General features: G+C 43.5%; 31 protein-coding genes, 1 tRNA gene and 10 pseudogenes. 19 read left to right on the top strand and 23 right to left on the bottom strand.

The features are described 5' to 3' along the window. Together ACYRY3_RS06470 and ACYRY3_RS06465 are read left to right on the top strand one after the other, a co-directional pair. The coding region (locus tag ACYRY3_RS06470; protein ID WP_460200879.1) for an AGE family epimerase/isomerase at nucleotides 1-862 on the top strand (862 nt) is incomplete at its 5' end. 54 nt (nucleotides 863-916) lie between these two features. Further along, nucleotides 917-1,534 (top strand): Uma2 family endonuclease, encoded by a 618-nt coding sequence (locus tag ACYRY3_RS06465; protein WP_460200878.1) that lies wholly within the window; start codon nucleotides 917-919, stop codon nucleotides 1,532-1,534. 86 nt (nucleotides 1,535-1,620) lie between these two features. On the opposite strand, the gene ACYRY3_RS06460 is transcribed toward ACYRY3_RS06465, so the two are convergent. Then, complete coding sequence (locus ACYRY3_RS06460) at nucleotides 1,621-3,627, bottom strand: M48 family metalloprotease (RefSeq protein ID WP_460200877.1); 2,007 nt, start codon at nucleotides 3,625-3,627, stop codon at nucleotides 1,621-1,623. Nucleotides 3,628-3,860: 233 nt separating this feature from the next. On the opposite strand from ACYRY3_RS06460, the gene ACYRY3_RS06455 reads away from it, so the two are divergent. Next, on the top strand, nucleotides 3,861-5,168 hold the full coding sequence (locus ACYRY3_RS06455) for a glutamate-5-semialdehyde dehydrogenase (protein ID WP_460200876.1): 1,308 nt from the start codon (nucleotides 3,861-3,863) through the stop codon (nucleotides 5,166-5,168). Between the two features lie 132 nt (nucleotides 5,169-5,300). Here the strand turns inward: ACYRY3_RS06455 and ACYRY3_RS06450 are convergent. Continuing rightward, nucleotides 5,301-5,402: pseudogene (locus ACYRY3_RS06450) on the bottom strand (hypothetical protein); the annotation flags it as partial. Between the two features lie 312 nt (nucleotides 5,403-5,714). Between ACYRY3_RS06450 and ACYRY3_RS06445 the strand changes: the two are divergent. Beyond that, the gene (locus ACYRY3_RS06445; RefSeq protein WP_460200875.1) at nucleotides 5,715-7,805 is read left to right on the top strand and encodes an amylo-alpha-1,6-glucosidase; all 2,091 of its coding nucleotides are present in this window, start codon (nucleotides 5,715-5,717) and stop codon (nucleotides 7,803-7,805) included. Between the two features lie 15 nt (nucleotides 7,806-7,820). Here the strand turns inward: ACYRY3_RS06445 and ACYRY3_RS06440 are convergent. The 5 genes and pseudogenes from ACYRY3_RS06440 to ACYRY3_RS06420 form a co-directional block, all read right to left on the bottom strand. Next, nucleotides 7,821-7,894 (bottom strand) — tRNA-Met (locus tag ACYRY3_RS06440). 220 nt (nucleotides 7,895-8,114) lie between these two features. Further along, on the bottom strand, nucleotides 8,115-10,733 hold the full coding sequence (locus ACYRY3_RS06435; RefSeq protein WP_460200874.1) for a peptidoglycan DD-metalloendopeptidase family protein: 2,619 nt from the start codon (nucleotides 10,731-10,733) through the stop codon (nucleotides 8,115-8,117). Between the two features lie 209 nt (nucleotides 10,734-10,942). Beyond that, nucleotides 10,943-11,215, bottom strand: a complete 273-nt coding sequence (locus ACYRY3_RS06430) for a hypothetical protein (RefSeq protein WP_460200873.1) — start codon at nucleotides 11,213-11,215, stop codon at nucleotides 10,943-10,945. Nucleotides 11,216-11,803: 588 nt separating this feature from the next. Further along, nucleotides 11,804-12,218 (bottom strand): annotated as a pseudogene (locus ACYRY3_RS06425) (ISL3 family transposase); the annotation flags it as partial. Between the two features lie 137 nt (nucleotides 12,219-12,355). Then, nucleotides 12,356-14,200, bottom strand: coding sequence for an NACHT domain-containing protein (locus tag ACYRY3_RS06420; protein WP_460200872.1), 1,845 nt, complete (start codon nucleotides 14,198-14,200; stop codon nucleotides 12,356-12,358). 136 nt (nucleotides 14,201-14,336) lie between these two features. Here ACYRY3_RS06420 and cas1 point away from each other — a divergent pair, with 136 nt between their 5' ends. Continuing rightward, a complete protein-coding gene (gene cas1, locus ACYRY3_RS06415) occupies nucleotides 14,337-15,836 on the top strand; it encodes a CRISPR-associated endonuclease Cas1 (RefSeq protein ID WP_460200871.1) in 1,500 nt (499 codons plus the stop codon). A gap of 213 nt (nucleotides 15,837-16,049) precedes the next feature. Here the strand turns inward: cas1 and ACYRY3_RS06410 are convergent, their stop codons facing one another. From ACYRY3_RS06410 to btpA, 3 genes are all read right to left on the bottom strand, one after another. Next, complete coding sequence (locus tag ACYRY3_RS06410; RefSeq protein WP_460200870.1) at nucleotides 16,050-16,469, bottom strand: CHASE2 domain-containing protein; 420 nt, start codon at nucleotides 16,467-16,469, stop codon at nucleotides 16,050-16,052. Nucleotides 16,470-16,605: 136 nt separating this feature from the next. Then, complete coding sequence (locus tag ACYRY3_RS06405) at nucleotides 16,606-17,574, bottom strand: vitamin K epoxide reductase family protein (protein ID WP_460200869.1); 969 nt, start codon at nucleotides 17,572-17,574, stop codon at nucleotides 16,606-16,608. 111 nt (nucleotides 17,575-17,685) lie between these two features. Beyond that, nucleotides 17,686-18,528: a photosystem I biogenesis protein BtpA gene (gene btpA / locus ACYRY3_RS06400; protein ID WP_460200882.1), complete on the bottom strand. Its 843-nt coding sequence runs from the start codon at nucleotides 18,526-18,528 to the stop codon at nucleotides 17,686-17,688. A gap of 723 nt (nucleotides 18,529-19,251) precedes the next feature. Here btpA and rimO point away from each other — a divergent pair. The 3 genes and pseudogenes from rimO (at nucleotide 19,252) to ACYRY3_RS06385 (ending at nucleotide 22,028) form a co-directional block, all read left to right on the top strand. Next, nucleotides 19,252-20,571: a 30S ribosomal protein S12 methylthiotransferase RimO gene (rimO, locus tag ACYRY3_RS06395; RefSeq protein ID WP_460200868.1), complete on the top strand. Its 1,320-nt coding sequence runs from the start codon at nucleotides 19,252-19,254 to the stop codon at nucleotides 20,569-20,571. 130 nt (nucleotides 20,572-20,701) lie between these two features. Beyond that, nucleotides 20,702-21,526, top strand: a pseudogene (locus ACYRY3_RS06390) (DEAD/DEAH box helicase); the annotation flags it as partial. Further along, the gene (locus ACYRY3_RS06385; protein WP_460200867.1) at nucleotides 21,510-22,028 is read left to right on the top strand and encodes a hypothetical protein; all 519 of its coding nucleotides are present in this window, start codon (nucleotides 21,510-21,512) and stop codon (nucleotides 22,026-22,028) included. The pseudogene ACYRY3_RS06390 and the gene ACYRY3_RS06385, both read left to right, overlap by 17 nt. Before the next feature lie 94 nt (nucleotides 22,029-22,122). Here ACYRY3_RS06385 and ACYRY3_RS06380 read toward each other — a convergent pair whose 3' ends face one another. From ACYRY3_RS06380 to ACYRY3_RS06365, 4 genes are all read right to left on the bottom strand, one after another. After that, nucleotides 22,123-23,355: an MFS transporter gene (locus tag ACYRY3_RS06380; RefSeq protein ID WP_460200866.1), complete on the bottom strand. Its 1,233-nt coding sequence runs from the start codon at nucleotides 23,353-23,355 to the stop codon at nucleotides 22,123-22,125. Between the two features lie 77 nt (nucleotides 23,356-23,432). Continuing rightward, a complete protein-coding gene (locus tag ACYRY3_RS06375) occupies nucleotides 23,433-24,569 on the bottom strand; it encodes a phosphatase PAP2 family protein (protein WP_460200865.1) in 1,137 nt (378 codons plus the stop codon). 15 nt (nucleotides 24,570-24,584) lie between these two features. After that, nucleotides 24,585-25,232: an HMA2 domain-containing protein gene (locus ACYRY3_RS06370; protein WP_460200863.1), complete on the bottom strand. Its 648-nt coding sequence runs from the start codon at nucleotides 25,230-25,232 to the stop codon at nucleotides 24,585-24,587. A 280-nt stretch (nucleotides 25,233-25,512) separates the two neighbouring features. After that, the gene (locus ACYRY3_RS06365; protein WP_460200862.1) at nucleotides 25,513-25,692 is read right to left on the bottom strand and encodes a hypothetical protein; all 180 of its coding nucleotides are present in this window, start codon (nucleotides 25,690-25,692) and stop codon (nucleotides 25,513-25,515) included. A gap of 440 nt (nucleotides 25,693-26,132) precedes the next feature. Between ACYRY3_RS06365 and ACYRY3_RS06360 the strand changes: the two are divergent. After that, nucleotides 26,133-26,873: pseudogene (locus ACYRY3_RS06360) on the top strand (cation:proton antiporter domain-containing protein); the annotation flags it as partial. Here the strand turns inward: ACYRY3_RS06360 and ACYRY3_RS06355 are convergent. Continuing rightward, nucleotides 26,864-27,019, bottom strand: a pseudogene (locus tag ACYRY3_RS06355) (NAD(P)-dependent oxidoreductase); the annotation flags it as partial. The pseudogenes ACYRY3_RS06360 and ACYRY3_RS06355 overlap by 10 nt on opposite strands. A gap of 639 nt (nucleotides 27,020-27,658) precedes the next feature. Here ACYRY3_RS06355 and ACYRY3_RS06350 point away from each other — a divergent pair. The 3 genes from ACYRY3_RS06350 to ACYRY3_RS06340 all read left to right on the top strand — a co-directional run bounded on the left by ACYRY3_RS06350 (nucleotide 27,659) and on the right by ACYRY3_RS06340 (nucleotide 31,989). Then, nucleotides 27,659-29,260 carry a peptide ligase PGM1-related protein gene (locus ACYRY3_RS06350; RefSeq protein WP_460200861.1) on the top strand — a complete coding sequence of 534 codons (1,602 nt, stop codon included), beginning with the start codon at nucleotides 27,659-27,661 and terminating at the stop codon, nucleotides 29,258-29,260. 101 nt (nucleotides 29,261-29,361) lie between these two features. Next, nucleotides 29,362-31,137 (top strand): serine/threonine protein kinase, encoded by a 1,776-nt coding sequence (locus ACYRY3_RS06345; protein ID WP_460200860.1) that lies wholly within the window; start codon nucleotides 29,362-29,364, stop codon nucleotides 31,135-31,137. Between the two features lie 288 nt (nucleotides 31,138-31,425). After that, a complete protein-coding gene (locus ACYRY3_RS06340; RefSeq protein ID WP_460200859.1) occupies nucleotides 31,426-31,989 on the top strand; it encodes a pentapeptide repeat-containing protein in 564 nt (187 codons plus the stop codon). Between the two features lie 139 nt (nucleotides 31,990-32,128). Here ACYRY3_RS06340 and ACYRY3_RS06335 read toward each other — a convergent pair. Continuing rightward, nucleotides 32,129-32,608: pseudogene (locus tag ACYRY3_RS06335) on the bottom strand (alcohol dehydrogenase catalytic domain-containing protein); the annotation flags it as partial. Nucleotides 32,609-32,934: 326 nt separating this feature from the next. Between ACYRY3_RS06335 and ACYRY3_RS06330 the strand changes: the two are divergent. From ACYRY3_RS06330 to ACYRY3_RS06310, 5 genes and pseudogenes are all read left to right on the top strand, one after another. Continuing rightward, nucleotides 32,935-34,218, top strand: coding sequence for a valine--pyruvate transaminase (locus tag ACYRY3_RS06330; RefSeq protein ID WP_460200858.1), 1,284 nt, complete (start codon nucleotides 32,935-32,937; stop codon nucleotides 34,216-34,218). Nucleotides 34,219-34,255: 37 nt separating this feature from the next. Continuing rightward, a complete protein-coding gene (gene rimM / locus ACYRY3_RS06325) occupies nucleotides 34,256-34,951 on the top strand; it encodes a ribosome maturation factor RimM (RefSeq protein WP_460200857.1) in 696 nt (231 codons plus the stop codon). A 935-nt stretch (nucleotides 34,952-35,886) separates the two neighbouring features. Next, nucleotides 35,887-37,386 (top strand): annotated as a pseudogene (locus ACYRY3_RS06320) (phosphoketolase family protein); the annotation flags it as partial. A 23-nt stretch (nucleotides 37,387-37,409) separates the two neighbouring features. Beyond that, nucleotides 37,410-39,278 (top strand): CHASE2 domain-containing protein, encoded by a 1,869-nt coding sequence (locus ACYRY3_RS06315; RefSeq protein WP_460200881.1) that lies wholly within the window; start codon nucleotides 37,410-37,412, stop codon nucleotides 39,276-39,278. A 250-nt stretch (nucleotides 39,279-39,528) separates the two neighbouring features. Next, nucleotides 39,529-40,392, top strand: coding sequence for a DUF928 domain-containing protein (locus tag ACYRY3_RS06310; RefSeq protein WP_460200856.1), 864 nt, complete (start codon nucleotides 39,529-39,531; stop codon nucleotides 40,390-40,392). A gap of 563 nt (nucleotides 40,393-40,955) precedes the next feature. Here ACYRY3_RS06310 and ACYRY3_RS06305 read toward each other — a convergent pair. The 4 genes and pseudogenes from ACYRY3_RS06305 to ACYRY3_RS06290 all read right to left on the bottom strand — a co-directional run bounded on the left by ACYRY3_RS06305 (nucleotide 40,956) and on the right by ACYRY3_RS06290 (nucleotide 44,903). After that, a complete protein-coding gene (locus tag ACYRY3_RS06305) occupies nucleotides 40,956-41,654 on the bottom strand; it encodes a hypothetical protein (RefSeq protein WP_460200855.1) in 699 nt (232 codons plus the stop codon). 603 nt (nucleotides 41,655-42,257) lie between these two features. Next, nucleotides 42,258-42,620 (bottom strand): annotated as a pseudogene (locus ACYRY3_RS06300) (HAD-IC family P-type ATPase); the annotation flags it as partial. Further along, nucleotides 42,617-43,234: pseudogene (locus ACYRY3_RS06295) on the bottom strand (radical SAM protein); the annotation flags it as partial. The pseudogenes ACYRY3_RS06295 and ACYRY3_RS06300, both read right to left, overlap by 4 nt. A gap of 229 nt (nucleotides 43,235-43,463) precedes the next feature. Continuing rightward, nucleotides 43,464-44,903, bottom strand: coding sequence for a carotenoid oxygenase family protein (locus tag ACYRY3_RS06290; RefSeq protein WP_460200854.1), 1,440 nt, complete (start codon nucleotides 44,901-44,903; stop codon nucleotides 43,464-43,466). Between the two features lie 345 nt (nucleotides 44,904-45,248). Between ACYRY3_RS06290 and ACYRY3_RS06285 the strand changes: the two genes are divergently transcribed. Beyond that, nucleotides 45,249-46,535: an alkaline phosphatase gene (locus ACYRY3_RS06285; protein ID WP_460200880.1), complete on the top strand. Its 1,287-nt coding sequence runs from the start codon at nucleotides 45,249-45,251 to the stop codon at nucleotides 46,533-46,535. Between the two features lie 72 nt (nucleotides 46,536-46,607). On the opposite strand, the pseudogene ACYRY3_RS06280 reads toward ACYRY3_RS06285, so the two are convergent. Continuing rightward, nucleotides 46,608-47,285 (bottom strand): annotated as a pseudogene (locus tag ACYRY3_RS06280) (HAD-IC family P-type ATPase); the annotation flags it as partial. A gap of 885 nt (nucleotides 47,286-48,170) precedes the next feature. Then, nucleotides 48,171-49,973: a pentapeptide repeat-containing protein gene (locus ACYRY3_RS06275; protein WP_460200853.1), complete on the bottom strand. Its 1,803-nt coding sequence runs from the start codon at nucleotides 49,971-49,973 to the stop codon at nucleotides 48,171-48,173. A gap of 273 nt (nucleotides 49,974-50,246) precedes the next feature. Between ACYRY3_RS06275 and ACYRY3_RS06270 the strand changes: the two genes are divergently transcribed. Next, nucleotides 50,247-50,711, top strand: coding sequence for a CYTH domain-containing protein (locus ACYRY3_RS06270; protein WP_460200852.1), 465 nt, complete (start codon nucleotides 50,247-50,249; stop codon nucleotides 50,709-50,711). A 131-nt stretch (nucleotides 50,712-50,842) separates the two neighbouring features. On the opposite strand, the gene ACYRY3_RS06265 is transcribed toward ACYRY3_RS06270, so the two are convergent. Continuing rightward, nucleotides 50,843-53,056 (bottom strand): CHAT domain-containing protein (locus ACYRY3_RS06265; RefSeq protein ID WP_460200851.1); only part of this gene is annotated, 2,214 nt, incomplete at its 5' end.

Genomic DNA, 53,056 nt, shown 5'->3' with positions numbered 1-53,056 from the left:
GCCCTTAGTTCAGCCCTACAATATCTTTTCTGATTGCTTTGCCGCGATGGCTTTCAGTCAATACGCACTTGCCTCTGAAGAAGAATGGGCAAAGGATGTGGCTGTGCGGGCATACAACAACGTTTTGCACCGCAAGGACAACCCAAAGGGCAAGTATAACAAGACCTATCCGGGTACACGTCCAATGAAAGCCTTAGCAGTACCCATGATTTTAGCCAACCTAACCCTAGAAATGGAATGGCTGCTGCCCAAAGAAACCCTTGAGAACGTCTTGGCTGCAACAGTTCAAGAAGTGATGACCGATTTTCTAGACCGGAAACGGGGACTGATGTACGAAAATGTGGCTCCTGATGGTTCCCACGTTAATTCTTTTGAGGGAAGGCTGATTAACCCCGGTCACGGCATTGAAGCGATGTGGTTCATCATGGATATTGCCCATCGTCACAATGATACGACGACAATTAACCAAGCCGTTGATGTAGTGCTAAATATTCTCAATTTTGCCTGGGACAGTGAATACGGCGGGTTGTATTATTTTATGGATGCAGACTCTCATCCCCCACAACAACTGGAATGGGATCAAAAACTTTGGTGGGTACATCTGGAGTCTTTGGTTGCATTGGCAATGGGTTATCACCTGACAGGGTGTGAGGCGTGTTGGAACTGGTATCAAAAGATGCACGATTACGCCTGGTCTCACTTTGCCGATCCAGAATACGGTGAGTGGTTTGGCTACCTCAATCGCCGTGGAGAAGTATTGTTAAACCTCAAAGGTGGTAAATGGAAAGGTTGCTTCCACGTTCCCCGTGCGCTGTACCTCTGCTGGCAGCAGTTTGAGGCATTGAGTGAAAAGTCAGCTTAATCCCATCTGGCATACAATTGATTAAAGTGAAAGCAGTTACATCTCATAGATGCCATGACTGTTGCTACACCAAAGCGATTCACCATCGACGAATACCATCGACTGATTGAACTCGGGTTTTTGAAGGAGGAAGACCGGATCGAGCTGATTAGAGGAGAACTCATCCAAATGACTGCAAAAGGAACCCCTCATACAGTCTGTAGTTCAATCCTGTGTCGCCAATTGGATCGGCTTTTAGGTGACCGCGCCGTCATTCGCGGGCAAGATCCCATTACTCTACCCAATCAAAGTGAACCTGAACCGGATGTCGTAATTGCAAGGGGACGGGATGAAGATTACCTCGCTCACCATCCCTATCCCCAAGATATTTTGTTAGTTATAGAAATTTCCGACAAAACCTTGGATTACGACCAAACAACGAAACTCATGTTGTACGCGGAAGCAGGAATCCTTCATTATTGGATTGCGAATTTACAAGCAGGTCAACTAGAGTGTTACAGTCAGCCCTATCAAACAATCCAAGGTGAGTTTAACTATCTCAGCAAGCAGATTTTTTTGGCAAATCAATCAGTGCCAATTCCTGGTTTTGAAGATGCGTTAGTGAAATTAAATCGGATTTTTCCAGAAAGTGCGATCTGCCCTCCGGGCAGGAGCGAAGCTATCGCTGAATGATATACCCTAGTAAGGGCAAACAACCGTTCGCCCCTACTTCATTTACCTGAAAAATGCTGTAGATAATTTTTAGTTTATCCCTTGAACTATCTGCCGCTTAAAAAATAAGTACAAATGCTGCCAAGAAGAATTAACCCAAAACCCAAGACAAGTGACCAGAAGCGATGGTAACTATTAACAATAGTGCCACTTTCACTCTTTAATTGAATCAGATCCATCCAAGGAGCGATGCCTCGGCGGAACCAACCTACTGCTCCAACTTGGGAACCAATTAAGCTTTGAACTCGCTTCTGACCAAACAGAAAATTACCAATAGCACCAAAGCGTGAAGCATAATGCAGATAAAGCATTCCGGTGCGGTCTTGAATTTTTAAGTCTGAACCAAACTTATACCCACTATCGCCACGCCCAATCAGTAAACCTTCTATTTTTGCTGGTTGTCCGCGCAAAGGGCTAGCATAAGGGTCTGACATTAGTGAGAGTATATCGGTTGCTGGTGCTTGACCGTAGTTGGGGAACATGACCAAAGCTTTGATAAGTATTCCTATCCCCAATCCCATGAAAGGCGCAGCAAGGCTAAAACCAGGGTTTCCGAGACTTGGCCAAAGGAGAACACCAATGACTATTCCAGCGACGAAACCAATTGTTTCTGCACCGTAAAGCACTATATCTAATAAGAAGTTACCGTACAGTTTGCTCTTATTTAAAAGTTTACCTTCTTTGATGACTCGCCCCATATCAAATTCAGTTGCCAAACCCAGTTGTTCGGCGTAGGTACTGAGGGCACGTACTCGTTTTCCAGTGAGGGGGTGAGTAGAATTTAATTCCATCCACCAGCCCCACGGGTTGAACATATCCCAAAGAAAAACGCGACCAAGTTTTTGCGGTTCTGAAGCTATGCGGTAGGCAGTGCCGGTGGAGGCTGCGGCTTTGGAGTCATAAATTCCCAAGGCGCGAGTTCCTTCAATCAAACGGCTGGGTTCTTGTGCCCGCGAACCTTCTTCCACAATACCGTAAGCAATTTTCACCAAAGCACGTGATAGTCCATTGGGGTTGCCAGTGGTTTCCGCAGCAAAACGATCGGCAAAGTATTCCCTTGTACGGGATAGATACAGCAACAGGTAGGTGCCAATTACGTAAAATATGTAGGCAACCAAAGCCGCCGTTTGGATGGCATCTTTGATTTTGTTATCGTTACCACCGCCACGACCAAGGGCTCGAGCTGTGGTGTAAATGAGGTAGCAGATTTGCACTAAGGTAGAAGCTACGGTCATCACCGCAAAATCCCAATGGACTATATGTCCCAGTTCATGGGCGTAAACGGTTGCTACTTCATCATCGTCTAGATAAGTGAAAAGCCCTTGACTAACTACCAAACGTGCGCTGTCTGGCAATGAGCCGTAAGTGAAAGCGGTGGGGTTCTGGTCGTCTATGATTCCCAGTCTGGGGGTCTTTAGCTTTTTTTGTTGGCAAACTCGGCGAATGACTCTAGCAGTCTCGGGGCTTCGGGCTTCTATGTCTGCCAATTCTACCCACCGAGTGTGGTAAAGCCAACTTTGGATTAAGTCCATTAGGAAGGGAGACAGAAAGAAGGCAGCAACATTGAAAACCAAGGCGATGCCAACGGATATTCCTAACCCTATGACTGGATTTTCATTACCGATAATAAAGACTATGGTCAAAGCTAAAACTAAAACCATGCCAAAGAGCAAAGTCACGGTGACAACAGAAGCTAGTGCTAGATTGCCACCTACACCCCCCATCGCTAATTTGACCCCAACAGTGGTCGCACGACCCGCTTTTTGGATAGTGCTTGTTTTTTCTTGGGGTTTTGGAGATTCGTTAAGGGTTGGGCGAGTTTTTTCTGCCCAGCTACGTACCTGTAAATTTTCGTTCTGCATTAACTGTTGGCACAGAGCGATCGCTTGTTCAAGTTCTCCCGTGCCTTGATAGGCTTTCACTAGCGCCATTTGTGCTTTGAGATAGTCTGGTTGTGTACTATCAACAGAATTTTGGCAGAATTGTTCTAGTATTTGAACAGCCTTTTGATATTGTCCTTGTTTAATGGCATCTAAGCCTGATTGGAGTGACATAGCTCTCGCCTATAGAGAAGCGGTCTTTAGCTGAATTATGGCTTGATTGACCCAGTCTTCGTCACTACCATTTCAGACAAGTTTCTGTAAAGATTTCTTTATATCATTCAGTATTTTCTACATTTATGTAGTAAGCGGCTTGATAAACGAACGAATAAATCACGGGGGTTCTCTCCCTCCCACAATGTTTTGATAGGATTGGAAAAAGGCAAAGATTGAAATAATTTTTTGTGATGACTAGTGTTAATGATTCATTAAACTTGGTTGCAGTTGCTCAAAAAACTAGATTGGCTGCACTCAAGCTGGCAGTACTCTCGACTGAGGCAAAAAATCAAGCTATTGAGGCTATAGCTCAAGCTTTAGAATCGGCAAAAGAGGAAATTTTGCAAGCAAATGCTGCCGATTGTGAAACATCTCTTGCTGAAGGAATTGCCCAACCGCTTTACAAACGTCTGAAGTTAGATGAGCATAAGTTGAGAGATGCGATCGCAGGTGTAAGAGATGTAGGAAAGCTTGCCGATCCCGTTGGTGTTGTGCAAATTCACCGAGAAATCGATACAGGTTTAATTCTCAAGCGATTAACTTGTCCTTTGGGTGTTTTGGGCATCATTTTTGAAGCACGTCCAGAAGCTGCAATTCAAATTGCTTCTTTAGCTATTAAGTCAGGTAATGGTGTTATTCTCAAGGGTGGAAAAGAAGCAATTCGTTCCTGTGAAGCGATTGTCAAAGCAATTAAACAAGGATTATCTCAAACTGCTGTGAATCCAGATGCAGTGCAGTTATTAACGACAAGAGAAGAAATTTTGGAATTATTGAAATTAGATAGATATGTAGATTTAATTATTCCCAGAGGTTCTAACTCATTTGTCCGTTTTGTACAAGATAATACCCGCATTCCAGTCTTAGGTCATGCAGATGGAATTTGCCATCTTTACATAGATAAAGCTGCAGATATAGAAAAAGCTGTTGCCATTACCGTTGATGCAAAAACTCAATATCCTGCAGCATGCAATGCGGTTGAAACTTTGCTAGTTCATGCCAATATTGCGTCAAAAAGTCTACCTCAAATTGCTGAAGCTTTGGAAAAACTGAACGTGGAATTACGAGGGGATGAACGTACCTGTGAGATTCTACCAAATATTTTGAAAGCAACGGAACAAGATTGGGAAACAGAATATAGCGATCTCATTTTATCAATTAAGGTAGTGGATTCATTGGAAGAAGCGATCGCTCATATTAATGAATATGGTTCCAAGCATACTGATGCAATTGTTTCTGAAGATCCAGAAGCTGCTGAAACGTTTCTTGCTTTGGTAAATGCAGCTGGAGTTTACCACAACTGTTCTACCCGCTTTGCTGATGGCTTCCGTTACGGTTTTGGTGCAGAAGTGGGAATCAGTACTCAACAAATGCCACCCCGTGGTCCTGTTGGTTTAGAAGGTTTGGTTACGTATAAATATCAAGCGATGGGTAACGGTCATATTGTGGCTACTTACACGGGGGCTAATGCAAAACCTTTTACCCATAAAGATTTACTTTAAGAGCGAACGGGGAACAGGAAACAAAGAAACCTCATACCCAGGGTTGCTGGTGGGCACTGCCCACCCTACGTCTAGAATTACCGATTTTTGTAAATAGGGTCTACTGCTATTTACTACGATATATTGTTACGCCTAGACCAATGCTCTTAACAACGCTTGTAATTTCAACTGAACCTCTGCGAGTTCTTTTTCGGGATCGGAACCAGCAACAATACCAGCACCAGCATAAAGCTGCCACAGCAGTTGCTGTGAAATCGGGAGCTTGTTGACCTACACGGAGGCATCCATCTGATGGGTAACTGAGAGGCATTTACCAATATCTCCTTAAACTTATATCCGTCTAGTAGTGTTGGGGTTCGGGTCAGGCAAAACTTTCCCGTTCTCTTCATCACTAAAATGATTCGCGGCGGAAGCCCCGCCTTTCTGGGGCTAGTGAGAAGCTACAGGAGACTTTAGTCCCCATGTACTATCCTCATCAAGAGTCCCTAACAGTTTAATTGCGATCTGTTACGACTATATCATACTCATAACGATTTTGAGTAGCTAATGGTGGATTTAGATACAAGAGAATGGTTATTAACCAATGGCTTAGGAAGTTTTGCCAGTGGAACAGTTTCAGATGTCCGTACTCGCACATATCATGGCTGGCTATTTGCCGCCACAAGTCCCCCCTCAGGACGTACCTTGCTACTGTCGCACTTAGAAGCCAGTCTCGAACTTCCAGATCGGGTGATGGCACTAGGAACAAATTTTTGGGGCAGCGGTCAAATTGAGCCGAAAGGTTACCAACTGCTGCGCCACTTTGAGACCAATCCAGTTCCAAAATGGATTTGGGGAGAAGACGACTGGCAAATTGCAAGGTTGTTGCTAATGCCTTATGGGTTGCGTGAAGAAGAGGGAGAAGCCCCGACTCCTCCAAGACCCCACTCCTGTATGAGCCATCGCATTTTGATTCAATACCGCTACGAAGGCATTCATCCTGCAACCTTGAGGCTGCGACTGCTGATAGCCGATCGCGATTTTCACCACCAACAAACAGTAATTCCAGAATTACAGTTTTCACAAATGTTGGGACAACAACAAGTTTGCCTGCAAGCAATCATTTCTAGAAGTTTTGGAACACCTTGGCATTTGCGCTGGACTCATGGCGAGTATCAACCCGATGCAGTTTGGTACTGGAATTATGGTTTACCCGAGGAAGCACAGCGAGGATTGGGAGATAGGGAAGATCTCTTCAGCCCTGGTTACTTAAGTGTTCCTCTCAATCCAGGAGATACAGTCACATTAGAGGCAAGAGTGGGTTTTCCGAGCGAACTGCAAAGCACTCTGACCTCAGAAACTTTCGCAGAAGTTTTAGAAGCAGAGCAAGAGCGGCTGTCCCAAATTTTTGGATGGGAAGTCACGGGAGGGGAAGAGGGGGGAGACAAGGGAGAAATTGCTTCCTTGTCCTCCTTGTCCTCCAACTCCCCCAAGTCCCCAGTATGGCAGCAACTGCTACGAGCAGCCGATCAATTTATCGTTTATCGTGCGTCAATTGATGGTCCCACTGTCATTGCTGGATATCACTGGTTTAATGACTGGGGACGCGATACTTTAATTGCCTTACCAGGATTAGCGCTTGTGCCAAAGCGTTATGGATTGGCAAAGGGATTATTGCAAACCTTTGGACGTTACTGTCGCGCTGGTTTGATTCCCAACGCATTTCCCGATATTGGTGGAGAACCATTTTATAACAGTCTTGATGCAGCGTTATGGTGGATTGAAACTTTAGGGCTTTACCTAGAAGCAACTCAAGACTGGGAATTTTTAGCAGAGCAATATCCTGTGGTACAACAAATATACAAAGCTTTTATTGGAGGTACTCGCTACAACATACAGGTTGACTCTACCGATTGGCTAATTGGTTGGGATGCCCGGAGTGTCGCTCTGACTTGGATGGATGCGGTGGTCGGAGGAAAACCTGTAACTCCCCGTCGTGGCAAGCCAGTTGAAATTAATGCTCTATGGTACTCAGCTTTATGTTGGGCAAGTCGATGGGCAGAAATCTTGAGCGAGCAAGAAGCACTGCTTGATTCAGGACGTCTTGCCAAGCAAGCGTTACGTTATGCCCAACAAGCACAACAAGTCAAAACTTCACTCCAAAAATATTGGAATCCTGGGTTAGGCTACTTATACGACACCATTGAGCCAGACGATCTCCGCAATAGCCAAATTCGCCCAAACGCAGTTATTGCGCTTTCTCTTGCCCATTGTGGGTTTTCGCAAAAACAGGGACGTCAAATACTTGAGATAGCTCGTTCTTACCTGCTCACTCCCTATGGCTTGCGTACTCTTGCTCCCAATGACTGTGAATACGTGGGGCAATACAAAGGCAACCCCGAACAACGCGATCGCGCTTACCACCAAGGTACGGTTTGGGGTTGGCTGATCGGTCCTTTTATTCGTGCTTGGCAACGTTTCTATCCTCACGAGCCATTGCCCTTTGATTGGCAACCTTTGTTAAACCACTTTCTGCATCATGGTTGTATCGGCTCCATCTCGGAAATATTTGATGGTGATGAACCGCATCAAACTAGAGGCGCGATCGCCCAAGCTTGGTCTGTGGCTGAGGTCATTCGCCATATTAGCGATTGCTAATTCACCTTTTTAAAGTGGCTCAGGTCGGATTTGAACCAACGACCCCAGGCTTATGAGTCCCGTGCTCTAACCAACTGAGCTACTGAGCCATAACGTTCCTTACGCTTTCTTAATATAGCATAGAGATTTTTTCTTGACTACTCCTTGAATCAATAATTTTTTTGTGTTCTGTGACTAACTAATGAACAAACTCTGACAAATGACCGATGACAAACGACCGATGACCACCTACTGAGCAGCCAAGAGCAAAAGAGGGAGGCTAACTCCCTCTACAAGCAAGGTCTTCATTAAATTACCAACAGCCCATGACTACAGACGTGCTTGGAGGAAAGCAATTGGATTAACTGCTCCTTTGCCTGTAGGATGAACTTCAAAGTGCAGGTGAGGACCTGTGCTAAAGCCAGTGCTGCCCATTGCAGAAATTTGCTGTCCCTGTTGGACTTGTTGACCTGGTTGTACCAGAATTCTGCTGTTATGACCGTAGCGAGTCATACTGCCGTCAGAATGGCGAATATCTACTAAATAGCCGTAACCACCGCTATTCCAACCAGCCCTTTCCACAACACCGTCAGCAGCTGCAAAAATTGGTGTGCCAGTCGCGTTAGCAATGTCAATGCCCCTGTGCATTCTTCCCCAACGAGGACCGTAGCCAGAAGTCAGGACACCTTTAGCTGGCCACATCAGCTTACCAGAAGCGGATGGGGGGGCTAGAGTTTCATCAATCGGTTTGGGCAGGTATCTATCTACTGCTGCCAAAGGTGGTAACTGTGGAGACTGTGGAGACTGTGGAGACTGTGGATAAACAGTTGTTCCCCGCATAGTTCCAAGAACTTCAGAAGCATCCATACCTCTTGAAGGAGTGGCTACCTGTTGGTCGCGCAGTAACTCTGGATTGATTGGTTCGTTTACGGGTCTTTGATTTGAACGGACTACAGGTCTCACCGATTTGCGATTCTGGTTGGAATTCATCGGCTTGGGAACTGGGATGAATATCGCACCATCATTCACCCTTGAAGGAGAAAACTGTACAGACGCATTATTTGGTCTGGGAACCTGAATTTGAACTGGGTTCTCGTTCTGATTGGATGCGGGTACTACTACCGATCCACTATCAGTTTCACTAACTTCTGACGCGACTATGCTGCCAGATTGTTGGGCACGATATTTTTCCCGTAGTTTGTTAATTTCTGCTTGTAAACCACGAAGACGTTGATTTTTTACCTTTCTTGCCGATGTTGAATTCTCCCTCTGAGACTCTTGCATTTCGGCAAAAACTGTTGGTACCGGGGTATCACCACCAATCCCGTAAGAGGACGCAGCCGGAGAGTCGGTATCGGGTTTTGTAGCAGGAGTTCCCTTGTGCTCTTGAGTTGATTCAACTTTTTTCTGAATTGAGTTATCTGCAAGAATTGCAGTTGGAACAGCCACATTGCTATTGTTAGCAATGAAACTGTTGGCACTGTCTTGTGCTACCTGGTTTTTCCGTATCGAGTTATCTCCAACTACTGGTGTTTTAACACTGACGGTATTGCTGTTCTCAATCAATTTGTCAGCAGTCGTTTGATTTACCCTGTTTTTCCAATTGGGGTTGATTGGAATGACTGGTGTCGGAACGGTAACACTGTTGCTATTAGCAATTGAGTTCTTGACGCTATCTTGTGATTTAGCAGGATTGCCAAATGGAATAGGATTTTGATTGGTTGCGATCGCCGGACGCTCCTGAAGCTCGGATCTCGACGGTGTCCCCTCGAAGGTTTGTTCCGCAGAGCCAACTGAAAGCTCACTTGAGCGTGAACGGGCTATCTCTGTTTGACGGGTAGTGCTGCCTTCAGCTACAGGAATTGCCAGTCTTTGGTTAATCTTGAGTTGATTGGGATTGTTGAGATTATTTACCTTAACGAGTTCTGAAACTGAAGTATTATAACTGCTAGCGATCTCAGCCAGCGTGTCTCCAGGCTTCACTTCGTAGGTTGCAGATTTTTTTGCCGATGGAGTGACATCTGCTACAGTTGGCGCTGGTGCTGGTGCTGGTACCTTTGCTTCTTCCAACCTCTGCTTTAACCTCGTTACGAGCTTCTCTCTGTTCGCATTGCTAGCAGTATCCGGCTCTGCTACAGTTTTTCTCGTGCTTATCTGTTGTGGGATTGTCTCAAGTGCAGTCACCTGCGGTACCCCAACCGGTACAACTGGCAAGGTTTCATTCGTCTCATTTGAGCGAAATTCCTTCAGACTCCTTCTGAGACGGTCTGATTTTGCCTGTAATTGATTGAGTGCAAACTCTTGCTGCGCCTTCAGTTGAGCATTGACTTCCTGCTCTACTTCCTCGGTTGCTGGCACTGCTGTTGGTTGAGCTGCAACAGACATTGTTTGATTGTCCACCTGTTCCAAAGCATTAGAGATTTGTACTGTCTCTTCTTGCTTGGTCAATTGCTGAACTTTCGTTGTTTCCGAGGAAATGGTCTGCTCCTCTACCGTTTCCAAGAAGTTGGCAGCTGCCACTGGTGCTGACACCTGCTGCACGGACGTTCTGGAAGCCACACCCTGCCACTTAGCTCTTAGCTCGGCGACTTGTGAAATTGCTGTAGGTTCGACCACTGGTGGGCTCTCTGGTAGACTCACCGATGATACGGTTTGCACTTGCGGCTGAGCTGCAGGAGCCAATTTCACCTCGGTGTCAGAAGCAGCTGGAATTGTTGAGGCTGTGTTCTGATTACCTACTGGCTCGGCTGCTATGGCTTGATCGCTTTGTCGAGTCACCAAAAAGCTGGTTGCCCCCATTGAGATCGCCAAGCCAATCATCGCTGCTTTTGTCGGTACCCGGCGGTTGTTGACCCTTTGATTTATGGCGTTGATCTGTTCCACCGGAACATCATCGCTTTGGGTAGTTTCCAACTCAGCCTTCTCTTTCTTCTTCAATGCTCGTTTCAAAGACGACCTCCTATGATCACTAGCGCTTAACTGACCTCTTTTTTCAGTCTCTACCATAGTACCAACAACGCTTCTAGGGTTTGCTACTTATTATACTACGCCGAGAGTGACAAAAGAGGGTTAAGTAGGATGACATAAATAACGTTAACTCATGAGGGTCGTCCTTAGTCCTTTGTCATCGGTAATTAGTAAGGATTCTGTCCACCTACTTAGGGTCCCAGATCGCTAGCATAACAAGACCAAGAACCATCCGGATTTTGTATAAAACCTTGTTGTGCAAGGTAGGAAAGTGAAGATTGGTTTTGCTGATTTTGTACTGGAGGCAATAAATTCTCTACAGCATCGAACGCACAAATTCTTTGTACGGTTTTTTCTGGAGCAGTCTTTGGAGCCTCTCCTGCGATTGAAATGTTAGATATAGCAGTAATTGCAGTGACAGAAAACACAAATGTAGTAAACAGATGAACAAATATATTATTCACGTATTTTTTCCTTATAAGTAAGTTAATTGCAGGCAAGCTGCTGATTCACTCTGGATAGAGATTCATATTTAAATTGATATTTCATGATCCAATTATGTAGTTACTATTTCCGGATTTACATGAATTTCCATATAAATCTTTAAAAAGAGTGTATAAAATAAAGCTATCTTCACAAACCCTAAGTCATAGTTGCATTATTTCTCATCCGTAGAAAAAAGGAATTTTATTTTGATACAAATAAAGAATTTTCATATCTTCCACTATTTCTCTACGGAAAACAAGGGTTCTGGATTTTCTTTTTTCAAAAAAGTGATTTAGGTATTTTAGGATATACGTGTTATTACAGAGCCAATAATAGTGAAAATCTTGTCTCGTAACCCTATTAGGGTAAGCAGTGTTTTGTAAAGTGCATTTTGCCCCACTGAGAGCCAATTTTAAAGTGGGCTTTATAAATAATTTTTAGAAGAGTTTTTTTGTAAAGTCAACTCGTTTTGTGAGTTTTTCACAACACATATGCGCTCGAATTAGGTTGTGATTCAAATCACAGATAACAGGTGAATTAGTGTGTTAAATGAGGCTCTTCCGTACTTAACATGCTAAATTAATATCATAGTGCCAAGAAAGTAAAGCTCTAATTTCACTCATTGCGAAAATTTCTAAAGCCAAATCCACTTCGTTTTATTAACTTCAATTTATTATTAATCCCTTCTACTACCCCATTAGTAGTTTTTCTTTCAAAATCTCCGACTATTTCTCCGAACTATCGTTTAATTGTCTTAACACTTTTTTGATATAATGGTTTAGCTTTATTTAACCAATCTATTAGCCCTAACATCCCTGCTCCTAAATCTTCACTCTTATCAAATATCTGATGAAATTCTTCTTTTAATGAATGCATAGTTGCTATCATAAAAGACGCTTCTCTGATTTTATCTAATTTTTCTTGTTGTTTTTTTGTCAACTTATTTTTGGCTTTTAAAATTGTAAATTTGTTAACTTTTAAGCAGAAATGTCGAATGCTGATACAAAATACACAAAAAGTTAAGAGAAGTCTGTAAAGCTCAAATGAGTCAACATAACATCATCTCCTCAACCCAATGAACGTAACTGATTTTCTGACACATTCGGTGAGAACTCGCTTTAGAAAGGTGGCACTTTCCGTTTGCGAACAGATGCAAATATTTGTTCAATTGGGTTGTCAGTTGAAGCATTTTTGCGAGAAAGTAATTCTCCTGCAATTTCTGCGGTTTTATTTACTAATGTTTGTCCTGTATGAATTAGTAGTTCCAACACAACTAACCACACAGTTTCAGCATGGCGTATAGGTGCGCCAGATGCAACAACAAGCAGCACATTCTGGTAAGCATCACCCAACTGAACTGCGGTAGGAAGTAGTTGCAGCAGTAACTCTGAACTCTGAGGTTCGGTTCGGGAAACCGATGCGAATGCAACAGCACGAAATGGCGAAAGTTCTTTTTTATCTAGGGTATCAGCAATGCGGTGGAACTCATCTAAGTCTACGAGGTTGAGCAATTGACGAACAATGGGCCAGATAAAATACTTAGAGTATGTATTTTGAGGTTGTGTGATTTGGTTTAATACCTGACGTTTCGCTTCTTCTCCTTTTGAGGTAGATTCAAAGTAGCGGGCGATCGCAAACTCTAAAAACGTCTGGTGGAAAAAACTCACCCTTTCGCTACCCAGTTCTTGTACAACTCCATCACTGATAAGTTCCTCATAGGCAAGAAATTCCGTATCATTGAGTGAGAGCTGGCTTTCATAGATAAAGTCTCGCAAGCGTTCATCAGACTCGCAATACATCAACTCGGCAAGTTTCAAGCAGAGGTTTCTCTTTGCCATTCCGATACGGCGGCTATCTTGACGTTGTTTCCGGCTGGTAGCAATTCGCAAATCCCAGTACATTTGGTAAAGTTGACTGACAGTTAGGTCTTCGGGAACGTTACCATCTTCACCAAACAACTTGCATAGCAGTGCAAGTAACAATGGGTTACGGGTAATGTCTGTGAGGGATTTAGTATCCGCATTCAATGCAACAATTTTCTCGGCAAAGGTCGCGGAAACTTCGAGTGTTTGTTGCAGTTCTTTCTGACAAAAGATATGTGCGGCTTCCCTAACCTCGTTGTCGTCAAATTCGGGTATTTGACAGCGTTCGATACTCTCGTTAAAACCAGCAAAGCTTTCGTGGTATGGTTCAAAAAAATCACGAAAGTCTGCATCCCGACAGGTAAAAACAACTGTTGTACCGCTGTTAAGTAATTGTACGAGCATTGCCCGCAGTACGGGTACTAATTTTTTCTCCAACACCAAATCTAGGGTATCGATAAGGAGTACGCCTTGACCTTGTGTTGCTTGCAGTCGGGCTGCTATTTCTACTATTGATTCCTTGACACCACTGACTTTTTCACCAATCTCGGTAGCAAAGGTTTCATAAGATTCGATCAGGTCGTTACAGCGTACCAAAGCCACCCAAGCCGTTCGAGCTTGTACCAATTCGTCGTAAATGCTACCAAGAATCGTACTTTTACCATACCCCGCAGCACCGAGAATGGGGATAACGCGGCGTTTGTTTTCCATGACACCACGTTGGATTGCTGAAAGGCATTTTTGCAGCAAGGTTTCCCGGCGAATGCGGGGTAGAATATAGGGTTCGAGAGCGTTTCTGGCGGATTGAGAATTGTGTTGTATCGCAGATAGGAAATCAGACCCCTCCTGATGTTGCGATTCATCTTCCTCCTGTTCTATAAGTGGTGCTGCTATATCCCGCCAATCTAATTCTAATCTTTCACAAATTTCGATAAATTTATTTCTATCAACTGGTTTGCAGTTAAAAAATTTACTAACTGTTGACCAAGCAAGCATGGCTACTTCTAGGGCAAAATCTTTCTGGGTAAGATTTTGACGTTGCAAGGCACGCTTAGCTAGCTTGATACCTGTTTCCGATGCGACTAGCGACCTTTTTGGCATAGGGCAACCCAGAAAAACCTCTAATTAAAGTCATACACAAAGTCATATAGGAACGTCAAATACTCGTATACGTACTCATATACACCCCATTTAAATTGAAATATAGAAACCCCATAAACGCAGGTGGGGATAAAACATGACATTTAGTTTTGAAGAACTGAAAGCCGCATGGTTGCAAGTCCGTTTGGGGACGCGTAGTGCGGGTATAGACGGTATCACAACTGACTTATTTGCAGGTGTTGCTGATGAACAGTTACGCACTATCCAAAGGCAGTTATGGCAAGAATCTTATCTTGCCAGTCCTGCTAAGGGATTTTACATACCCAAAAAGAGCGGGGAAAAACGGCTAATCGGTATATCAACAGTACGGGATAGAATCATTCAGCGATCGCTACTTGATGAATTGTACTTTCCCTTGGAAGATACTTTTCTAAATTGTAGCTATGCTTATCGCCCCGGACGCAATATCCAACAGGCAGTACAGCATCTATTTTCTTACTACCAGTACCGCCCAAGTTGGGTGATTAAGGCAAATCCCGTGAAAGTGGTTTCCCGTCCTCCCAAAGCTTGCAACTTGGTAAAACCTTACAAATTTCCCACAGCACCAATTTCACATTATTGGAACTCTGAGATGACTACATTATATATAACTGACCAAGGCGCGTATTTGAGCGTAAAAAATCAGCAGTTTCAAGTGTTGTATAACGGGGAACTAAAGATTAAAGTTCCCGTCAATAGGGTAAGCCACATTGTATTGTTTGGTTGTTGTAATCTATCCCACGGTGCAGTATCAATTGCATTGCAGAGGCGAATTCCGGTGATGTATCTTTCCCAGAAAGGAAAATATTTTGGCAGATTGGAGACAGAAGGACAGGCGAAGGTTGAATATTTGGTACGTCAGGTGCAGTGTTGCCAAAACCTTGAATTTACCAAAAGACAAGCGGAAGCCATTGTAGAAGCGAAGTTACAAAATTCTCGCATTTTACTGTTACGGTTAAACCAAAAGCGCAAGGTAGAAGAGGTAAGCAAGGCAATTCATGATATTTCTGTATTAATAGGCAACTTACCGCTAGCTGAATCAATAGATGTACTGCGGGGATATGAAGGGAAAGGGGCTACCATTTATTTTCAAGCCTTGGGTAAGTTGTTTACAGGAGCGTTTGCATTTGAGAAGCGGACCAAGCGCCCACCGACCGATCCAGTTAATAGTTTGCTAAGTTTGGGATATACACTATTGAGTCAAAATATTTACTCATTTGTACAAGCAGTAGGGCTACACACTCATTTTGGAAATCTTCACGTACCCCGCGATAACCATCCAGCACTGGTTTCTGACTTAATCGAAGAGTTCCGTGCTTTGGTCGTAGATTCACTGGTGGTTTATGTGATTAATTCTAAGATATTTACTCCTGAGGATTTTACACCACCTGATGAACGAGGAGGAGTGTATTTATTTCCAGATGCGCTGAAAAAGTTCCTCAAGCACTGGGAAGAGAGGCTACAAACTGAGGTAACCCATCCGCATACGGGTTATAAGGTAAGTTATCGGCGCTGTATTGAGTTGCAAGTGCGGGAGTATGTTTCTTCTTTGATGGGCGAGATTGAACCCTATCGACCCATGAGGTGGAGTAAGTAAGCTTTTAACTGGAGGATAGATGAGTTTATCTTGTCCTCCCCCAATTTCCCCCTCTCCCTATATCCATTTATTTCTGGTTAAAGTTTTTTCGGAGGGGTAATGCAGTGGCTGAAACCCTTATTCTTTCGTGAACCCCCCCGAATACTTTTCCCTGTTTGAATTTAAAGCCCCTCCAGCGCCAGCTTCTTGATACTAATTTGCAATTGTTTTACTCTAAAGTTGACCCCCCCGAATTTTTCTTGTAGAATCTAATCTAGGAGTGACTTCCAAAGTCTGCTCTTTAAACTTCTTCGGAAGTTGAATTAATGGAAACCCTTCATCTTGGAAATCTTTTAACTTTTGTATCAGTTGGGAAATCTGGCGGTCTGGAATCGGCCACGAACGTACATATCTTAGAGAAGCCTCATCAATCGCGACAATCGTGATGCGTTCTTCTGACGCTTCCTGGGGGCGAAGTTGAAAAAAGTAGTCCAATGCTGCCCATTCTAAAGATTGTAAAAATCCGATAGAGCGTAACAATAAGATGCACATTGCAACGCCAGAGGCAGTCAGTAATTCTTTGCGTCCCTTGTAAAGTTGTTTTTGTAGTGCAAACAGTGCCTTTACAAGACCCATACCTACCTGCTTGTTCATTACCCATCACCCTGGTTGGGGAAAAATATCAATATAATCTTTTTTTATGTGGATATAAAAAAGCCAACTGGAAGTGCATGGGTAATACACTCTCCAGATGACTTTTTTGTTAAGTTACCCTGCAAGCTAGTTTGACCTATTTGCCAAAAGCTTCAGGGAAATTTTTAAAGTTGCGCGGACCTTGATAACCGGAAAGTTGAGCTAATTTCTCTAATGGGTGTACGTTAGGATAGAGTTTTCCGTTAATTTGCCAAGAGGGAAAGCCTTGAATACCGGCTGCTTGACACAAATCTGGGCGGGGGTTTTTGCCTTGGGGGTCGCACTCGATAGCGTTAATTTCTTTGTAAGCCTCTTTCCCAAACAGTTGCTTCTGTTCGTGACAGTGGGGACACCACCAAGCTACGTATTCCTTAGCTCCAATTTTGGTTAAATGTTGTGCTAACTGAATTTCTGCCTCTCCAGAGGTAGTTGTGATTTCCCAGCCGACACCTGGCTTGGGTTGCCCGGTTGGTGATAAGGTGGGGGTATTGGAATTAGCATTAGCTACAGGGTTGTTGACATTGGCGTAAACACCTAGAGTGCCGATTAAGGTCACCATACCAACAACAATCGCGGTAAAGAAAATTTGCCCAATGTCTTCCCAAGTTCGACCAAGAATGGTCAGTACTAACATACTGACAGAGAACAATGCCGAACCAAGACAGTAGATGCAAACTGCTTTGATTTTAAAAAACAACAGGTACATCAAGTAGCCGCTGAAGACGGACATTGCGATCGCACCTGCTAATAGCAACAACCAAGTCCAGTTTTCCAGTTGAGTCCGGGTTTCTTTTTTTTGTACTGGATCGACTGCTAATGGTGCTAGGGCAAAAGTTGCCATCCCAGCGTATGCTAAAAAGCCAAACAAAGCCAAGGGCAAGCCAAACACTGTCGCATATTCGCTTGATAGGACTAAATCACAGCTTTTGGTAGGGCAAGCAGCATTTCCCTGTGTAAATTTGACTACAGTGAGATACCCTGTTGTCAATGCGCCAAGGATGGCGATCGCTCCTATCAATACACGCGACCATCTGTGAATCCAGGGACTTGAACGGCGGCGATTCATAAAATGTAATAAAATGATGGGGTTAGTGGTTGGGGATTAGTGGTTAGTTGTTAGTGGTTAGTTTTTCTACTAACTACTAACTGTTAACGACTAACTACTAACTATTAACTACTAACCTATTACAGAAGAAATAGATTTAGTTTCACCTTTAGAGTTCCAACCTCTGCGTGCGGCTTCCACAAACTGACTCACCCGATTTGGGTCGATTGGTTGCTCGCGGCGACCGTGGCGTTTCAGAGAACTGGAAACAATGACACCATCTGCTGCCTGTAACAGTGTAGCAATATTTTCCCAGGATGCTCCACTCCCGATAAACACAGGAGTGCCGTTAGCTGCGGAAGTTGCTAATTCTAAATCTTCCAGACTTGTCGGACTACCAGTAGACCAGCCCGACAAAATGACTGCATCTGCCAAACCGCGCTCAATAGTATCACACACAGCCGTCGTGAGATTGACAGCACTTAGCGGATGGGCGTGCTTTACCAACACATCGGCGAAAATCTTGACATCGCTTCCTAACTGTCGTCGATAGCGTAGGAGGTTGTAAGCATCTCCCTCGATGATGCCTTGGTCTGTTGCCATAACACCCGTTAGCACATTAACACGGATAAAATGTGCCCTGACACAAGTCGCGATCGCCATTGCACTGCTGGCGTCATTTCGCAAAACATTAATGCCTACAGGGAGGGTGACTAAATTCTGTATTCGCTGTGTGACCACGGTCATGGCACTCACAACTGCTGGATCGACCTGATTTTTCGTAAACGGCGCATCGAAAAAGTTTTCTACAATGATGCCATCAACCCCTCCACTTGCGAGGGCTGTTGCTTCTTGTTCGGCACGGTCAATCACTGCTTTTAAGCTACCTCCCCAACGGGGCGAGGTAGGGAGTGGTAGTAGGTGAACTACGCCAATAATTGGTGTTCGGGTTTTGAATAGCTGATATAAGTCCACGTCTTTCACCCGCTTTGGGGAGTCAATTAGTCTATAATTCCTTGGTCATTAGCTATTATTACCATTGACTATCTACTCTTGAAACGCATTCACCAAATTTGTTTTCCATGTAGATTTTGTTAATGACTTCTGTCTTCAGATGGAACTCAACGTTCAACGTTCCATAAGATATGTTAAGATAAGGGCTGTATACAGAGGAGTTTGCCACTCATCAAGGCGAGGTAGCTTCCCATAGGGAAGATTTTTTGCTTGTGAAAAAAACAAGCGCTGCCTCTGCAAAAGGGTAGCATTAGCGCTATAATGGTGTAGTCACGTGCTATTTTCCCTTGGGTAGCGACTTCTCGAAACACGCCACATATAATTGGTTGCGGCGAGATTGAGTAATTCGCTTGCTGTTTTCACCAATTTTGTATAGAGGGCGGCTTCCCAACAGGTAAATAAATGATAGGCACGTCACGGTAATGTAAAATACCAAAAGGCAATTATTAAGAAAGATTGATTAGTATTGTCAAATTTGTCTGAAGACTGTTTATTTTTCTCCGAAAAACAGTTGTTTGAAGATATCATAGCATGAACTCCAGATTTTAGGGTCATCGCTCTTGTAGGGTAAGTGTGACCGAAGAAGTTATTGTCTGTGATGTCAGGATCGAAAGACAAGTGTCAGATAGCCAAAAGCTAACGTTTTAATAACTAGAAGAGAAAACCGTAAGATTCTTTCATAATATGGGTGACAAGCCAACAATCGCAATTTCTCACCTAGGCTGCGAGAAAAATCGAGTTGATACAGAACACATGCTAGGGCTGCTCGTTGAAGCAGGATACAATGTAGATAGTAATGAAGATTTAGCAGAATACGTTATAGTTAATACGTGTAGTTTTATTGAAGCAGCACGAGAAGAATCTGTCAGAACTCTAGTAGAATTGGCAGAGGCAGATAAAAAAATCGTTATCACAGGCTGTATGGCGCAGCACTTCCAAGAGCAGTTATTGGAAGAGTTGCCAGAAGCCGTAGCAGTGGTAGGAACGGGCGATTATTACAAGATAGTCGATGTGATTCAGCAGGTAGAAAAAGGTCATCGGGTTAAGTTCGTTAGCGAACAGCCAACCTACATTGCAGATGAAACCACACCTCGTTACCGCACCACCAGCGAGGGCGTAGCTTATTTGCGAGTTGCGGAAGGATGTGATTATCGCTGCGCGTTTTGCATAATTCCTCACCTGCGGGGAAACCAACGTTCTCGTTCAATTGAATCAATTGTTACCGAGGCTGAGCAATTAGCAAGTCAAGGGGTACGGGAAATTATTCTGATTTCCCAAATTACCACTAATTACGGTATAGATATTTACGGCAAGCCGAAGTTAGCTGAATTACTCCAGGCTTTAGGGAAGGTTGATGTTCCGTGGATTCGCATGCACTATGCCTATCCCACCGGACTCACTCCCAATGTGATAGCGGCAATAAAAGATAATAAGAATGTCTTACCTTACCTGGATTTACCTTTACAACACTCCCATCCAGAAATTCTTCGTGCCATGAATCGTCCTTGGCAAGGAAGAGTGAACGATGCGATTATAGAACGCATAAAGGATGAACTACCGGAAGCTGTGCTGCGAACAACGTTGATCGTTGGGTTTCCAGGAGAGCGTGACGAGCATTTTGAGCATCTTTTGCAATTCGTTCAACGCCATGAATTCGATCACGTAGGGGTTTTTACTTTTTCAGCAGAAGAAGGAACGCCCGCCTACAACCTACCAAATCAGATCCCACAAGAAATCATGGATGAGCGGCGAAATGCAGTGATGGAACTTCAACAGCCAATTTCTTTTCAGAAAAATCAGCAGGAAATTGGGAAGGTGGTTGAAGTTCTGATTGAGCAAGAACATCCTGAAACAGGAGATTTCATTGGTCGTTCTGGCAGATTTTCCCCAGAAGTGGATGGGCAGGTGTTTGTGAAAGGAAATGCCCGGTTAGGGTCAATCGTACCAGTGACTATTAAAAACGCTGATGCTTATGACCTTTACGGTCAAGTTGTCAATAACTAATGTCCTTCGTCCTTTGTCCTTTGTCCTTTGTTTAATACAAATAACAAATGACCCATGACTAATGACTGAGGACTAATGACAAATAACTAATGAATCATCAAAAAAACAAGGCTAAAAAATAGGAGAATTAATGAACCTTTCGTTTCTAGAATTAGGACTCTCACAGGAGCGCGTACAGCAATTAGAAAGCATGGGCTTTACCGCACCTACAAATATTCAATCACAAGCAATTCCACATCTTTTGTCAGGTCGTGATGTTGTCGGACAATCCCAAACAGGAACGGGAAAAACAGCTGCATTTTCACTGCCAATTTTAGAACGGCTAGATATTAATCAAAAAGCAGTACAAGCTCTGATTTTAACGCCGACTCGTGAATTGGCAATTCAAGTTCATGATGCTGTCAATGAATTCATTGGCTCCCAAGGATTAAAAGTTTTAGCAATCTATGGCGGTCAATCTATCGACAGACAAATTCTACAACTCAAGCGTGGTGTTCACATTGTTGTGGGTACCCCAGGACGAGTGATAGATTTGTTGGACAGAGGTTGCTTGAAACTGGATCGAGTCAAGTGGATGGTGTTGGATGAAGCTGATGAAATGTTGAGCATGGGCTTTATCGACGATGTCGAGAAAATTCTGTCTCAATTACCAGAAGAGCGTCAAACAGCTCTATTCTCGGCAACAATGCCACCATCAATCCGTCAGTTGGTGAACAAGTTTTTGCGTTCTCCAGTGACAATCACTGTTGAGCAGCCAAAGGCAGCTCCTAATAAGATAAATCAGGTGGCTTACGTTGTACCCCGCCACTGGACAAAAGCAAAAGCTTTACAGCCCATCCTGGAAATGGAAGACCCAGAATCGGCTTTGATATTTGTTCGCACCAGACGTACTGCAGCAGAACTGACAAACCAACTTCAAGCAGCAGGTCACAGCGTTGATGAATATCACGGCGACTACCTTACCCTCTTCTCAACGCATACAACAACGTTTACCTGAATTACGTCAGCAAATCGAGGAGCTGTTACCACTAGTAACTTTATCAAGCGAAACTGCACGTCGAGAAATTATGGTGGCACCAGTACTTTCGGAACTAGCGCGTTTTTGTAAGTGTCAAATGCGTTTAGAGTATCCTCTCCAGGTAAGTGCTTGGCTCAAAGGTAATCTAGATTACTTACTGCGAAATATGAATACAGATAAAAGAGGTAAAAATTTTCTGGTAGTTGAGGCTAAAAACGACGATTTGTCAAGAGGTTTTACTCAATTATCAGCAGAATTAATCGCTTTGGCAATAGCAGAAGAACAAGATACTCTTTACGGTGCAGTTACAGTAGGTGATACCTGGCGTTTTGGTTTATTAGAACAACAGCCTCTTCATATTACTCAAGACATTACTTTGTATCGTGTGCCTGATGATTTAGATGTTTTAATGCAAATATTGATTGGAATTCTTGAGTAATTGTATATATCCGCAAAGCACTGGGCTCACCAATGACTAATGACAAATGACTAAGGACAACCCTTACTAGTTACATTTTTTCTTACCGATCTACTTAAGTTGCTCTTCTGCTGCAATCTACCAATGCTTTGAGATTCAAGGCAAATCTAGCGGTTAAGAGTGTTAAAAAACCAGTCACCCAGAAAGGAGTGCTGTAGTTGATGCTGACAAGCAAACCTGCTACAGCAGGACCCATTGCATTAGAAATACTCAGGTAGGATGAATTAATTCCTTGAATTTCCCCTTGTTCGCGATCGCCACAATTGAGAGACAAGATAGCGCTAATGAGTGGAGTAGGAAAAGAATTGGTGATACCTAGCAGGCACGATAAAATCATGAATGCAGGCAGTACTGGAAAGATAGGAATTAGTAGAAAGACTGCGGCTCGTCCAGCAATTGCTACAGCGAGAATATCGACAAGATTAAACCGTTTTGTCAGCGGCTGCACGGCAAAAATTTGTGTGATAACACCCACAACTCCAATCATGGTGAATAAAATTGCCAAGGTTTGAACATCTCGCTTAAGAACGTTTAGAAAAAACGGTTGAAATGCAAAGGTGAAAATTGTAAAGGTGAAGCCACTAAAGAATGTGAGAAGAAATGCTTGTCCGAGTTTTGGACGTAGGGCAGAGCGAAAAATTTTACCAAAACCAAACATTTGCCAACTGAGTTGGATTTTTTCTGGTTCTTGTAAGGTTTCCGGTAGCAAAAAAAAGGTGAGAGCCACAGCCACAAGGGCAATTGAGGCTCCTGCAAAAAAGCTCATTCCTAATGAAGACACTCCAGGAAAAGTCGGTAGGTTCTGAGCAAAATAACTGATAGCAGGTCCAGTGACAAATCCCAAGCGAAATGTAGCATCAAACAATCCAAATGCTTTGGGGCGATCGGCTATTGTAGTTGTATCAGTGATAATTGCTTTGGCAATAGAATTGTTGCCTCCCGTCAGACCATCAAAAATGCGAGCAGCGAACAGTAACCAGGCAAAAGGTGCGAAGCTTGCAATTAAATTTGCCCCCACAGTTCCTATCAGGCTGATAATCAGAAGGGGCTTCCTCCCCATAAAATCAGAGAAACGACCCAAGACGGGAGTGGCTACAAATTGAGCAATCGCATAACTTGTTGTGAGCAAACTCGCTTGAAAATCGTTGAGCCCAAACTGTTTTGCGTAGGGATAGAGAACTGGAAGAATAATTGTGAAACTCACAGAGTTGATAAAGGCAATGAGAGCCACAATCCAAAATTTTAGGGGCAGGTCAAACTTCCCTCTCAGAGCGTTTATGAGATGCATTTGCCTGATTTTTTAACTGGGGTAATTCTTTATTTTACCCCGAACACATAGTGCCATACTTAAATCTACTGGTATTTTCAAACAACAGCTAACTGCAAACGCCGTTCCGGCAAGCAATATTGTTTCCATAGATTGACGCCAAGGATACAGGCAATCAACCACAACAAACCTACGGCATAGCCAGCAACCACATCAGTTGGCCAGTGGACGCCCAGATAAAGCCGACTAAAACCTATCGCAGCAATTAAGAGAATCGTCGCGGCAAAAATTTTTCCCCGGTGTTGGGGAAATTGTTTTGCCAAGGTATAGCCTAGAAAGCCGTAAATGACCATTGACATCATTGCATGCCCGCTAGGAAAACTGTAGTGACCCACATGAACAATCCGATCCCACAGCGCTGGACGTGCCCTACCAAATCTTTCTTTCAGCAAATAATTTAAGCCTATCGCACCGATTGTGGCTATGCCGAAGGTCGTTGCTTCTGAGGGACGCTTGTAATACAGCGGTCCTGTTCCTAATGCCAAACAAATCAATAGCAAACCTACCGATCCGCCAAGAGAAGTGATACCAATCATAATGCGATCGAGAAGTGGCGCGTGCAACTTCTGAATTGCTAGCAAAATGCTTTCGTCAAGACCATATCTGTGCAGCAGCGTAGTACATACAATCAAAGTTCCTACAGCCGTTCCCGATACTAGAATAAGTTGCCTGCCTGTTTTGTCTATTGGTTGTTGTACGGGCATTTCTGTCAAAACGGCTGCACCTGCTATGTCTTGAATTTCACTCGCGTCCGTCTTATTTTGGGGTGCTACAACAACGGCAGTTTTTTGCTGACCGTTAGCTGCAAACTCATTCACTTTTCCTTGATTGACAGGGAAATTTTTTGCCTCTTGCGCCGTGCTGATATAAGATGTTCTGACAGATGATTTTCTGTTCTGTTGTCTGTAATCTAAGACAGTATCTTGAATGAGCGTGGCGATCGCATTCTGACTAAAATTTGAAGGAAAGAGAACGAGAACATTTCCGGTATAGTGATTGGCTCGAACTTGCTGAATTCCTGTCTTTTCTGACAATTTTAATTCTAGGTATCTTTTCAGAGCTTCCGAACGATAAAGCCCATTTACCTTATATCTAGCTCTCCCTTTAACAGCAGTATGTATTGCTTGAACCAAAGGATTTTCAATAGGGAGTTTATTAAAATGATGAGTGCCCATTTTTCTACTTATAAGCTACACAACGTCGCCTTCCCCGGCAGGTTGCAATTTCAATGGCTGCAAGTCCACTCCCCCTGGTAAACTCCGCCTTCGCGATCGCCTATTGGGTAAGATAAACATGGTAGCAGATTTTAGCCCCTTGATTGCAGTTTTTGCAGTGGAAAGCAACCGTTCCCAAGTGTCTTTCCTAAACCGCCGATACTGAATAGCGTTTCGCGCCTGGTTAATATTGCGCGTACCATCAATGAGGTTGATGAGAGCGTCAAAGATAGCTCTCATAACTGATTTTGCCGTTGATTCCGTTGGAACAACGACTTCTGGAGCCCTTTGAATCAGATTGACTAGATGCGATCGCATTTGCTCGTTTGAAATGTCACCTAGTTTATAATTGACGGCAATAGATGCAGCCGCAGGGTTAATACGAACGCTCGTAATCCTGGCATCAGATTCTATCACCTTCTTGAGTTTATCTGCATATTCTGAATCTACAGCTAGCCGAGGAACACGAAAGCGAATACGTCCGGGAATTGCATGAGCCACGCTATAGGGTATTTTTTCAGTTGATGTTGTTTTAGTAGCTACACTTGAATTTGCCTTTATAGGTTGTTCTTGGGGATTGAGAAGATCTCTTTTGTCAGAATTATGTTGTTTTCTAGAAGTCATAATTTTATATTTTAGTTTCAAGGAATTACAAATAGCCAAAATTTACACTTTTTTACATATTTAAATATTTTATTTTGCCCTGTCTGCTTACTACATCGAATTTTTCATTTTGTAATTTTTGATTACAAAATAAATAAAGACAAAGCATGAATACAGATGGTAATTCATAATCTTATAATTCAAATACTATTGCTATATCTAACTGTAGTAGTAAAAATATTTTTAGAAAACAACTAACTAGAGAGGAGCAAGAAATCAGGCTTGGGAAAGTTAACGCTGCTCAATGAGTTGACTTGCCGATAGCGGAGAACGAAAAATCATTATTTGTATTTTTGAGGACTACCCAGATGACTGAGACAGCAACCCAAATACCGTTAACCGTGCTACTTCCCATGCTGACAGCTATCAGCTTGAGGGACTGATGCCAAAAAGTTACCCAGACAGGGCTAGCAGTGCCCACCCTACATTACTTTACCGCCATGAGATTGCCTTAAAACGTAGTTATTCAATTGGTGGGCACTGCCCACCCTACATTACTATATTTAATGAAAAGTAAAATCAGTCCAATCTAAATGGTGTAGAATGCAAAAAAAAGCCCGCCTTGCGGGCTGGACATCTTAAGAAAATCACAACTTGAAAAATACCAAACAAACCTGAGGATATTCTGAGGTTTGGAGCCAAAGCTTCGCTACTGCCTTCGGTAGATCGCTAGAAAAGGTCATTTCGGAGTAAAATGGTGCTGAGTATAGCACCTTTGCGTTCCTTAACAGGTATCTTTTGGAAAGATTTTTTAATTAGGTATGACCCCGGAAGTGGTCTCCTTTGCGGATTAGCTGCCCAAGTTGATGAAAAACTTTGTATCCTGATGTTAATAGGTCTTAACAGTGTGTCTCAAAACTTGTGCAGGAAGATTTTAGGCTGATAGTTGATTTAGTTTCGGTTTTTGCCGTGGCTGCCTGTGGCGGTCTTTTGGCAGCACTTTTGCGACAACCCGTTTTACTGGGATATCTTATTGGCGGAATGGTCGTTGGACCAGCCGGACTGGGACTTATCAAAGAAGTCATTCAAGTAGAAACTTTGGCTCAGTTCGGAGTCGCGTTTCTCTTGTTTGCTTTGGGAGTGGAGTTTTCCTTTACAGAACTCAAAAAGGTCAAGAGCATTGCTCTTGGAGGTGGTGGGTTACAGATTACCTTGACCATTCTGATCACAGTTTTGGTCTGTGGTGTTATAGGGGCTTGGGCAACCTTACCAGCTAAGGGTATGTTTTTGGGAGCAATTTTGTCTTTATCTTCCACAGCAGTTGTTCTCAAAAGCTTAATGGAGCGTAATGAAACGGAAACGCCCCACGGACAGGTGATGCTGGGAATTTTGATAGTCCAGGATTTGGCACTGGGACTCATGCTCGCAGTTTTACCAGCTCTCAACCAACCAGGGGAATCCATCGGAATCGCTGTACTTTTGGCGCTGTTGAAAATTGGTTTATTTGCTGCAGGTGCCGTAGCTGCCGGAATTTGGCTGATACCACCTCTGTTACGACTGTTAGCCAGCACTGAAAGCCGAGAATTATTTTTATTGGGGGTGGTAGCACTGTGTTTGGGCATTGCCCTACTCACAGAGTACTTGGGGCTTTCCATACCACTATCTCCACCTGTTATAAGTGCGACTTTGCCTTTTAACTTGTCACTTCCGCGATAGTTAGGATCGTCTGCTTTGGGTTTTGGCGTCATTTCTGATTCAACGCCTGGTGGTTGCTGCTGCTGTGGTGGTTGTAATTGTTCTTGTGACATATGATGTTCCTCATAAATAAATTGAGCAAAAAATTGTGTTTTAAAACTAAACCTTGGATCGAAAATTCAATCCAAGGCTTAGTTCTTGTGTTTGCTCTCTAATCCCATTTACCTGCTTGAAATTTCCCCTGATTTTTGTCTGCAATACAAGTGCAAACAGGTTATTGGTTAGTCGTTATTGGTTATTAGTTAATGATTATCGGTTATGGCATGACCTACTAACCACCAACTACTAACTACTATCCATCAAATATGCAACTTGCAAACTTAACAGCCGATATTTCATTTGTCTTAAAGTTAACAATTACGTCTTGCTAATTAATCACACTTTAGATGTAATCAAACTCAAAGTTTCTCAATCTTACGACGTAATTCAATTTATACACTCGTTATGAGTGAGTGGTTATTGGTTAGCGGTTAACCGTTTTCTCTTTGTGCCCTTATTACCTTGTCTTCCTTTTGCTAATCTCCTACCTATTCTTTTCGACTTATATTTGAGTGCTGTTTATTTCTCCCTACGATAGTAGAAATCATGAGAGCAAAAAACGTAAGAAAAAGAAGTGTTGCATTATCGGCAACTCAATTTTTCTTACGATATACCAGAATTACACCGTGCTGGGGGAAGGCAGGATTATTACTATGCAAGTTCTCAATAATATTTCCGATTTAGAACAATCAGACAGGTTTCGGAATCTTCAACAAACTTTACGCCAACGCTGGAAAACAAGTGAACTATTTGATAACAGCGATGCGGACATTTTAATCGTTCCCTCCCTAAGTATCGACCAACGAGAACTGAGAAAGATTGAAGGCTCAGATCATTATGAAGAAAGGCTGCTATTTTCATTAATCCGTCTGCGGAATCCTCGTACTAGGCTGATATACGTCACATCACTACCACTGCATCCCAGTGTGATTGATTATTATCTACAACTGTTGCCTGGAATTCCCTTTTCCCATGCTCGCCATCGCTTGTTATTACTTTCTACTTATGATGCTTCTATTAAACCGTTATCTCAAAAGATTTTAGAGCGACCTCGCCTCATAGAAAGGATACGTCAAGCTTTAAGAATTGACAAATCATTTATGGTTTGCTATAATGCAACAGAATTTGAAGCAGAACTGTCTTTAAAATTAGATGTACCGCTCTACGCTGCTGCGCCAGATTTGCAAATTTGGGGGACGAAAAGTGGCAGCCGCCAAATTTTTGCAGAATGTGGAGTTTCCCATCCCGATGGTAGCCCAAGGGTGTGGAATCCTATAGATTTAGCAGAAGCATCTGCTGATTTGTGGGAACGCCAGCCAACATTAAAACGGATAGTAGTCAAGCTCAATGAAGGGATCTCTGGAGAGGGGAATGCGCTTCTGGATTTAAGACCGATCCAGAATGTAGCACCTCCGGGAGGTTCCTATGCAGAACGGGTGAAAGCAATTAGAGAAAGCTTTCTAACTATGCGCTTCCAATCAAAAAATGAGACCTGGGAGAATTTCTCCGGACGAATATCCGAGCTCGGAGCGATCGCTGAAGCATTTATAGAGGGAGAAATTAAGCGCTCGCCTAGCGTCCAAGGACGTATTACCCCAAGTGGAGAAGTGGAAATTCTCTCAACTCACGACCAAATCTTAGGAGGACCAGACGGTCAGATCTACTTGGGCTGTCGTTTTCCGGCTGATGAAAGCTACAGATTGCAATTGCAGCAGATAGGGCTGAAAGTTGGCAAAAATTTGGCAGGAAAAGGAGCATTGGAAAGATTTGGGGTTGATTTTATTGCTGTTGACCAAGGAAACGGACAGTGGGACATACAAGCAATTGAGATTAACTTGCGTAAAGGCGGTACAACCCACCCCTTTATGACCCTAAAATTATTAACCAATGGACGGTACGATCTCTCGACAGGCTTGTTTTACAGTCAGCAAGGACGTACCAAATATTACATTGCAACAGACAACTTGCAGAAAGACCGCTATCGAGGTCTTATGCCCAATGACTTAATGGATGTGATTGCCCACCACAAATTACATTTTGATACAGGAACTGAGATAGGAACGGTCTTTCACCTGATGGGTTGTCTCTCTCAGTTTGGTAAACTAGGGCTGACAAGTATTGGTGATTCCCCACAACAGGCAGAGGAAATTTATAACAAAGTTGTGAAAGTTCTAGATGAGGAAACATCTAGCACTCATCATTTATCTTCTTTGTCAGAGAATAGTTTTTCCGTCGGTTGGGATGGTCTTTTATAAAAAAATTGTTAGGAGTAGGGGCACAAGGCATTGCGCCCCTACTAACCATTCTTTTGCCGCCAGTTGTGTACAATCGTTTCAGGCTATGTCTTTAAGCGCTTGTGTCCCACTTAAATCAAAATGCAATTCATTGCATAAACCCAGAATGTCCTCGCCCTTATCCCCAGCTTTGGGGAAACAAATTTTGCAGTAGCTGTGGCGCACCGCTGCAGCTTAAAGATCGCTATGTTCCTTTACAGCCTTTGGGCTCGGGTGGTTTTGCCCAAATTTATACAGTTTGGGATCTCAAAACACAGACAGAAAAGGTGTTGAAGGTATTGATAGAGTCTTCCCCAAAGGCGCTAGAGTTATTTTCCCAAGAAGCAACAGTATTAGGTAGTTTGCGACATCCAGGTGTCCCAAAAGTCGATGCTGATGGTTATTTTCACATAGAGATAGAGACACGCCATAGCGGTTCTCTACAAAACCACTCAAAACCGTGCCAACTGCATTGTTTGGTCATGGAAAAAATTAATGGACAAACGCTAGAGGAATTGTTCCAGGAGTATCCTAATGGATGTTCGCAGGAGATGGTATTAAACTGGTTGGCCCAAGCTGTAGCAATTCTGCAGGAATTACACCGCCGCAAGATTATTCATCGTGATATCAAACCTTCTAATTTAATGCTGAGAGCTTCCCAAAGCCTCCCTCATAAAGGGGGGACAAAAGGAGATCGGTTAGTTCTTATTGATTTTGGCGGAGCAAAGCAAGTGAGTTCCAATCCGTTTCGACCTCAGTCTTCCACCAGATTGTATTCCACGGGCTACAGTCCTCCAGAACAAATTACTGGGGGTGTTGTTGGACCATCCGCTGATTTTTATGCTCTTGGTCGAACGATGATTGAGATGTTAACAGGCAGATCTCTCATAGACTTAGAAAATCCGGCGACGGGAGAACTGGTGTGGCGAAAGGGAGTGACCATCAGTCAACAACTAGCAGATTTGCTTGATGATATGGTAAGGGAGGATGTGCGATCGCGTCCAGCAAATGCTGCAATGGTTCAAAAGCGGTTGTCAAAGATTTCCCAATTACCCCAGCAGGGGCTTTTCTCGCGAATTGAGAAATCGGCTCAGCAATGGTTGGGTCTAGCAGGACCGTTTCTATCTCAAGTTGAAGATTCACTTGGCAAAATACTCACTGGGTCTGCTCAAGCTGCTAGCAAAACAACTTTTTTTATCGTCAAGACGATAGTTTCAATAATACTAGCCTGTCTGGATACATTATGGACAATGATTCTCACCGGGATAGGTGCTAGTTTTGGTGCGCTCGCGGGGTTTGTCTTAGCCTCTCAAAGCGCCTTGGATGAGCAATTAGCCCAATTTTTGTCAGTGCAGTTATCGGAATTAGGTGGTCATTCTTCAACTATCTTTGGACCTGAAATTCTTTTATTTGTAGGAGCTGGATTGGGAACTGCATGGGGACTTACTCTCGCAGGAGGCTTTGGTCAGCGACGACGGTTTTTTGTAGCATCGTTGATGGGTATTATCAGCTATGGTCTTGGTTGGTTAGTTCTGCAATTAATGACCCTAGAACAGCAAGGACAGGGATTTGTGGGATTAATTTTAGCTGCTGTTCCCCTTCTCACCCTTGGTTTAGGTCTTCGCAGCCATCACATAGTTCACGCTTTTACCGCTGCACTTGGGACTGCACTTGTCTTTGGGTTCTTGGTTATTTTAGGGTTTCCCACAAACTTGTTTCATGTCTTTAGCTCACCCAACTTAGGAGGGATATTGCTTCCGATCGCATTTTTCGGGTTTATGGGTGTTTTCCTAAGCTTTTGGTTAGGGATCAGCCACTACCTTGTTGTACCTGGGCTGCGCTTTTTGGGGTGGAAGTAGGGGAAGGTATGAATACCTATTCCTAATAAAAAAATATATCCCCCCTGCCGCTTCTTATACCTGGCAGGAGGGAATATATAGGTCGTTGACTATAGAGTTTCTGTATAAATCGTTGATGATTACATTCTATTCCGGTCACCTGATTTTGAGTGACTTCTTCATAAGAATTTACGGTATATTTACGTTTTCTTTACTAGTTCTTTACTCTTTACATATGCATAAAGGTTTGTATATGTAAGTATAGCAGTACGCCAAATTCTTCAACCAAGGATTTATTTGTAAAAAGCTATGAAGGTTAGAATAGCCGTAACGGCCACATTGTTAACTTGTTTTGGATTGGCAGCACAAGCCTTTGCACTAAACCCACAGGATTTAGAACAGTTAAAGGCAACAAGTAGCTGTTCCCGTTGTGATTTAACCGATGCTGATTTGACTCAAATTAATCTCAGTAGAGCAAATTTACGAGATGCTAACTTAAAAGGTGCTAATTTATCTGGAGCAAATCTTACAAATGCGGATTTCACCGGCGCAAATCTAGAAGGTGCTGTGTTAAATTCCGCAAATTTATCAGGTGCTTCTTTTACAGGTGCAAATCTCAAATCAGCTTCTTTAGAAGGTGCCAATTTGAGTTTTGCTGGTTTTATGAGCGCTAATTTGGAAGCTGCTAATATCAAGAATGCTAAATTACAGTTCACCAATTTCCGAGGCGCAAACTTCCGACTGACAACTATGCCTACTGGTGCTGTGACCTCTGACAAACCTTATTGGTGGTCGTTACAGCGTGAAAGCAGCAAAGACTGTAACAAGTTCAAATATGAAAGTGCGTCTGGTACAACTTGCTACACACAGTAATTCAAGTGTACTAGACAGATACCATTTAATCAGGTTGGCTGTTGACTGGCAACAGTTAACAGTCAACAATGAAGTAAAGTAGGTCGGTACAAATAAAGTTAACGGGTTTTGGTCGTCATTTGTCATTTGTCCTTTGTCCTGGTGCATCCTCTCGAATTTTTGCCACAGCAATTTCTGGCAGCACCGTATAATTGGCAAAAGTAGATGTACCCATATAATGGTGAATCATCTGTCCGTGAATGGAAAAGCGACTGGTGCCGTCGGGCATAACACCACGCCCTTGAGTTGCACGAATTGCCTGACAGAGATTTGTTTTCATGCTCAGACAATATTCACACTGGCGGCATTCTGGTGTGTATAGGGGGATAACATGGTCTCCCGGTTTGACGCTGGTAACTCCTTCCCCTACTTCCACAACAATTCCAGCACCTTCATGCCCCAAAATTGCTGGGAATAAACCTTCGGGATCGGCACCAGAAAGGGTATAGGCATCGGTATGACAAACCCCACTGGCTTTAATCTCGACCATCACTTCCCCTGCACGGGGTCCTTCCAATTGAACTGTTTCAAGTGTTAACGGCTGACCGGAACCGTGAGCCACTGCTGCTTTAACTTCCAAGTTTCGCCTTCCTCTCTCAGGTAAAGGGACTGACTTGAGTTTACAAACAAACTCAGGAAGTCTGAAAGTTAATGAGGTTATTAGTCGAAATGGAGATATGCTGTTGCTTTAAACCATTGGGGAAGGAACTGAGTAGAAACTGTACTATGAGTTTTTTCCAAAACTGTGTCTTTAAGTTTATACAAATAAAATGAATAATAATGTACGTTACTACCATTCTCTAGTTACATTGGTAAAGAAGTAGCGGTGTCTCTCTTGGCAACATAAGTCTGCCAGCAGCAACCACTCAATACATTTGTCCATCAGTATTAGTTTTTTCATTGCCTATGAACCCTGCCCTGACTCAAATTGGCGCTAATATGTCCAACCTGACCGGTGTTAGAGCCATTATGAAGGACATTATCGAAACTTTGCGAGCTGGCGCGGGGAAGCAGCTAATAAATTTGAGCGCTGGCAATCCCTTGATTTTGCCGGAAGTAGAGCAGTTATGGCGGGATTGCACTGCACAATTACTATCCAGCCCAGATTATGGTGAGGTCGTTTGCCGCTATGGGTCGAGTCAGGGCTATGCGCCATTGATTGAAGCAGTTGTCAAGGATTTTAATCACCGCTATGGATTAAATTTATCCGATCGCAACATCCTGATTACTCCAGGCAGCCAAAGTCTTTACTTCTACGCAGCTAATGCTTTTGGCGGCTACACAACCAGCGGTACACTCAAGAAAATTGTTTTACCTCTCAGCCCCGACTACACAGGTTATGGTGGCGTGACTCTGGTACCGGAGGCGCTGATTGCCTACAAACCAACGTTAGATATAGATGCAGGGGCGCACAAGTTTAAATATCGTCCCGACTTTAGCAAACTGTCAGTTACAGAACAAACAGGTTGCATTATTTTCTCCCGTCCCTGTAACCCCACAGGTAATGTCCTTACTGATGAAGAGGTTAAGAAAATTGCTGCCCTGGCTGCACCCTATGATGTACCGGTCTTTATTGACTCAGCATATGGCCCTCCCTTCCCAGCGTTGAACTTTACCCCGATGACACCAATCTTTGGTAACGGTATAATTCACTGCATGAGTTTATCGAAAGCAGGATTGCCGGGAGAACGGGTTGGAATCGCTATCGGGGATGAACAGGTGATTCAAGTTTTGGAATCATTCCAGACAAATGCCTGTCTCCATGCATCGCGATACGGTCAAGCTATTGCGGCGATCGCAATTAACTCTGGTGCTCTGGCAGAAATTTCCACTTCAGTCATTCGTCCTTTTTACCAAAATAAGTTTACTGTATTGGAAAGTACTTTAAACGAGGCAATGCCTAAGGATTTACCTTGGTTTCTCCATCGAGGAGAAGGGGCTATAGTCGCTTGGTTGTGGTTGCAAGATTTACCAATGACTGATTGGCAGTTTTATCAGGAACTGAAGAAAGTTGGTGTCATAGTTGTACCTGGTAGTACTTTCTTCCCTGGTTTGGCGGAAGCATGGGAACACAAACAGCAGTGTGTCCGTATTAGCTTGACTGGTAGCAATGAGGAAATTGCCACTGGAATGCAACTTTTGGCAAAAGTTGTACAACAGGTTTATCAAACTTCTGTTGTCAGTGCCTAAATAAATTGCCAAGACGCTAAGGACAAGGGAGGAAGAAATGAAGGACAAGGAGACAAGGGGACAAAAGGACAAAGAAACAAAAGGACAAAAGAACAAAAAGAATCCGGAAAAAACCGCTTCTCCCTCCCTCCCTCACTCTCCCTCTCCCTCCCTCCCTCCTTCCATCCCTGACGGTTGGATAGAAATCGGTATGATTGTTGCCCCGCAGGGAATAGGTGGTGAAGTGCGTGTTTTATCTAGCTCGGACTTCCCGGAAAGGTTTGAGGTGCCTGGAAAACGTTGGTTGTTGCGTCCAAACCAGATGGAACCAGAAGCAGTAGAATTACTGAGAGGGCGTAACCTGGAAGGTAAAAATTTGTATGCTGTTAAGTTATCTGGGGTCGGCGATCGCACTCAGGCGGAAGAGTTACGTGGTGTTAAGTTATTAGTGCCAGAAAGCGATCGACCTCAACTGGGTGAAGATGAGTATCATGTGTTAGATTTAATTGGCTTGTCAGTTTTCATGCAAGAGTCTGGAGAACTCATAGGTACAGTAGTGGATCTGCTTTCGGCTGGTAACGATCTCCTAGAAGTACAGCTACACTCTTCACAAGACAAAGGACAAAGGACAAAAGACAAAGGACAAAAGAACGTTTTGATTCCTTTTGTAAAGGCAATTGTTCCAGTTGTTGATTTAGAAACTGGTCGTATTGAAATTACTCCACCATTAGGATTATTGGAGATTAACAGTTAGCGACGACTGTTGGCTCAAACGCTTATTGTTAACTTTATTTGTGCTGGCTTAACTTATTGTGTTTACAAATATTATCACAGTCAAATTTATCTGACTTTTACTATAAATTAACTTACTGGTTTTTGCGTCAGTTTTAAAATGAAGTGCTAGGATATGCAAAGAAATGCAAACCGTTAATAGATTATTCGGTTAAAGACTATTCCAGTTCCGCTCTAAAATCCCCAATTTTTGTAGGGTGGGCACTGCCCACCAACAGCCTCTAAAATCCCCAATTTTTGTAGGGTGGGCACTGCCCACCAACAGCCTCTAAAATCCCCAATTTTTTGTAGGGTTGTTTATGCCTTACAAAAGCCAATGGTGGGCGGTACCCACCCTAGGTCTCTGATTTACTACGTTTTAACGTTATTTGACAACATGACAGCGGATGACAAGCAAGGTATTTTGCTTTCTTAAAATCATTTAAATCATTAATTGAATAGATAAGAAAATTTTATTAAATAGAAGCTTCCTACTTCTTAATCAGCGCTTAACCTAGGTAAGAACAACCCGTTGGCATTATTATGCCAATCCTCTCCCAAAAGAGACATATTAAGATTGAAATTAGAGATTTCAGATAAATAAAAAATTAATTTTTGTTTTGCCTTGAAATAAAATATTTGTTACAAATCAACCAACTATTTATGTGATTTGCTAGCCTTTCAGAAAGTAATCAAACCTATTTATTTGGTTTCTTTGCTATATAAAAAATCACCTCCTGGCTCCCATAGCTGCCCTGCTAGGGTGCAATGCGCCAGTAAAGCCAGCCTTATGAGGTGGGGGTTCCAGAGCCCTAAGTGTTAAAGCATTGTGTCATCGGTAAGATGATCCTCAAACAGCAGACACATAAACTTAACTCGTGGAAACCCTTAAACATCCTTTTATCAAGGAGTTTGAATATGACTCTAGCAAGCCCTTTACAAACAAAGCCACTATCGGATGAAGAACTGCGGAAGATGAACGCCTTTTGGCGTGCAGCTAATTATCTTGCGGTAGGGCAAATATATCTACTCGACAATCCATTGCTCAAAGAGCCACTGAAGATAGAACATGTCAAGCCCAGACTTTTGGGTCATTGGGGAACAACTCCCGGACTGAACTTCATTTACGTTCACCTGAACCGGATTATCAAGAAGTATGACCAGTCCATGATTTACATTGCGGGTCCCGGTCATGGTGGTCCTGGAATAGTTGCAAACACTTATCTAGAAGGCACTTACAGCGAGTATTACCCCAATGTGTCGCGGGATGGCGAGGGAATTAAAAACCTCTTCAAACAATTTTCCTTCCCTGGTGGGATTGGCAGTCACTGTACTCCTGAAGTTCCCGGTTCGATTCACGAAGGTGGAGAACTAGGTTATTCCCTCCTTCACGCCTATGGCGCTGCTTTTGACAACCCCGACCTAATCGTTGCTTGTGTAGTCGGTGATGGTGAAGCGGAAACAGGCGCTCTTGCCACAAGCTGGCAGTCTAATAAGTTTCTCAACCCTGTCAATGATGGAGCGGTGCTTCCCATCCTCCACCTCAACGGTTATAAAATTGCTAACCCAACAATCCTGTCACGGTTGAGCCATAGGGAATTAGAGAGTCTATTTGTAGGTTACGGTTACAAGCCTTACTTTGTGGAAGGTTCCGATCCCGCAACCATGCACCAGTTGATGGCAGCCACCCTGGATACCATCATTCACGAAATCAAAGAGATTCAGGAAGATGCTCGCAATAACGGCTTCTCCCAGCGTCCGCAGTGGCCCATGATTATCCTCAGAAGCCCCAAAGGTTGGACAGGCCCCAAGGAAGTTGATGGCAAGAAGACAGAAGATTACTGGCGATCGCACCAAGTTCCTTTTGGTGAGTTACAGAAAAAACCAGAACACCTCAACCTTTTAGAAGAGTGGTTGAGAAGTTATAAACCTGAAGAACTTTTTGACGACAATGGTCGCTTGATCCCAGAGCTAGCAGAGTTGCCTCCAAAAGGACAACGGCGCATGAGTGATAACCCTCACGCCAATGGTGGTCTCTTGCTGCGGGATTTAAGGATGCCTGATTTCCGTGATTATGCGGTTGAGATTACCGAACCCGGTAGAAATATTGCCGAAGCAACCAAAGTGTCAGGAAAATTCCTGCGGGATATCATGAAACTTAACATGGAAAGCCGCAATTTCCGTATCTTTGGACCAGATGAAACTCAATCCAATCGATTGGATGCCGTCTTTGAGGTGACAAATCGCACTTGGGTAGCCGAAACATATCCCTACGATGCAAACCTGTCTCCTGACGGTCGGGTGATGGAAATTCTTAGTGAAACAAGCTGTCAGGGCTGGTTGGAAGGATACCTTCTCACAGGTCGCCACGGCTTCTTCTCCTGCTACGAGGCGTTCATCCACATCGTAGACTCCATGTTGAGGATTACCCAACGGCAGTGATGTGCTTAAGTACCCCAGAATTTGAGCAAGTTCAGCCATTACGCAAAAATTCTGCAGGTAAAGTCAGAATTTTAGCGGTTTTGGGAAATAATCAAGGAATCGATGTCCAAAAAGACCGGGCAATCCTTGAGCAACTACCCTTGGCGCAGACGGTTTTCCTAGTCGAGCCACAACGTCAGGAATTAGATCGCTGGCTTTGGGACAAACAAGGCTGGGACATTCTGTTTTTTGCGGGGCATAGTTCGAATCAAGCTGATGGTGAAACAGGTCGGATTTATATAAATCAAACTGATAGTTTAACAATTGCTCAGCTACAAAATGCTCTAAAAGCAGCACTGAAACGGGGTTTACAACTGGCAATTTTCAACTCCTGCAATGGGTTAGGGTTGGCCCATCAATTGGCTTCTTTGCAAATTCCGCAAATGATTGTAATGAAGGAGCCAGTGCCAGATATAGTTGCCCAAGAATTTTTGAAGCACTTTTTGGAGGCGTTTGCAGATGGCGAGTGTTTACATCTGGCAGTACGACAAGCAGGAGAAAAGTTGCAGGGTCTGGAAGGTGAGTTTCCCTGTGCTAGTTGGTTACCAGCAATTTACCAGAATTTAGTTGAAGTGCCCTTCGTTTGGCCCAAGAGTGTTAATCAATCTCGCCCAATCTTACCCAGCCAACGTATTCTTCCCTTTGTTCTCAAAGCCAGTGTTTTAATAACCGCTTTGGTTATGGGGGTGCGATCGCTCGGTATATTGCAAGCATCGGAGCTTGTGATGTTCGACGCCCTGATGCGGCGGCGACCAGATGAAGGCCCAGATAAACGTATCCTAGTTGTAACTGTTACTGAAGCCGATGTTCGGTCTCAGCCTGCTCAAGAACGAGGATCGGCGTCACTATCAGATCGCTCACTTGCTCAACTGTTGAAAAAACTGAAGCAGTTTCAACCACGTGTTATTGGTTTGGAGATCTATCGTGAGAATCCTGTGGGAACTGATTATGGGGATTTAGCCAAGACAATGCAAAACAGCGATCGCTTTATTGCTGTATGCAAAGTCGGTGAGGAAAAGAACAAACCGGGTGTTCCAGCACCTCCTGAAGTCCCCGTTCAACGCCTGGGCTTTAGTGATGTTGTGAGCGATCCCGATGGCATTATTCGTCGTCAACTGTTGGCTATGGCTCCCGATTCTGTTTGCAGCACTGACAAATCTTTGAGCTTTCAATTAGCAACCCGTTACTTGGCATTTGAAGGTATTCAGCCCAAACTGACTCCACAAAAGGACTGGCAATTTGGCACCATCGTCTTTAAAAACTTGGAGCAAAACAACGGCGGCTACCACGGCATAGATAATCTCGGTCACCAAGTGCTGCTCAATTATCGCTCTTCTCCTCAACTTGCCACACAAGTCACTCTCACTGACGTCTTAAAAAATAAGTTGACTCTTGATTTAGTCAGGGATCGCGTTGTCCTCATTGGCGTAAGTGCCGAAAGCTTTCATGATTATTGGCCCACACCTTACAGTGCCCTTAGGTGGCCCCATGAAGCAATGCCGGGGGTAGTTATTCAAGCACACATGGTGAGTCAGATTCTTAGCGCTGTACTGGATAATCGACCATTATTGTGGTTTTGGCCCAAGTGGTGTGAAGTCCTTTGGATTTGGTGCTGGTCCACAATAGGAGGTGTCATCGCTTGGCGCTTCCGGTCACCATTACGCTGGGGGCTAGCGGGAGCCAGTGCTGTTGGCATTTTATATGGAAGTTGCTTGGGTCTGTTAACATTGGGGGGTTGGGTGCCCCTCTTTCCTTCAGTGTTGTCTTTGCTAGCAACATATGGTACTGTGACATTCTACACAGAGTTGCAGAGCCAGAAACGTCTATGATGTGCCAACTTTGTTTTCCCATCCCAAAGTGCATAAGTTGATTTTGCTTAAACCTAGTAAAGAAGGCAAGCTTTTTAAGCTGAACTTTTGGGGACAAGTCAGTTGGGGCTGAAATTACACAATCCAACTTTTGTCAACGCACAAGTTCTAACAAAATCCACGTCACTTGCACAACGAGTTTTCAACCTTAAAAAAGCCTAAGTTCTAAATAGCAAAGGCATTAACTATCTAGCAATTGGTCGTCAGCAAAATGACTAGGACAAAGTTACCTCTCTATCTAAAAAAGCGTGTCTTCGCTATGACTTTGGCATCACTCGGCTTCATGAGTTATTCCTTGCCTGTACAGGCACAGCTTAATATGCTGGTGAGTCAGATATCAAATCAGTTACCAACTAACTTCAACCAAAAACTAGACGGTTCAAGTAGAGGAAGACCCGGAAGAAGAGAGGGAACGGGAAGCCGTGGTGAGTGCCCTAGTGTGAATATGCTACTCACTGCCTTAATACCTTCCAATAACTTGGCGCTAGCAGTAGAAGAGCATCCTACCTTTTGGTTTTACGTACCCTATCACCTCCATGAGGTATCCTTTGGAGAGTTTGTATTGCAAGATGCAGCGAACAACAATGTCTACCGAACTTATTTCACCCTGCCTGAAAAACCGGGGGTTGTGAGCTTCAGTCCAACCTCTGCAGCACCGCTAGATATTAATAAAAAGTATCGTTGGTACTTTAAACTTTATTGTCAAGATGGAATGAATAGTATCTTGACAAAATCGTCTACTCCTGTATTTGTTTCAGGCTGGGTGCAACGGGTGGCGCTCAAACCCAACTACGAGCGTTTTCTTAAAGTAGCGACCACACCACGAGAACGTATTGCTATTTATACTCAAAACGGCATTTGGCTATCAGCCCTAACCCACTTAGCTAAACTCCGTCTCGCTCAGCCGCAAAATGCGACTGTTGATAACGACTGGGTTAAGCTGCTGAGAGCTGTTGGCTTAGAGAAACTAGCCCAACAACCCATTGTTGGAGAAGTGAAAACGCAAGACGTAAAACAAACAACAGATATTTCTAGGGCTGACATACCGGACAAGTCAGTAAGTGGGCACAAATAAATAAAAATGTGTTACAAAATTTAAACTTGCGCCTATTGGTTTTGCATTACCACCCGAGAACTCGCCATTCGGACGCATACGCAATACTCTATTACACTTCCTCAACGACCACATAGCCTTGTGCGGTATGCACACCTTCATTAATGAGACTCGCAAGCGCGTAGGACTGCAAAAACTTAACAAAAGTTCATTGGAACGTATTACTCAGCCGCCGGATTTGTATCTACTTGGCACTGTGCCTGAGTTTGAATATCCTCGCAGCGATCTGTATGAACACGCGCATTTTGTTGGTCCCTTCATCAACCCCCCAGTAGAGCAGTTTGACCCACCATCCTGGTGGCATGACTTGTATGGCGAGCGCCCAGTTATTTTTGTCACCCAAGGCACCGCATCGAACAATAATCTCAACGATCTTATTGTGACAATAATGCAGGCATTGGCTGATGAGGATATGCTGGTTCTTTACCCGGACATGTTTGGGTTGTGGCGGTCGAGATTAGGCATACGGTTGTTCGCCCTGCTATGTGTATTGCACCCAACTAAAAACCGCTATATACTCTCAGTCAAGCAGCATTGTAGGAACGTAAAGAATAGGGACCAGATAATTGATACGAAGCTCCTAAAGATACCTGGTTGACCGACTGGGGATTTGGGGATTTAGGAATTTGGCGAGAGGTAGTTGACGGTTTACTAACTTGTCTCCTGCTTTGCTTTACCTCTGCACCCATGCTACTCTTGACAGGTACTTCTTTCCCTGTGGAAAGGCGAGGTGAAAATGTTTGTTTGGAATGAGGAGTTTCATAGGATGGCAGGGAGTAAGGAACCGAAATATTTTCTGACACCCGATTGTTGTGGGGGGTTTTCCATTCTGGATGCCCAATAATCAAGTCTTTTGATTTTTCAATTAAATGGGCTAGGCTTTGAGAGTTTGTTTCTACTGTATTTTCTTCCTGTTTTTTTGATAGTGCTAGCTCAGTAAAATCAAGGTCATCAACTGCTTTTTTCAAACAAAGTGCATTTGTATCGGAAAAGCCACAAAGTGTTACTTCTTCTTGTATAAAAACTTTACTGTGTTTATTTTTTTCAAAAGGAGTTTCTACAGTCTTGGCAAGCAGATCGGTATCAGTAGTTAAAGCTTTCTCTAAAGGAAAAGTTTTAGGTATTTCAGTTTCAGTTCGAGTTGCATTTTGTTGGGTCACTATACCTAGCAGGCTCAAGCTACCAAGAACAGACAAATTAGGAAAACGATGCCGTAAATTCATCCTATTTACCTTTTTAATAAATGTTGAGAATTTTTCAAATTTTGCACCAGTGCTCAAAACCAATTTTTTCAGCTTTCCAAACAAGTAAAATCATTGATACTTTATTTATTAATTGGTTGTTTTAGCAACGTACTTATTGATGTGAAGGAAGTTTTGTAGGTTGGGTTGAAGAAAGAAATTTAACATTCATCGAATTGTTGGGTTTCGTTCCTCAACCCAACCTACGACGAACAACATAATTCTATGTGCTGCGTTTTTTAAATCTCACAAACCACTTAAATTGTAGGTAAATTAGTGTTATTCCTCCTACATTAACTGCTAACTTTACCACAAATGGTTGTTCTATATACTGAAACGTCTTGGTTTGGTGTATTGGTGTAGTGGCAGAAACTACGATAGATGGATAAATGACAAGTATTAACAATATACTCAAACCAATCATTGGATAGCCAATTTTTTTATGTAATGCTGATTTTTCCAAGAAAGCTTTCATTGTGATAGTGAAATTGATTGAAAAGTTGTTTTGTTAGTGGATAGTGGTGCTTTGTTGTTATTAATGTACAGACGCATTCGAGAGCGCGTCTGTAGGACTAACTATGAACACTAAAAATATGTTTTAGGTTCAAAAGAACGCAGGCGTAAGGCATTAGTGATGACAAACAGTGAGCTAAAAGCCATTGCAGCTGCTGCGATAATTGGATTGAGTAGCCAGCCAAAGAAAGGAAAGAGAATGCCAGCTGCGATGGGAATACCAACAAGGTTGTAAATGAAGGCAAAAAGGAGATTTTGGCGAATATTGCGAACGGTGGCACGGCTTAACTGAATTGCTGTAATGATTCCTTGCAAATCTCCGGATATGAGGGTAATGTCACTCGCGGCGATCGCAACGTCTGTTCCCGTGCCTATGGCAATCCCAATATCCGCCTGTGCTAGTGCGGGTGCATCATTAATCCCATCACCTACCATACATCAATATTTTGACCGAGTAGGGTAATTTCCTTATACCCTTGTCGTCCCAAATCTTCCATTTCTGCCCGAATTGCCTCTGGCGTGCGAGATTGCTCAACACCTCGTACATTAGGAACAACACAATACGTACAGCGTTCGTTACAACCGTAAATGACATTCACCCAAGCAGTTACAGTGCTATCCCGTCGTGGCTTGGTGATATCTTCTATGATATGAACTGGTTCAGTTGCAACAACTTGGTTGCCATCAAACACTTGCTGCAGCAAATCTTTTAAGCGATTGGCGTGTTGCGGACCCATGACCATGTCAACTTCGGGTACTCGTCGCAACAGAGCTTCCCCTTCTTGCTGAGCAACACAACCAGCGACAATTATAGTTAGGTCTGGTTGTTCGTGCTTGCGCTTTGCCTGTCTACCCAGGTAAGAGTATACTTTCTGCTCGGCATTATCCCGGATAGTACAAGTATTGTAGAGAATCAAATTGGCATCATTTGGGTCTTCTGACCACTCAAAGCCCATGTCTTCTAAGATGCCAGCCATGCGTTCTGAATCGGCTTTGTTCATCTGGCAACCGAAGGTAGTGATATGATAGCGACGGGGTATAGTGGTCATAGTAACTATAAAACAGATATGATAGCGGATTACACTATCTTTGAATTATAGAATTTTGCCACACCAACGTGTTGGTTTCATGTCACTAGTCCAAAAGAAGTGACTTTTGAGCAATTATGCCAAAAGCCTGAAGAAATTATTAAGACTTATAGCTACAATAAATAAAATTCTATGGTTTGCACTTCAACCGCCTTTGATAGGCGGTTTTTATCATGAGGCAGTTCAGCCATTACGAATTCACTGGTTTCCAAGTCCCGTGAAAGCTGTGGGGAATAACACCCGGTAATGCCAATCTACATACAGGCTCCTCATCTAACTTAACTGCATCGTAAATCCAAACTTCACTACTATCGGAATTGCCGTCATACACTACCGTTATCACCCATCCAGATTCGGGATTTTGGGAATCAGGAGCATAAATCGCTTCGGAAGGATAATGATTTTCACCACAGTCCGCGATTGTGAGGGTATCGGTTTTGTAGTCGAAACGGGCGATCGCTCCGAATATTTCTTTTACTGGGTTTACTCCTTGACGGTGTACTGTGAGATAAGTTTCACTGTTAGGTTTTCCTTGGTCTTGGGGTGGTACAACCGGAAACTCACAATGGCGATCCATAATTTCTTCGAGTGTTTTGACCTTACCTAAAGTTGGGTCAATACCCATACGCCACAGCGTACTTACCGATAGGGTGTGAGTCTCTCCAGTCGCTACTTCCTTTAAGTACTGGTTGGTCTGAAAGTCTGGATATCTCACCATATCCACAATAACTAACCCGCTATTATCTACATAAGCGTTGCCAAAATGCCACTGATACCAAGGTTCAGTCTCATCCCGACTCACCACCTCAAGGGTTTGACGGTCAACGACTAAAATTTGGGTTCCCTTGTTTGGCAGCCACTCCAAGGCGTCACCATAGTTACTCATGCCTATCAATGTAGGCAAAAGGTTAAGCCGCACGGGGGGAATACAAAAGACAAGGTATTGCCCTGCAAAGACAAAATCATGCACTATTGGCACACCTTCTAGGGCGTGTGCTGCTTTTTGGACTATTTTGCCCGTGCGAGCGCTTCTATAAATATTAAGTGTGGCATTTAATCCTGGAGTTATGCCAAAGTTAAAAATTTCTCCTGTCTGGAGGTCTCGCTTGTAGTGGGCAGAATAAGATAATCCTATAGTTAACCCACCCAAATCATCCTCGCCGCGAGTTTCCAAATTCTGCAAATCAAGAGCATGGGGTTTACCACCTTCCCACAATGCCAAAAGTTTATCTGGCAGTGCCAATACACTGGTGTTAGCTACATTCTTAAGTGGTTTTAACCATTGATTCCAAATTTGTCCGGGTGCAGTCATCCCATAATTGCCGTAAAGCAATCGACCTGTTGCCGCTTCTTCTTTATAACCAGCCGTTTGTACGTAGCGATATAGCCCAGTTGCTCCTGCATGAGTAAAATGTACGGCAAGAATTGCTCCATCACCGTCAAACCAATGCCCTACAGGGATACCACCGCGTTTCAGCCGTGCGGGACCATTACGATAGAGTGTACCGCGTAAGCCTTCAGGGATCTTGCCAGAAAGGATTTGGAGTTGGGTAGGTGGAAATTCCTTGGCGGGTTGGGCTAAGGCTTGTGCCCAGACGTTTTTTGTTGACTTTTTGTCAATTGTCTGCATTGACTGATTTTAACCGTGCTAACAACCAGGGTAGAGACGAGGCTACTCCCTTCTAGCTAGAAAATTACCTACAAGTGTCGGTAATGTGACAACACCAAAAGAAGTAACACATTTATACGTATTATTAATTATCGTTGTAAATTCGTTATATTACTTCATTCAAAGGCAATAGATAGCTCACAACTATATGCCCCCAATTTTAAAAAGGGAACCCTCTTCGTTGATTTGCAATCTAAGACTTTAGGCTGTTGATTCAATTGGAAGCATATGCGTATAGAGTTGAAAGCTATGCAGCAGATTAACAAGAAAGTTGTAATCGATTTGGCAATTTTGACTCTGACAGCTATGGTGGGCTGTAGTGCAGTGCCCACAACTAAGACCAACTCGGGTCAGGGTAATGTTATATTCATCCACCCTGACGGTACAAGTGCATCTCATTGGGGTGCGGCGCGAATGCTTCACTACGGTCCTGATGGTAGGCTGAACTGGGATAAAATGTCCAATCTCGCTGTCTATTTGGGACACATGAAAAACCAACTCACAGGAACTTCCAATGCAGGTGCAGTGACACACGCAACGGGAGTGAAAGTGAATGCCAACTCCTTTGGTTTGGACGAAACAGGTCAACCTGTGGTATCTGCTTCCGGTCAACCCAAGACAATTATGCAGGAAGCCATAACCGCAGGAAAGGCAACAGCTATCATTAACTCCGGTATCATTACCGAACCAGGAACGGGTGCCTTTTTAGCCAAGTCAGCAAGTCGCAGCAATTTTGCTGATATCACCAAACAAATTGTAGAATCCGGTGCGGATGTTATTTTAGGCGGTGGTGAAATGTGGTATCTTCCCAAAGGAACAGCAGGAAGACACACAACTGCCGAACAAGCCCAACGTACTGATGGGCTCAATTTGATAGAACTGGCAAAAAGCAAAGGCTACACCGTTGTTTATACCCGTGATGAACTTTTGAATTTACCAGCCAACACCAAGAAAGTTTTGGGTATCTTTGCTGCTGTCAATACTTACAATGACGCCCCAGAAGAAGAGTTGAAAAAGCGGGGCTTGCCGTTGTATCTTCCAAATGCGCCAACAGTAGCCGAGATGCTGCAAGCGACTCTCAAAATAGTATCGCAAAACAGCAATGGTTTCTTCGTTGTCTTAGAAGAGGAAGGCAGTGACAACTTCTGTAACTATAACAACGCTTCTGGATGCATCGAAGCAATCAAAAGGGCTGATGATGCTATCGGCGTAGCCATGAATTTTCTCGAACAGAACTCCAAGACTCTGTTAGTGACTGCAGCAGATAGTGATGCTGGTGGCTTAGAAGTTGTTGGAGCAACAGTTGAGGATTTCCCTTTAGATAAACCATTACCAGAAAAAAGTGACAATGGAGCACCATTGGATGGTAAAGAAGGGACTGCCACATTACCGTTTATTTCTGCACCCGATAAGCAAGGTTTGCGCTTTCCCTTTGCTGTTGCATGGTCGGGTTTTCAGGATAATGCGGGAGCAATTGTTTCCAAAGCACATGGACTCAATGCGAATTTTTTACAAGGAACAGTTGATAACACTGATATTTATCGCTTGATGTACCGTACTTTGTTCGCTCGCGAAGTTCCACAACGGCGGTAAACACTGCTGTAATATCGTCAGTGCCTAAGCGAGCCAAGGTAGACAGTAAGTAAAAGTATCAATATATACATTTCAGTCAGGGTGCATAAGTGGACGCAAACCATTGAGTCCGGCGGCAATTGCGGAACCATTATGTACCACTGTGGCTGTTAAGGGGTGGATGCCTACAGTCGCGGCTAGTCCTAAGGCAGCTAAATTGGGAATTACAGCTAAACTAATATTTTGCTTAATGATGGCTTTGGTTTCACGAGCGATCGCTATTGCATCCACAAAGCTAGTTAAATTATTATTCATCAGCACCACATCGGCGGTTTCTCTAGCTATCTCGGAACCATCCCCAAAGGAAATCGCTGCATCAGCATAAGCTAGGGCAGCGGAATCATTCAAACCATCACCTGTGTAAGCTACAGTTTTTCCCTCGGCTTTTAATTTCTGGATAATTGCGGCTTTGGTTTCGGGAAATGCTTCAGCATGAACGTTACTCAAGGGGATACCCAGTTTTTCTGCTACCATCACAGCTTTTTGTTGGCTATCCCCGGTTAACATATGAGTTTCCATGCCGTATTTTGTTTGTAATTGTTTGAGGATGGCGGCACTTTCGGGGCGTAGGGGGTCGGTGTAAGAAATGACTCCGGCAAATTCCGCGTTGACTGCTACATACAATAAGGAATCATCGGCAGAAATCCGACAGTTTAAGCTGCGAGGGCATTTTCCTGGATAACAGCGATGTGCTGCATACAGACAAGTGAGGAAAATATCAAATTTAGTTCTAGAGCAATGCTTTCCATGCTACATCATTACGGTTGGCAGAACCCGCACCGCCTTGGATCGGGAAACAGCGCAAAGTATTTTTGTGGAACCGAACTGAGTTCCTTGCCAAAAAATAAAATATCCCCCGGTAGATACCGTGTTCATTTGCCTAGATTTAAGGACCAGGGGCAGCAGTAATCGCAAAAAATAAATCTCGAAAAGTACATACATCGGGGTAACCTAGGATTACAGGCAGTTCCGATGAGCTCGAATTCAACGCTAAAAAAAAGATAGGCAACAAAAATCCTATCAAAAGTTTCATAAGCGAATAAATAAGTAGGTCGGTATGAAAAAAGTTAACTGGGAATGGTCTTTTTTAGTCATTCGTCATTTGTCATTAGTAAGGCTTTTTAGGGTATTTACATTTTTTAATATAGTTTTGTTTATTCCCACCCACCTACTTACTATTTAGTTCGGCTTTAGTTTGGCTCTTTATTGAAAATCAATTATCCATCTATTTTTTCATCCTTTATCCTTCATCCTTCATCCTTCATCCTTTTGGATCTGTTAAACCTGTAAGTCCGCCTAACATTTGAGTGAGTACTAGAAGTTCTTTGTCTTTTTGTAACAAATTGTGAACGATGCTGCAAGCTTCTTGCGATTTATTGTTCTGATATCAATGGGTGGGATCGTTGATGGTAAAGAATTGTAGCGAGTAAAAATTATTTTGGGTGACCTATAGCCTAACAGCCCAGAGAGCAATTGCTGTCAGCGTGCTGACAAAGAAGGCAAACGATCGTTTGCCCAGCAGAAATAATGATTTTAATTATTACTCACGAACCCGATCTCGCTGTACAAATACGTTTCAGCCAATGTTCATAACATCTATTTTTCAGGCACTGGTGGTAAGCCAAGCTTTTTACGGAATTCAGGATCGTATTCCGCTTTTTCCCAATTCTTTGCTTGCTTTACTTGTTCTGGCGTTAGGTTTTTGGCATTTTTTAAGTTGGTACATTCAATTATGCCAAAAAGATTTTTTGCACAGCCAAATTCAGCATCAATGAGGTCGGTGCTTGAGAGGTCAGCACCTTTGAGATCGGCACCTTTGAGGCTGGCACCCTTAAGGTCGGCACTTTTGAGGTCGGCACCTTTAAGGTTAGCACTGTTGAGGTTAGCACCCCAGAGGATAGCAATTTCGAGGTCGGCACCTTTTAAGTCGCCTCCTTTGAGGTTAGCATTTTCGAGATTGACACCTAAGAGGTTGGCACTTGAGAGGTCGGCACCTTTAAGGTTAGCACTTTCGAGGTTGGCACCCCAAACAATAGCACTCTCAAGGATGACACTTTCGAGGATGGCATCTTTGAGGTAAGCGCGGGCGAGATTGGCACTCCTGAGATTGGCACTGTTGAGGATGGCACGTTCGAGACTAGCATTCCTGAGGTCAGCACCGTTGAGGATGGCACGTTCGAGATTGGCACTCCTGAGATTGGCACCATTGAGGGTGGCACTCCTGAGATTGGCACTCCTGAGATTTGCACCATTGAGGGTGGCACGTTCGAGATTGGCACTTTCGAGGCTGGCACCTTTGAGATTGGCACCTTTGAGGATAGCACGTTCGAGATCGGCACTCCTGAGATCGGTACCGTTGAGGATGGCGCTTTCGAGGATGGTACCCCTGAGATTGGCACTTTCGAGGCTACCACCCCTGAGGTCGGTACCTCTGAGAATAGCATCCCCAAGGTTAGCACCTTTGAGGTTGGCACCCCTGAGGTTGGCTTCGTTAAGTTCAATATTACGTAGAGGATCGCCAAGGTTTACGAGTTCTTCAAGTGCTTTGACTCTTATATAACTATCTTTTTGCCCTTTAGCTTTCTCCACATCATCACGAAATTGACTAATTTTTATTCCCCTATATCCAATAAATCCAAAAAGTATTGTTAAAAATATACCCGAAATCAATCTAAAGCTAATTAGCTTCAAACGATTATTTCGTCTATAGTTAAGACTTTTTTGAATAAACTCACTAGCTAAGGGAGATAATCTTAATAATGCAGCTGGCTCTTTTTGGAAAGCTTTAGCTTCATTTAACTGTTGCCCCTGAATATCAGAAACTGGTTGAATTGATGTCCTTTTCAATACGGGAGTTTGGTCTTCTTTGAGTTCAACAAGTTGAGTACAACCTAACTCGTAAGCAAACTCTACTGTTTCTCCCGCACCAAGAGCATCATAGAATGTCACAGCAAAAGCAATCGCCTTTGAATCGTCAATAGTTTGTTTCATGCCAATGACATATTTAATGTATTGGCTGATGGCTTGAGCCTGCACTTCTAAGTAGCAAGCATCTAAAAGGACACATTCAACCCCTTTAACTGCAAATAGCTTAAACAATTTGGAAAGCTCTTCTGTTGTCACAAGATATGGAAGCCCATTGTCATCTTCCAAAAGAATTCCATCAGATCCCGCACCATGACCGCAGAAATGCACTATCTGCGGCTGATGCTCTAGAATTGCTCGGTAAAAGTCCCGCGATCTCACCGCCCATTTCTGAACGAGTTTGAACTGCTCGCTCTTAAAAGCACGTCGCAATCCTTCTTCAATTGAGCGCACTTCTGCATCCAGCCGCAGCCTTGAAGTAGCCGGATTTGCTGCCAAAATTAAAATAGTTTTAACGGGCGTGTTATGACTCATGAAAGTGATAAGAATTATACATCGACAGAAATTGAGGAAAGCTTACAGGTTAATAAGTCGGCTGCTTGCAGTCATACACTCGTATCGTGCAAGTGATGCTTAACTTACCGTTCATGGAAACACGCACGGTGTCACCATTACCAATTTAGGTTTCCCAAAATTGTCATGGACTAAGCACCAGAGCGATCGCATACCAATTTGCCCTTTGTCCGGTCGGGAGCGTACTGCACCTCAACTACATTGTCTTAGGTACTAAAATATATAGGAACTACAATGGCACGAGAAATAGAGCGTAAATTTTTAGTCAAAGAAGATAGTTGGCGAAGGTTAGCTGAGGGGAGAGTGTATCGTCAGGGATACATTGCCACGCAACAAGGAGCTACTGTACGTGTTCGCATAGTAGGCGATCGAGGTTACTTAACGATTAAGGGACCTACTGTGAAATATTCCAGAGCAGAGTTTGAGTACCCCATTCCTATTGAAGACGCTCGGGAAATGCTTGATACATTATGTCAGCGACCTTTGATAGAAAAAATCAGGTACAAAGTGGAGTACAGTGGTTTGATTTGGGAAATAGACGAGTTTGATGGTGTTAATAAAGGGCTGATATTAGCGGAAGTCGAACTTAGTGATGAAGCACAAGAAATTGAATTGCCAAACTGGCTTGGTGAGGAAGTTTCAGGCAACCCCAAGTATTTCAACAGCAATTTAGTGAAAAATCCTTTCTCACAATGGTAACGAAATAGAAGTATAAAGTATGAAGTATCAAGTATCAAATTATGAAGTAAACCCCTTCAATAAAATAAGGGGCTTGCTTCCATCTATCAATCTATTTTTCATCCTTTATCCTTTACCCTTCATCCTTTTTTTCACTGTTTTTTGACTGGGGGCTTTTCTCGAAGTCGGAGGAGGGCTTGCCAATCTTGAATGGCTTTTTCCGTCCACATCCAATCTTTACTCAATTCCTTGGGTTGGAAATTAACTGGATCGTCTTTTAGAACTTTTTGGCGCAGTTTCATGGCTTCACTCAGATACTGCTGTCGTTTTGCCGGGGGTTGCTCGTATGCTGTTTTATACAAACCAAGAGCTAACCCAGCATAAGCTGTGAGAGCATCTCTAGGGATAGGTTTTGAGTTATTATCATTATCTGCTAGAGGAGTGGCAGAGGTTTTTTGCTCTTTGACTGCTACATCCAAGGCTTTGAACCAAGAGTCATTGGCTCGAATGAGATTTCTTTGTGCATAGTAGGCAAATCCTAAAGCATTTTTATAAATCAACGAATTAGGTTTATCTTTCACAGCGCTTTCCCAGTAACGCCGTGCATCATCTATGCTGTACTTTTTATCCCCTTGCTGGAGTGATTGCCAAGCCAGTCGTCCTCTTAAAAAGTTGATATCTGGGTTATCCGCTTGTTCTTGAGGGATGAGATTGAGGGTGTTTTCAGCATTAGAAAGTACACCGCGATTAAGTAGTTCTTCTACTGCCGGAAGACCTAGTGTTAATTCACCTTTGCCCAATTTATCGGCTGCGTATGCAGTGACAATTCCAGTGGATTCCGTTCTTAGATTGATTTCCGGGTTAATTCGATCTGCTGTGGAGGGAGGTGACGATCCGTTACCTGGTTGGTTTGTTAAATTCTGTGACGACAACTTAAAAGTAATAACGGCTACAGCAGTGCTGAGAACAGTAATACCAAGTATAGTTAATAAATTAAATGTTTTCCGATGTCTTGGCTGAGGTTGTTTTGATGAAATGGTAGTTGTCTGGGTTGAAGGCGGAAGTTGTAAGCGATCCCAGTTACCATCTAAGTTTCTATTTGTTTCTGAGGGAGCTTCATTCGAGGCGGGTAATTCGCGACGACCAGCACCTGGTTGTCTACCATATGCTGCTGCTGCTCTTACTTCTTCCCACATCCCAAAATCGCTTTCTAAAGATGCTATCTCTCCTGAAACCTCTGTGTCATCAATCCGACTTTCGCCAAAGTCTTGCACTAGTTCGGCTGTCATTGATTGGTCGGATTCAGCAGCTCTTTGTTGGTCGATTTGGCGGAACAAATCAGAAACTATGGCAGAGTCTTCTGCGTATGTTGGATCGTCATACTCAATTTCATCTGCAAGATCGCCCCAAGTCTCGTCACCCAGCCAATCTAAGTCTGAGGAGTCATTTGACAAAGCAGGGGGCATCATTTCCTCAATTGGTAATGCCAGCTGGGCATCATTTGCCGTATCCGGATAAATTGAGGTTGTCCTTAATGTTATTGAATTGTATTCATCAATGAACTCATGATTTTGGGGTGGATGCATTCCTGGGCTGAGATAGCCGTTAAATTGTGGTTGGAGATATAGAGTCGGTAATGCCCAGTACATCTGGTGAGAACTGTAGGCGGCAATCAATCCTTGACGCATCCTACTGACACACAAATCAACTGGATACCCCAGTAAAAGGTTGCGGTAGAATAATTGTGTTAGCGTCAACGCGACATCGTCGGGTATCCGTTCTGACATTGCCAGAACACTTTTTATACCCCGTTTTACCAAGCTTTCTGTTAAATTGCGTTCGGCTGTGTCTCCTGTAGGGTCAGTGGTAGCCGCATATGCTCCCAAGCAGGAGTTAAACACTGCCATTTGAATGTGATTGTTAACCAGCAAACCCGCTAAATCGTCGCCACTTAGGGTTTCTTTTAAGCCAGTTCTGCCACTAACTAGGTAGATTTCGCCTCCATTTGGACCTGGGTTGCTGTGACCGGAGTAGTGTAGAACATGGTATCTCCCTTGTTCTAGGGCTTGTGTCAATTCTTCGCGTCCCGGTTGTTCTAGTAAGGTCAGTCGAATTGGCGGGTTATCACCGTTTCCACTACGATGCAGTTCTGCTTGCAGTTTGATGGCTTCTTGCTTAAGTAGATCTAGACGCACTAAATCTGTGGGTGAGGCTATCACCATCAAGACTTTAATCCCACTATCTTCGTATGGTGGTACTGGCATACTAGTCGTGGGCAGACGAGATGTCCCGCCAGTTCCACTCTGGTAGCGGGAAAAAGCAATATACAGACCAGTAGCTATGGGGCGATCGCCTGCGTGCATGAC

The organism is Scytonema sp. NUACC21 (assembly GCF_054684315.1).
Note: the sequence above shows the minus strand (reverse complement) of the source record. Positions and strands in the feature narration are given on the sequence as shown.

Coding starts and splice junctions, on each gene's coding strand:
- ACYRY3_RS06270 (WP_460200852.1), top strand. CDS start 50,247: ATGGCACGAGAAATAGAGCGTAAATTTTTAGTCAAAGAAGATAGTTGG.
- ACYRY3_RS06460 (WP_460200877.1), bottom strand. CDS start 3,627: ATGTCACTCCAATCAGGCTTAGATGCCATTAAACAAGGACAATATCAA.
- ACYRY3_RS06370 (WP_460200863.1), bottom strand. CDS start 25,232: ATGACTTCTAGAAAACAACATAATTCTGACAAAAGAGATCTTCTCAAT.
- ACYRY3_RS06420 (WP_460200872.1), bottom strand. CDS start 14,200: ATGCCAAAAAGGTCGCTAGTCGCATCGGAAACAGGTATCAAGCTAGCT.
- ACYRY3_RS06350 (WP_460200861.1), top strand. CDS start 27,659: ATGCAAGTTCTCAATAATATTTCCGATTTAGAACAATCAGACAGGTTT.
- ACYRY3_RS06405 (WP_460200869.1), bottom strand. CDS start 17,574: ATGAATCGCCGCCGTTCAAGTCCCTGGATTCACAGATGGTCGCGTGTA.
- ACYRY3_RS06305 (WP_460200855.1), bottom strand. CDS start 41,654: ATGAATTTACGGCATCGTTTTCCTAATTTGTCTGTTCTTGGTAGCTTG.
- ACYRY3_RS06275 (WP_460200853.1), bottom strand. CDS start 49,973: ATGAGTCATAACACGCCCGTTAAAACTATTTTAATTTTGGCAGCAAAT.
- cas1 (WP_460200871.1), top strand. CDS start 14,337: ATGACATTTAGTTTTGAAGAACTGAAAGCCGCATGGTTGCAAGTCCGT.
- rimO (WP_460200868.1), top strand. CDS start 19,252: ATGGGTGACAAGCCAACAATCGCAATTTCTCACCTAGGCTGCGAGAAA.
- ACYRY3_RS06375 (WP_460200865.1), bottom strand. CDS start 24,569: ATGGGCACTCATCATTTTAATAAACTCCCTATTGAAAATCCTTTGGTT.
- ACYRY3_RS06340 (WP_460200859.1), top strand. CDS start 31,426: ATGAAGGTTAGAATAGCCGTAACGGCCACATTGTTAACTTGTTTTGGA.
- ACYRY3_RS06290 (WP_460200854.1), bottom strand. CDS start 44,903: ATGCAGACAATTGACAAAAAGTCAACAAAAAACGTCTGGGCACAAGCC.
- rimM (WP_460200857.1), top strand. CDS start 34,256: ATGAAGGACAAGGAGACAAGGGGACAAAAGGACAAAGAAACAAAAGGA.
- ACYRY3_RS06465 (WP_460200878.1), top strand. CDS start 917: ATGACTGTTGCTACACCAAAGCGATTCACCATCGACGAATACCATCGA.
- ACYRY3_RS06385 (WP_460200867.1), top strand. CDS start 21,510: ATGAATATCACGGCGACTACCTTACCCTCTTCTCAACGCATACAACAA.
- ACYRY3_RS06410 (WP_460200870.1), bottom strand. CDS start 16,469: ATGAACAAGCAGGTAGGTATGGGTCTTGTAAAGGCACTGTTTGCACTA.
- ACYRY3_RS06330 (WP_460200858.1), top strand. CDS start 32,935: ATGAACCCTGCCCTGACTCAAATTGGCGCTAATATGTCCAACCTGACC.
- ACYRY3_RS06310 (WP_460200856.1), top strand. CDS start 39,529: ATGACTAGGACAAAGTTACCTCTCTATCTAAAAAAGCGTGTCTTCGCT.
- ACYRY3_RS06455 (WP_460200876.1), top strand. CDS start 3,861: ATGACTAGTGTTAATGATTCATTAAACTTGGTTGCAGTTGCTCAAAAA.
- ACYRY3_RS06285 (WP_460200880.1), top strand. CDS start 45,249: ATGGTGGGCTGTAGTGCAGTGCCCACAACTAAGACCAACTCGGGTCAG.
- ACYRY3_RS06380 (WP_460200866.1), bottom strand. CDS start 23,355: ATGCATCTCATAAACGCTCTGAGAGGGAAGTTTGACCTGCCCCTAAAA.
- ACYRY3_RS06315 (WP_460200881.1), top strand. CDS start 37,410: ATGTGCTTAAGTACCCCAGAATTTGAGCAAGTTCAGCCATTACGCAAA.
- ACYRY3_RS06445 (WP_460200875.1), top strand. CDS start 5,715: ATGGTGGATTTAGATACAAGAGAATGGTTATTAACCAATGGCTTAGGA.